43 protein-coding genes and 4 tRNA genes (1 of these 47 running past the window's edge) are annotated in these 57,671 nt (G+C 44.4%); 30 read left to right on the top strand and 17 right to left on the bottom strand.

Annotated features, from left to right (window positions below; translation table 11 throughout):
* On the top strand, positions 1–930 hold the end of the coding sequence (locus BMY80_RS03295) for a DEAD/DEAH box helicase (RefSeq protein WP_051621706.1). 1,065 nt of this gene lie to the left of the window's left edge; the window shows 930 of its 1,995 coding nt (coding positions 1,066–1,995); the start codon falls outside the window, past its left edge; the stop codon is at positions 928–930.
* 134 nt (positions 931–1,064) lie between these two features.
* Here the strand turns inward: BMY80_RS03295 and BMY80_RS03290 are convergent, their stop codons facing one another.
* The 5 genes from BMY80_RS03290 to dacB all read right to left on the bottom strand — a co-directional run bounded on the left by BMY80_RS03290 (position 1,065) and on the right by dacB (position 6,950).
* Complete coding sequence (locus BMY80_RS03290) at positions 1,065–2,378, bottom strand: RsmB/NOP family class I SAM-dependent RNA methyltransferase (protein ID WP_093140889.1); 1,314 nt, start codon at positions 2,376–2,378, stop codon at positions 1,065–1,067.
* A gap of 121 nt (positions 2,379–2,499) precedes the next feature.
* Positions 2,500–2,994: a DUF4357 domain-containing protein gene (locus BMY80_RS03285; RefSeq protein WP_093140887.1), complete on the bottom strand. Its 495-nt coding sequence runs from the start codon at positions 2,992–2,994 to the stop codon at positions 2,500–2,502.
* Positions 2,995–3,266: 272 nt separating this feature from the next.
* Positions 3,267–3,887: a 5'-deoxynucleotidase gene (gene yfbR, locus BMY80_RS03280; protein ID WP_093140886.1), complete on the bottom strand. Its 621-nt coding sequence runs from the start codon at positions 3,885–3,887 to the stop codon at positions 3,267–3,269.
* 127 nt (positions 3,888–4,014) lie between these two features.
* Positions 4,015–5,229 (bottom strand): pyridoxal phosphate-dependent aminotransferase, encoded by a 1,215-nt coding sequence (locus BMY80_RS03275; protein ID WP_093140883.1) that lies wholly within the window; start codon positions 5,227–5,229, stop codon positions 4,015–4,017.
* A 230-nt stretch (positions 5,230–5,459) separates the two neighbouring features.
* Positions 5,460–6,950, bottom strand: a complete 1,491-nt coding sequence (dacB, locus tag BMY80_RS03270; RefSeq protein WP_093140881.1) for a D-alanyl-D-alanine carboxypeptidase/D-alanyl-D-alanine endopeptidase — start codon at positions 6,948–6,950, stop codon at positions 5,460–5,462.
* Positions 6,951–7,557: 607 nt separating this feature from the next.
* Here dacB and fabV point away from each other — a divergent pair.
* The gene (gene fabV, locus BMY80_RS03265; RefSeq protein ID WP_031578344.1) at positions 7,558–8,754 is read left to right on the top strand and encodes an enoyl-ACP reductase FabV; all 1,197 of its coding nucleotides are present in this window, start codon (positions 7,558–7,560) and stop codon (positions 8,752–8,754) included.
* A 158-nt stretch (positions 8,755–8,912) separates the two neighbouring features.
* Here fabV and folD read toward each other — a convergent pair whose 3' ends face one another.
* Positions 8,913–9,770, bottom strand: a complete 858-nt coding sequence (folD, locus tag BMY80_RS03260) for a bifunctional methylenetetrahydrofolate dehydrogenase/methenyltetrahydrofolate cyclohydrolase FolD (RefSeq protein ID WP_031578343.1) — start codon at positions 9,768–9,770, stop codon at positions 8,913–8,915.
* Positions 9,771–10,003: 233 nt separating this feature from the next.
* On the opposite strand from folD, the gene BMY80_RS03255 reads away from it, so the two are divergent.
* A complete protein-coding gene (locus tag BMY80_RS03255) occupies positions 10,004–10,615 on the top strand; it encodes a hypothetical protein (protein ID WP_143066443.1) in 612 nt (203 codons plus the stop codon).
* On the opposite strand, the gene BMY80_RS03250 is transcribed toward BMY80_RS03255, so the two are convergent.
* Genes BMY80_RS03250 through BMY80_RS03240 form a run of 3 tightly spaced genes read right to left on the bottom strand, consistent with a single transcriptional unit; the run spans position 10,592 to position 13,958 of the window.
* Positions 10,592–11,437 carry a sulfite exporter TauE/SafE family protein gene (locus BMY80_RS03250; RefSeq protein ID WP_031578341.1) on the bottom strand — a complete coding sequence of 282 codons (846 nt, stop codon included), beginning with the start codon at positions 11,435–11,437 and terminating at the stop codon, positions 10,592–10,594. The genes BMY80_RS03255 and BMY80_RS03250 overlap by 24 nt on opposite strands.
* Positions 11,438–11,496: 59 nt before the next feature.
* Positions 11,497–12,543, bottom strand: coding sequence for a WYL domain-containing protein (locus tag BMY80_RS03245; protein ID WP_093140876.1), 1,047 nt, complete (start codon positions 12,541–12,543; stop codon positions 11,497–11,499).
* Positions 12,544–12,563: 20 nt separating this feature from the next.
* The gene (locus tag BMY80_RS03240; RefSeq protein ID WP_093140873.1) at positions 12,564–13,958 is read right to left on the bottom strand and encodes a WYL domain-containing protein; all 1,395 of its coding nucleotides are present in this window, start codon (positions 13,956–13,958) and stop codon (positions 12,564–12,566) included.
* A 408-nt stretch (positions 13,959–14,366) separates the two neighbouring features.
* Here BMY80_RS03240 and BMY80_RS03235 point away from each other — a divergent pair.
* From BMY80_RS03235 to BMY80_RS03210, 6 genes are all read left to right on the top strand, one after another.
* Positions 14,367–14,443, top strand: a tRNA-Pro gene (locus BMY80_RS03235).
* Positions 14,444–14,459: 16 nt separating this feature from the next.
* A tRNA-Arg gene (locus BMY80_RS03230) sits at positions 14,460–14,536 on the top strand.
* 20 nt (positions 14,537–14,556) lie between these two features.
* Positions 14,557–14,632, top strand: a tRNA-His gene (locus BMY80_RS03225).
* Between the two features lie 6 nt (positions 14,633–14,638).
* Positions 14,639–14,722 (top strand) — tRNA-Leu (locus tag BMY80_RS03220).
* 366 nt (positions 14,723–15,088) lie between these two features.
* Positions 15,089–15,871, top strand: a complete 783-nt coding sequence (locus tag BMY80_RS03215) for a threonine/serine exporter family protein (protein ID WP_093140870.1) — start codon at positions 15,089–15,091, stop codon at positions 15,869–15,871.
* Between the two features lie 54 nt (positions 15,872–15,925).
* The gene (locus BMY80_RS03210) at positions 15,926–16,417 is read left to right on the top strand and encodes a threonine/serine exporter family protein (RefSeq protein ID WP_093140866.1); all 492 of its coding nucleotides are present in this window, start codon (positions 15,926–15,928) and stop codon (positions 16,415–16,417) included.
* A gap of 52 nt (positions 16,418–16,469) precedes the next feature.
* Here the strand turns inward: BMY80_RS03210 and BMY80_RS03205 are convergent, their stop codons facing one another.
* From BMY80_RS03205 to BMY80_RS03195, 3 genes are all read right to left on the bottom strand, one after another.
* A complete protein-coding gene (locus BMY80_RS03205) occupies positions 16,470–18,989 on the bottom strand; it encodes a hypothetical protein (protein WP_093140864.1) in 2,520 nt (839 codons plus the stop codon).
* A 20-nt stretch (positions 18,990–19,009) separates the two neighbouring features.
* The gene (queF, locus tag BMY80_RS03200; RefSeq protein ID WP_093140861.1) at positions 19,010–19,849 is read right to left on the bottom strand and encodes an NADPH-dependent 7-cyano-7-deazaguanine reductase QueF; all 840 of its coding nucleotides are present in this window, start codon (positions 19,847–19,849) and stop codon (positions 19,010–19,012) included.
* Positions 19,850–19,921: 72 nt separating this feature from the next.
* Positions 19,922–20,653, bottom strand: coding sequence for a 16S rRNA (uracil(1498)-N(3))-methyltransferase (locus BMY80_RS03195; RefSeq protein WP_093140857.1), 732 nt, complete (start codon positions 20,651–20,653; stop codon positions 19,922–19,924).
* A gap of 244 nt (positions 20,654–20,897) precedes the next feature.
* Between BMY80_RS03195 and BMY80_RS03190 the strand changes: the two genes are divergently transcribed.
* Together BMY80_RS03190 and BMY80_RS03185 are read left to right on the top strand one after the other, a co-directional pair.
* On the top strand, positions 20,898–21,734 hold the full coding sequence (locus tag BMY80_RS03190) for a DUF5718 family protein (RefSeq protein WP_093140854.1): 837 nt from the start codon (positions 20,898–20,900) through the stop codon (positions 21,732–21,734).
* Between the two features lie 367 nt (positions 21,735–22,101).
* Positions 22,102–23,049: a phosphoribosylaminoimidazolesuccinocarboxamide synthase gene (locus BMY80_RS03185; RefSeq protein WP_093140852.1), complete on the top strand. Its 948-nt coding sequence runs from the start codon at positions 22,102–22,104 to the stop codon at positions 23,047–23,049.
* A gap of 253 nt (positions 23,050–23,302) precedes the next feature.
* Here the strand turns inward: BMY80_RS03185 and metK are convergent, their stop codons facing one another.
* A complete protein-coding gene (gene metK / locus BMY80_RS03180; protein WP_031578331.1) occupies positions 23,303–24,451 on the bottom strand; it encodes a methionine adenosyltransferase in 1,149 nt (382 codons plus the stop codon).
* Positions 24,452–25,157: 706 nt separating this feature from the next.
* Between metK and BMY80_RS03175 the strand changes: the two genes are divergently transcribed.
* The 6 genes from BMY80_RS03175 (at position 25,158) to fbaA (ending at position 35,195) form a co-directional block, all read left to right on the top strand.
* Positions 25,158–27,458, top strand: a complete 2,301-nt coding sequence (locus BMY80_RS03175) for an EAL domain-containing protein (protein ID WP_093140849.1) — start codon at positions 25,158–25,160, stop codon at positions 27,456–27,458.
* Complete coding sequence (locus tag BMY80_RS03170; RefSeq protein ID WP_093140846.1) at positions 27,442–28,614, top strand: type 1 periplasmic-binding domain-containing protein; 1,173 nt, start codon at positions 27,442–27,444, stop codon at positions 28,612–28,614. The genes BMY80_RS03175 and BMY80_RS03170 overlap by 17 nt, the downstream gene beginning before the upstream one ends.
* A complete protein-coding gene (locus BMY80_RS03165) occupies positions 28,611–29,933 on the top strand; it encodes a hypothetical protein (RefSeq protein ID WP_093140844.1) in 1,323 nt (440 codons plus the stop codon). Before BMY80_RS03170 ends, BMY80_RS03165 begins: the two co-directional genes overlap by 4 nt.
* Positions 29,934–30,288: 355 nt before the next feature.
* Positions 30,289–32,283, top strand: coding sequence for a transketolase (tkt, locus tag BMY80_RS03160; RefSeq protein ID WP_198020389.1), 1,995 nt, complete (start codon positions 30,289–30,291; stop codon positions 32,281–32,283).
* Positions 32,284–32,854: 571 nt separating this feature from the next.
* Entirely contained in the window at positions 32,855–34,027 is a 1,173-nt protein-coding gene (locus tag BMY80_RS03155) for a phosphoglycerate kinase (protein WP_031578326.1), read from the top strand.
* 85 nt (positions 34,028–34,112) lie between these two features.
* A complete protein-coding gene (fbaA, locus tag BMY80_RS03150) occupies positions 34,113–35,195 on the top strand; it encodes a class II fructose-bisphosphate aldolase (RefSeq protein ID WP_031578325.1) in 1,083 nt (360 codons plus the stop codon).
* A gap of 100 nt (positions 35,196–35,295) precedes the next feature.
* On the opposite strand, the gene BMY80_RS03145 is transcribed toward fbaA, so the two are convergent.
* The 3 genes from BMY80_RS03145 to gltA form a co-directional block, all read right to left on the bottom strand.
* Positions 35,296–35,877 carry a DNA-binding protein gene (locus BMY80_RS03145; protein ID WP_093140841.1) on the bottom strand — a complete coding sequence of 194 codons (582 nt, stop codon included), beginning with the start codon at positions 35,875–35,877 and terminating at the stop codon, positions 35,296–35,298.
* Positions 35,855–36,475 carry a DNA-binding protein gene (locus tag BMY80_RS03140; protein WP_093140838.1) on the bottom strand — a complete coding sequence of 207 codons (621 nt, stop codon included), beginning with the start codon at positions 36,473–36,475 and terminating at the stop codon, positions 35,855–35,857. The genes BMY80_RS03145 and BMY80_RS03140 overlap by 23 nt, the downstream gene beginning before the upstream one ends.
* A gap of 174 nt (positions 36,476–36,649) precedes the next feature.
* Positions 36,650–37,972 (bottom strand): citrate synthase, encoded by a 1,323-nt coding sequence (gltA, locus tag BMY80_RS03135; protein WP_093140836.1) that lies wholly within the window; start codon positions 37,970–37,972, stop codon positions 36,650–36,652.
* 699 nt (positions 37,973–38,671) lie between these two features.
* On the opposite strand from gltA, the gene sucC reads away from it, so the two are divergent.
* From sucC to BMY80_RS03105, 5 genes are all read left to right on the top strand, one after another.
* Complete coding sequence (gene sucC, locus BMY80_RS03125; protein WP_031578321.1) at positions 38,672–39,832, top strand: ADP-forming succinate--CoA ligase subunit beta; 1,161 nt, start codon at positions 38,672–38,674, stop codon at positions 39,830–39,832.
* A 9-nt stretch (positions 39,833–39,841) separates the two neighbouring features.
* Positions 39,842–40,717 carry a succinate--CoA ligase subunit alpha gene (gene sucD, locus BMY80_RS03120; RefSeq protein WP_093140830.1) on the top strand — a complete coding sequence of 292 codons (876 nt, stop codon included), beginning with the start codon at positions 39,842–39,844 and terminating at the stop codon, positions 40,715–40,717.
* A 346-nt stretch (positions 40,718–41,063) separates the two neighbouring features.
* A complete protein-coding gene (locus tag BMY80_RS03115; RefSeq protein ID WP_093140828.1) occupies positions 41,064–42,302 on the top strand; it encodes a lipoprotein-releasing ABC transporter permease subunit in 1,239 nt (412 codons plus the stop codon).
* 10 nt (positions 42,303–42,312) lie between these two features.
* Positions 42,313–43,011 (top strand): ABC transporter ATP-binding protein, encoded by a 699-nt coding sequence (locus BMY80_RS03110; RefSeq protein WP_031578318.1) that lies wholly within the window; start codon positions 42,313–42,315, stop codon positions 43,009–43,011.
* Between the two features lie 3 nt (positions 43,012–43,014).
* The gene (locus tag BMY80_RS03105) at positions 43,015–44,289 is read left to right on the top strand and encodes an FtsX-like permease family protein (protein ID WP_093140825.1); all 1,275 of its coding nucleotides are present in this window, start codon (positions 43,015–43,017) and stop codon (positions 44,287–44,289) included.
* 171 nt (positions 44,290–44,460) lie between these two features.
* On the opposite strand, the gene BMY80_RS03100 is transcribed toward BMY80_RS03105, so the two are convergent.
* Positions 44,461–45,678 carry an acetate kinase gene (locus BMY80_RS03100; protein ID WP_093140823.1) on the bottom strand — a complete coding sequence of 406 codons (1,218 nt, stop codon included), beginning with the start codon at positions 45,676–45,678 and terminating at the stop codon, positions 44,461–44,463.
* Between the two features lie 581 nt (positions 45,679–46,259).
* Between BMY80_RS03100 and BMY80_RS03095 the strand changes: the two genes are divergently transcribed.
* The 8 genes from BMY80_RS03095 to BMY80_RS03060 form a co-directional block, all read left to right on the top strand.
* Positions 46,260–49,274, top strand: coding sequence for an EAL domain-containing protein (locus BMY80_RS03095; RefSeq protein WP_093140820.1), 3,015 nt, complete (start codon positions 46,260–46,262; stop codon positions 49,272–49,274).
* A gap of 367 nt (positions 49,275–49,641) precedes the next feature.
* Positions 49,642–50,628: a phenylalanine--tRNA ligase subunit alpha gene (gene pheS, locus BMY80_RS03090; RefSeq protein ID WP_031578314.1), complete on the top strand. Its 987-nt coding sequence runs from the start codon at positions 49,642–49,644 to the stop codon at positions 50,626–50,628.
* 11 nt (positions 50,629–50,639) lie between these two features.
* Positions 50,640–53,027: a phenylalanine--tRNA ligase subunit beta gene (gene pheT / locus BMY80_RS03085; protein ID WP_093140817.1), complete on the top strand. Its 2,388-nt coding sequence runs from the start codon at positions 50,640–50,642 to the stop codon at positions 53,025–53,027.
* A gap of 99 nt (positions 53,028–53,126) precedes the next feature.
* Positions 53,127–53,564: a DUF5710 domain-containing protein gene (locus BMY80_RS03080; RefSeq protein WP_093140815.1), complete on the top strand. Its 438-nt coding sequence runs from the start codon at positions 53,127–53,129 to the stop codon at positions 53,562–53,564.
* A gap of 200 nt (positions 53,565–53,764) precedes the next feature.
* Positions 53,765–54,589, top strand: a complete 825-nt coding sequence (ttcA, locus tag BMY80_RS03075) for a tRNA 2-thiocytidine(32) synthetase TtcA (RefSeq protein WP_093140812.1) — start codon at positions 53,765–53,767, stop codon at positions 54,587–54,589.
* 362 nt (positions 54,590–54,951) lie between these two features.
* On the top strand, positions 54,952–56,874 hold the full coding sequence (locus tag BMY80_RS12040) for a methyl-accepting chemotaxis protein (protein ID WP_177178482.1): 1,923 nt from the start codon (positions 54,952–54,954) through the stop codon (positions 56,872–56,874).
* A gap of 110 nt (positions 56,875–56,984) precedes the next feature.
* Positions 56,985–57,293: a hypothetical protein gene (locus BMY80_RS03065; protein ID WP_245730028.1), complete on the top strand. Its 309-nt coding sequence runs from the start codon at positions 56,985–56,987 to the stop codon at positions 57,291–57,293.
* A 160-nt stretch (positions 57,294–57,453) separates the two neighbouring features.
* A partial coding sequence (locus BMY80_RS03060; protein WP_177178481.1) for a transposase occupies positions 57,454–57,671 on the top strand: 218 nt, incomplete at its 3' end.

Here is a 57,671-nt window from a genome sequence, read left to right as displayed (position 1 = left end):
TATGATCCTGAATCATACGTGCATCGTATCGGCAGAACAGGTCGTGCAGGCAGAACTGGTGATGCCATTCTGTTCGTGTCTCCTAAGGAAAGAAGAATGCTTCGTCTTATCGAGCATACAACCAAGCAGCCGATTGAACCGATGACCATTCCTACCACTCAGGATATCAACAGACACCGCGTAATGGCCTTCAAGAACAGAATGCTTAAGAGCCTGGAAGCTGACGATCTTGAGCCGTATCAGCAGTTAATCAATGAAGTTCTGGTGGATGACGCCATAGATCCTATCGATTTGTGTGCGGCGCTTGCCAAACTGGTTCAGGGCAACGAACCTCTGTTCCTTGAAGAAAAGCCTGAACCTAAGCAGAAGATGCTGGATGACGACAGGTCATTCAGAAAGGAATCTCCGAGAGAACGTTTTGTAAGAAACAACAGTGTTGATTTCGATTATGAAACAGGGGCTGAAAGAGCGGAACATACCGGCGAGCCAAGACCTAAGAAGCGTCCGTCAGCCATTCCTCAGCCTCTGAAGGACTTCCCGGACATCAAGATGGTTCGTTACCGCGTGGCCGTAGGCTACCGTGACGGTGTAAAGGCCGGTCAGATCGTGGGTGCCATTGCCAACGAAGGTGAAATTGACAGCCAGTATATCGGCTGCATTGATATCTTCGATACCTTTGCTACAGTCGATTTACCTGAAGGCATGCCGAAGGAAACAATGGAAATCCTTAAGAAGAGCCGTGTCTGCGGTCGTGCACTGGAAATCAGACACTATTACAGTGATGATGAGAACAGCAATGATCGCCGCAAGGACAGAGCAAGAGCCGCCGACCACAATCGCGCTAAGAAGATTGTTGACAAGAAGCCTGCCAAAAAGTCAGCAGCAAAACCTTCCAAGAAGGGGGTAAGAGCTGCTCCATTCAAGTTCTAATCAAGGACAGTACCTGAAATCTTGAGATGATTTCAGGTCTGTTTTCTGAAAAATCAAAGCCTGTTTCCGTATCCGGAAACAGGCTTTTTGCTGTGAACATCCTTCACGAATCAGTACGTGCGGAGAAGTAACGATTATTCATCAGATGTTTCTGCGGTATTTTCCTCTGCAGGTGCTTCTGCTGCAGACTGAGATTCGTTTTCGGCATCACTGTCGCGGGCTGCCGCTTCCTCTTCCGTCAGTCTTCTCATTCTGGCCATGAAGAAACCGTCACCGCCTTCTGAAGGATATACGGTTTTCTGATCTTCAAGAACGAATTCAGTATGGTTTTTAAGGAAGGTCTCAATCTGGTTCTGATTTTCCATAGGCAGAATACTGCAGGTGGAGTAAACCAGAATTCCGCCTGGCCTGGTCATCTGTGAATATCTGTCGATGATGTCTGCCTGAATGGCGGTCAGTTCCCTGATGTCGTTGCTGTTGTCACTCCATTTGGTGTCGAAGTTTCTCTTGAGAACACCGGTGCCTGAACACGGTACGTCGAGCAGAACGCGATCAGCCTGAGCCTTAAGTTTCTTGATTACCTTCGGAGAATCAATGTGTCTGGTTTCAATATTGAATGCTCCTGCTCTTTTGGCTCTTTCACGGAGAGCCTGAAGCTTCCAGTCCTTGTCATCCATGGCAATGATTACGCCTTTACCCTTCATGAGGGCGGCCAGATGAAGAGTCTTGCCTCCTGCTCCCGCACAGGCGTCAATTACCCTCAAGCCGGGTTTTACCTGCAGGAACGGAGAGATTTCCTGTGAACCAGCATCCTGCTGTTCAAAGAAACCGTCCTTGAACATCTGGGTTTTGAAAAGATCGGTGTTGCTGGTTATTCTGAGGGCATCTTCACTGTTTTCACAGACTTCATATTTGATTCTGGCAGCACTCAGCATCTGACAGAGCTGTTCCTTGGTTACCTTCAGAGTGTTGACTCTGATGTAGCGGTCAGGTTTTCTGCTGAGAGCAATCTTTTCTTTTTCCCATCTGTCGCCGAGTTCCTTTTTACCCAGGAGATCCAGCCATTCAGGACATCCGTATTTCAGGTTAGGAATCTCTTTTGCCTGCTCCTTTCTGATCTTTGCCTGTTTTTCACTGAAATCATCACAGTCTGACAATCCCTTAGGCACAGGCCACTTGTTTTCGACATGAAGTGCACAGATTAATTTATTGATATGTCTTCTGCCGTCTTTAGGCTTGTTGTAACCTGCAATGAAAGAATAGTAGTTCAGTCTTTTGATGAGGTCGTTAACCAGATCAATGATGAGAGACTGTTCCTGAGGTTCCAGCTTGATTTTCCTGAAATGATTTGCGTAGACACGGTCTAAAGGAACGTCCTTGTTAAAATTCTCAAAAAGAATTGAGTTTATCAATCTGATTTTGAAAGACGATAAAGAATATGATGCCATTTGTATTTTTTCTCTCTTTTCACAAAAATGTCATGTGAACAATAAATCTGAATTTACGGCAGGTTCGTTAAGTTTTATTCAAACCTAACTGGCTGCGAATCGATGTCACGGAACGGATGTCTTAAAACTGTTCTTCCTTTCCGTGAGGACCGTATCCTGAATCTTTCAGGGAGTAGCCGTCCTTGGTGGTCCATACATCCAGTCCGCTTCTGTTGTTGCCGGCAACCAGAGAGGCCGCAAAGCTGGGACTGGTGGTCATGTAGCTTTCATTAAGTATGTAGCAGTTGAGTTTGCTGTCATAGGACATGGTGCCGTTTTCGATAAGCACGTTTCTGATGTCCACAACCTGCTGACGTAAGGAATTTGCACATTTTGGTGAAATCATTGAACCTTTATTGAGCATGAAGCTTGGAGTGGAGCGTTTGCCGACTGGAAAACCGGACGCGTTAACTCCCTTGACGGAAAAGTAGTAAGTCTCCTTTTCGTCTAGCTCAAAGCTGGATTTCAGTATGGTCTGCAGATTCAGAATCTCCTGATAAGCATCCATGGGAATAACCGCATGGGTCTTTCTGCCGTTACTGTCTACGATAAACGATACCTTGTCATCTCTGCTCATGATTTCATTCCTAATTTTTTATAATTTTCTCATTTTTAAGCGTAATAAGCTATTTAAAATTTAAAAAATATCGGGGGAGCCGGAAATGAAGCCAAAGATGTATGCAGAGGATTATGGGAAACTGGAAACCGAGAAAATGTTCTTTGATAAAAAAAGTGGATGCAAAAAATTACATCCACAAAAAAGATAACAAAACCAAAAACGTTATTAAACGTGTTCATTTAAATATCAAGCATAATTTATACCAGATGGACAGATCTTCGTAAAAACTCTTAATTGCCGTTAAATCCGTTGTCACGGTCAATGCCGGTAAGTTCGTCCAGTGAACAGATGCAGCTGGAGATAAAAGTATCCACAACCATTTTTACGGCAGGATTCTGGCTGCATATTTCGGTTACCCTGGCATGCATGGTCTGTCTGACATGGGCGAATTCATTATTGTTGAAGCGCTGTTCTTCCAGGGTTTTAACGTAAGCTGCAATAACATCCGCATATTTTACGATTCTACGGTATTCCTCGTCGGTTTCGTTCTGAATAATCAGCGGGGCGTATATTCTGCGGAGTTTTTCCGGCAGGGTGTTCACGCATTCGGTTTCGGCAATATGCTCAAGAATCTTGAACTGTCTGGTGAATTCAGGAGTCTGGTATTTGGTTTTTGAATTCAGATCCTGCAGTTTGGTTTCCGATATTTCATGAAACAGAGCCAGTGTTGATGCCTTGTCCGCATTGAGATTCGTTCCGAAATATTCGTTTGATACGGAACAGATAAGATGCGCAATTACCGCCACCATGTGACTGTGTTCTGAAATGTTTTCCTCTCTGAAGCTGTGCATCAGTGACCATCTCTTAATAAGAGGCATACGTGTAATCCACGCCAGGAATGTGCTTTTCATAGAAGCTCCCTTAAAATCAATTATCCTGATCATTATATTTTGTTTTCGGGGATAATTTTGCTGCCGATGTATAAAAAAGCCCCGAATCATATGATTCAGGGCTTATCAGGTATTTATAAATACATGTTTACTGTCTGTAGGTCTTCAGGAATCTCTGGAGTCTGGTGCATGCATCCTGAATCACTTCTTCCTGAGGCAGGAAGGTGATGCGGAAATGATCCGGAGCCGGCCAGTTGAATCCGGTACCCTGAACGATGAGCATCTTTTCCTGCTTAAGCAGATCAAGAACCATCTTCTGGTCATCCTTGATCTTGTGAACCTTAGGATCGATACGAGGGAACATGTACAGGGCTCCCTTAGGTTTCACGCAGCTTACTCCAGGGATGGAGTTGATTAATTCGTAGGCCAGATCTCTCTGACGGCGTAATCTTCCGCCCGGAATGATGAGTTCATTGATACTCTGATATCCTCCGAGCGCCGTCTGAATGGCAAACTGCATCGGTACGTTGGCACACAGTCTCATGGAGGCGAGAATGTTGAGCCCCTGAATGTAGTCCTTGGCGTACTGCTTAGGACCGCTGATGATCATCCATCCCTGTCTGAATCCGCATGCGCGGTATGCTTTTGACAGACCGTTGAAGGTAAGCACGAGCACGTCGTCACAGAGGGTGCAGATACTGTGGTGGGCGATATCATCGTAAAGAATCTTGTCATAGATTTCGTCAGCGAAAATAATCAGATTATTCTGGCGGGCGATTTCGATGAGAGCCAGCAGCAGATCGGTTGAATAAACCGCGCCGGTAGGATTGTTAGGGTTGATGAGAACAATACCTCTGGTTCTCGGGGTGATCTTCTTCTTGATGTCCTCAAGATCCGGATACCAGTCTGACTGTTCGTCGCAGATGTAGTGAACGGCACGTCCGCCGCTTAAGTTGATGGCGGCAGTCCATAAAGGATAGTCCGGAGCAGGAACCAGAACCTCGTCTCCGTTGTTCAGCAGTGCCTGCATTGACTGAACGATAAGTTCTGAAGCACCGTTGCCGATAAAGATATCATCAAGCTCAATCTGACGAAGTCCTTTCTGCTGATAATGCTGGGCGATGGCCTTGCGCGCCGAAAAAATACCTTTGGAATCGCAATACCCCTGACCGGCATTGATGTTGAGAACCACGTCCTTAACAATTTCTTCAGGAGTTTCAAAACCGAAAGTGGCGAGATTGCCGATATTCAGCTTAAGAATTCTCTGGCCCTCGTCTTCCATTCTTCGTGCTTCGATATGAACCTTGCCTCTGATGTCGTAGCAAACGTTATCAAGCTTATGTGACTTATCTATGATATTCATGTTTTATCTTTATTTATCTTGTATTCGTAAAACCAACATTTCCGGGGAGCACCTCACTTTTATTCACAGAGGAGATCCGTACGGAACATGTTTCGATAACCCTATTTAAGAGTACGGTCGTGTTTCTTAAAATAAAAGGTAGTAAGGTTCATTATATTACAAAAAGGCACAAAGATGGGTAATTTTATCTTTGTGCCTTTTTCATGCTGATGGTACGAAGATTCGGTATTTTACGGATTAAGGAACTTGCGTTCGTTGTAAATCGCTTCGAGAATCATTCTTTCATGCGGATAATGAGGTTTGCTGATACGTTTGGCATGTATCATCTGTCTGGTTTTCTCATCATATGAAAGGTTGTTCATAAAGTACACGAATGGTACTGTTCTTCCCTTGTTGTCCTTCAGAAATCCTGCAAGGTTTGATACTCCGTCAATAGTTCCGGTTTTGGCGGTAACGTTCTTGAGAAGCGGTGCTTTCATAAGACTTCCGCGGCCGCCGAGGGTTCCGGATACACCTGCTACAGGAAGAAGTTCTATCATGTGAATTTCATCATTGTGCAGCTTGATGAATTCAAGAACGTTCAGCATCTGTCTCGGAGTTATCAGATTGTGCGGAGAAAGACCTGAGCCGTCAATTACCGTGGCGTTGCCAAGGTAGATGTCATGCTTTTTCAGAATATTTCTGATGGCGATTGAAGACATGTAGTAGTTGGCAGGTCTGTTGTAATAAACGGTGCCGATGGTTTTGGCAACACTGTCGGCAATTATGTTAACGCTCTTCAGCAGACAGCGCTTGAGCATTACATGCATAGGCTGAGAGAGGTATGAGGCATACTGAATCTGTACACCCTTGGTCTTGCGGGTGAGTTTTACGCCGCCGCTGACCGTAATGCCGAGATCTCTGATGAGGCCGGAAACGATCTTCTGCCCCCATTCGTTAGGATCCTGAATGGCAACGGAGATTCCGAGAGGTTCCTTTTTCTGTACCGGGATACATCCTGAAAGTCTGTATACGTTGTGTGAATCTCTCTGCATGTCAAGAGAACATCCGCCGTAGAATTCGCTGGCGGTAACAACTTCCAGCTCCGTGGTGTCCACCGTAATTGGAGTGTTGGCAGGAACAACGGCTGTTACAGGACCTCCGATGGTTTTTGCGTGCAGCTGAATTGACGTGCAGTTTCCGTCAATGATGATTGATGCCGGAGGAGCGGTAAAACATTTGCTGAGGTCGTCCCAGGACCATCCTTCAGCATAGTCATGACCGGCAAAGTAGCCGTAGTTGAGATAGAGCGTGCCGTTAATCTTTCTTACACCTGCTTTTCTGAGAGTGTCCAGAAGATTTTTGATATCGGTTCTTTTAAGCTGAGGGTCTCCGCGGAATTCAAGTTCTATGTCACCGTTGAGAACTCCGTTATTCACAAACAGACTTCCGTTTGAGGAAATTGCGTTGTTGTTAACAAGCAGTCTGGTTTTTATCTGATAGTTCGGTCCGAGGTAAAGAAGCGCGGCGAGAGCGGTGATAACCTTCTGGGTTGAAGCAGGTCTGTAATAGTCATCCATGTTCTGACCGTATACTGAGGCCAGATCATCATAACTGTATGCCACGCCGTTGGCGGCGCCTGACGGCATTTTGCTGTTGATTTCACTCAGTTCATCAGCTGAAGCTGCTGAAAACAGCATGGTTGCACACAGGCTGAGAGCGATATTTTTTAAGTTAAGCATTTCCGGTAATGATAATAAGTCTGTATTTTACACATGTGTGCAAGGCTTTATTCCAAAGCGCTGTGCACAGGTTATAAAACTGTTAAAAATTCGGGAGTGATTGTATCACACATGACCGGTAATAATAAGATGTATGATTTATATTAATTATCATTTTTTATCATTGTTAATAATTCAGGAGTTCATATTCAAACATGTGGATATGTCACCTCAGTACGGATATTGCGGATACACGCAGACTGACCGAGTGTGGATATTTTTATAATTAACATGAGAGAGATCTAGCAATCGGGAACGGTTTTATTGTTTTTAGAGCTCATTATCTTTATAATTTTCATCATTGCCTGTCGGTCTGACATTTTTATGTTTACGCTCTGACGGCTTTTGTTTTTATAAAATATCTCCAGGCTCAAAACCCGATGGCTTTAGCCGAAGGGATGAAAGCTATGATAGGGTAGGACATATCCGAATTTACGCTTGTGGAGTCCGTGTAAGACTGAAGCCATGCGGCAGATCGGTGGACGTGGAAGCAAGAATCCAATCAAGCTTTGGCTTGTGGGTGTGTCAATAAAACAAGATTTTTTATTAGATTTAGAGAGAAAAAGTAATGATTATCACTCCAAAAGTTCGCGGTTTTATCTGTACCTCTACCCATCCAACCGGATGTGAGGAAAACGTTAAGAATCAGATAGCATACGTAGAAAGCAAGGGCCCGATTGCCAACGGTCCTAAAAAGGTTCTCGTTATTGGTTCTTCAACCGGATACGGTCTTGCCTCAAGAATCAGTGCTGCTTTTGGTTCAGGTGCGGCAACCATCGGTGTTTTCTTTGAAAAGCCTGGTACTGAAAAGAAGCCCGGAACTGCAGGCTGGTACAATGCTGCGGCATTTGACAAGTTTGCCAAGGCCAAGGGACTTTATTCAAAGAACATCAACGGTGATGCATTCTCAGACGAATGCAGAGCAAAGGTTATCGAGCTGATCAAGCAGGACCTCGGTCAGATTGACATGGTTGTATATTCACTGGCTTCTCCAGTAAGAAAGATTCCTTCAACAGGTGAACTCGTACGTTCATCCCTCAAGCCAATCGGTGAAGTTTACAGAACCACTGCCGTTGATACCAACAAGGATGAAATCATTCAGGCTGAAATCGAACCTGCAAATGAAGAAGAAATTGCCAACACAGTTAAGGTTATGGGCGGTCAGGACTGGGAACTCTGGATTAATGCACTGCTTGATGCCGGCGTACTTGCTGACGGTTTCAAGACCGTAGCCTACAGCTACATCGGTACTGATCTTACCTGGCCTATTTACTGGAACGGTACTCTCGGTAAGGCAAAGGAAGACCTTGATCGTGCGGCTGCAGCCATCAACACCAAGCTTGGCAGTGTTTCAGGCAAGGCGAATGTTGCAGTACTCAAGTCTGTTATCACTCAGGCTTCATCAGCAATCCCTGTAATGCCTCTCTACATTTCAATGTGTTTCAAGGTTATGAAGGATCAGGGCGTTCACGAAGAAGTTATTGATCATATCTTCAGAATGTTCAATACCGAACTTAACCAGCCTGCATACCACAACCTTGATGACAAGTCCCGTATCAGAATGGACTCATGGGAACTTGATGACAAGGTTCAGAACGCTTGTCGTGACATGTGGCCTAAGATTACCACTGAAAACCTTAAGGCTCTTACTGATTACGAATGCTACAAGGCTGACTTCCTGAAGCTCTTCGGTTTCGGTGTAGCCAACGTGGATTACAGTGCTGATGTTAATCCTGTAGTTGATTTTGATGTGATTACCCTCTAAGACGTAATCGTCACTGATATTATGAGAAAGCAGCCGGTGGCTGCTTTTTTATTGCCCGGCAGGTACCAGAAAACAATAAAAAAAGGTATAAACGGTAATTCCGTCTATACCTTTGCATGGTGTTACGGGACGCCTGCTGTCCGGCTGTCTCCGGATTATTAGTCGTTATGATACAGTCTGTATGCTTCCAGAGTGTTTTCCATCAGTGAAGCGATGGTCATAGGACCTACACCGCCGGGAACAGGAGTGATGTATGAAGCTCTTTCCTTTGCAAGATCAAACTGAACGTCACCGCAGATCTTCCCGTCAGGTAAACGGTTGATGCCTACGTCAATAACAACAGCGCCAGGCTTGATCCAGTCTCCAGGAATGAAGTTAGGCTTGCCTACGGCAACAACAAGAACGTCAGCCTGTTCAACAAAAGATCTCAGATCCTTGGTGAATTTGTGAGTGGTAATGGTGGTGCAGCCTGCGAGCAGGAATTCAAGAGTCATAGGACGGCCCACGATATTGGATGCGCCGACAACAACGGCGTTTTTACCGAGAAGGTCGATACCGGTGCTGTTGATCAGGGTAATGACTCCCTTCGGAGTACAAGGGCGTAATACAGGAATTCTCTGAGCCAGACGACCTACGTTATACGGATTGAATCCGTCAACGTCCTTGTCAGGCTTGATTCTTTCGATAACCTTAGTTGAATCAATGTGCTTAGGTAATGGAAGCTGAACCAGAATTCCGTCAACGGTATCATCTGCATTAAGCTTGTCAACAAGAGCCAAAAGTTCTTCTTCCGTGGTATCTGCAGGTAAATCGTGTGCACTTGACACAAATCCGATTTCTTCACATGACTTTCTCTTGCCCTTTACATAAATCTGAGAAGCAGGATCTTCACCAACCAGAATAACGGCCAGGCCGGGACGACGCTTGCCTTTGGCAACCAGTTGATCTACATCTGCTTTGAGTTTTGCTCTGATGGAAGCTGCAATAGCCTTACCGTCAATAATATTAGCGGACATTGAATACCCCTTATGTGTACAATAATCTTTGCGTATTATAATACATGTATCTGATATTTGTTATTTTATTTGTTTTTTTAGAACTGTTGGAAGAGTGTTTGAATAAATTTTTTATTGAGGTTGTTCAAAAATTTTAATTTATTTGTTAGGTCTATGTTAAAATATACAGTATCTGCTTTGCGGATATTCCGTCAGTTCTCCACGTAACCTGTTGATATTTTTACTGCTTCCGTATGTTTGACTATAGGGTATTTTTCTGTTCACTGATGACTTTCTCCGTCATGACCTGCACGGCAGGATGTGACCGCGGGGACAGTGTTGTCTGCGAAAGCTCAAAAATACAGGAAAGTCTCAAGAGTGATTTCAGTTACGAATTACAGCATTACAATGAACTGCCTCAGGTTATTTTCAAGAATTTTTCCCTAAAGAACAGAATGAATTCACTGGTGTGGTGCAGCTGTCAGAGTGAACTCTCCGGCAACGGCCGTGATGTAGTCAGGTCACTAATTACCAAATTCGGTGAAAAAAACTGGCGTCAGAGCAGAAAGCTGTTTAAAAACTCTGACTACAGCAAGTGGAGCAACCGCAAGATATCCAAATACAAATCCCAGCTGGCCCTGTATCTTCTGGACAAGTATCAGGACAGCTTCAGGGATAAGTCATACATTATGAAGATAGACGTCAATTACAATATTGATATCACCGGAAATGTCATAAGAAATGTGGATTATCAAGAAGATATCAACGTCAGATTTCTTTCTCTGGTGGCAGTCGATATACCTCTTGATAATGTCAGGGATCAGTTTATTCTAACTAAAATCTTAAATTCCCAATCCGTTAAGTAACATCTTTATTCCCGTAAAAATCAGTAATGCCGCATACAGCAGTTTCAGGGAAGACTGGGACATTCTTTTATTGATTGCCACACCTACAGGAGCCATGAGCATGGAGAACGGAAGTACCACAAGTACCGCCAGAAATGCGATATGACCCAGGGTAAGGGCAGGGCTGTTGGCGATTTCAACCGGATAGATAATTTCTCTTACAAGAATGAACAGTGCTCCGGGAATGCAGATTACGGTTCCTATTGCCGCTGCAGTACCTATAGCCTTAACCGTGTCGTACTTAAACAGGGAAAGTGTCGGTACGGTAAGAGTTCCGCCGCCGATGCCGAGCATGGATGACAGACAGGCAATCGCTGTAGGCATGCAGTACTGAAGAGGAGGCTTTGGCAGATTTTCAAATCTTGGAGGCAGTTTAGACAGAATAATCATGTTCACTGCGGCAAAGAGCAGAATACATCCAAAGAGAGTTGACAGCCATAAACCACCGTACAGTCTGGCAAAAACGGTTCCCAGCAGAACTCCGACAATCATGAAAGGAAGCCATCTGATAAAAAGCTGTTTATCAATGTTGTTTCTTCTGAGGTGTGATAAACATGAGGACAGTGAAGTAGGGATCATGGTGAAAAGGGAAGTGGTTGTTGCCGTGATAATGGCATCACCGGGATCCATATTGAAGAAATAGATGAAACTGTAGTGATAAACAGGTACAAAGATAATACCGCCACCTATACCGAGCAGGCCTGCAAGTGTTCCTGCGAAAGTTCCGGAAACACAGAAAATCAGAAAAATCTGAAGCAGTTGATATGGTTCTATAGATGACATGCTGACTCCTTATTTTATATTGTACGCATATTGTTTAATATGACCTGTATTCACCGACATCACTGCTGATCCTGTTCGAGAAGCCGTTTCTGTTTAAGAAGTTTTTCACGGATTTTTTCAATAACCGGGTCAGGACTGAGAACCTGAACGGTGATGCCGAATCTCAGAATGTTGATAATGACGTTGGACAAATCATTTTCCGGGATCGTCATTGTAACTGTACATGAGTCATCTGTCACCTTTTTAAGATCTTTTGAGTAGTAGGCAAACATCAGCATGAAGCGTTCAAGAGTGTTTTTGGCGTATGATATTTTTATTGTTATGTCTATGGTTTTCTCCGGAACAACGCAATGTTCAATAATTTCCCGCTTTTTCTCCATGGAGATTATTTTCCCTGACTTTTTAACATGGATTATGTTTCGAAGATTAAAAGTCATAATCATGTTGTCTTTATTCTGTTCGGTATTTTCAGAAGATTGTTCATCAGGGAAAGGTAGACATATGAGACGGAATCTGTTGAACTGAAAATCGTATTCCATATGCAGTGGCAGATAGAGTCCCGTAATCAGCGAGTCAGAGTTGTTCGTGCGGTAATTAATTTCCAGTATGCCTCGATTGTTCAGGGCACTGTATATTGTCTGAAAGTTTTCAATATATTCCGGGGAGCTGAAACTGTCAGGCTGCTTTTCTCTGTCCTGAATTTCCATGGCGGCTGAATCGTACAGTTCGGGAATGTCTTTTAACAGTTCACTTATGTGATCAATTTTCTCCTGACTGAGAAAAAGTCTGGCTTTGGGATCATTTATCACCAGCTTCAGCCATTTTAATTCCAGATAGGTAAGAGGCGTGGTTTTGGTTGTTATTTTCGGAGTGTCGGCTTTTAAGGAATTTAATTCAGATTTTTTACAGTCCCTGATGAATTTTTCCACATTGTTTTCTCTGGCATAGTGATGCGGAAATGTTGTTTTGATGATTTTTTGCGGATCAAAGGAGCCGAGCTCGTTTATGCTTGTGGAACTTATGATTTTCAGCATGGCGAACATATCGTAGCTGTACAGCGGTGACAGAATATTTTCAATTTCGTTTATATCGAATTTTTTGGTCATGTTATCAGTCTCCTGACATTTTATTTAACGTTATACATTTCCATCATCTGTTTCAGGTCGGAGCTGAACTGTTCTCCCAGCTGTTTTCCAGTGGTGCTGATATTTACAATGCGGCCGATAAATGTTTTCAGCCAGCTCTGCATTTCATTTTCGTCGGAAATTTCTGAACTGTATGCATAAATATGACGCTCAGGGTCTTCACATATGATTTTACTGTTATGGTTTGCCTGTCTTTCAAGTCTGTTAAGGACATACTTTTCTTCAGGCGGAATCTGAAATTTTATTTTTACCATATCAGGATTTTCACTGATCCTTGAAGAGTTGATGTTCAGTCTGTTCAGTTTTTCGGTGAGTACGTTGAATTCATCGGCAGAGACAGGCTCTCCAGGATCCACGCTGGTAATGTTGTCCAGTCTTACTGATATGAAATTATCATCTTCAGCGCCGTGTGCAAGCAGGTATTCACGACATACCAGCTGGCGGTAAAGAATCTTCAATGGAACGCAGGTCACTCTGATTTTGTTTTTTCTGGAATTTCCCGTGTATTCTTCCTTGAAGTAGCTTATTTTTACACTTCTTTTCATGGAAATGTAATAGAGCAGGTTGTATTTTATTTCCTGATTGATGGTCGGGAACGGATTGTAGAATTTATAGATGAAATTATCCCTTGTAAACTGTCCTTCGTAAAAGATATTCAGAATGTTGCTGATGTAAAAACCCGGAAGCCCGACAGGAGAATAGATTGTAAAAAAATTTATGAAATCAATAATATTCTGATTCATGTTTCCGAATACGGAATCAATGGTGTATGAGTCTGAGATCGAGTACTTGCGTTTTTCGTATTTAAGAATTCCGTTTCTATGCAGTAATTTGGCTCTGTCGCCGTATTTTTTGTAATGATCCTGTTTGTCATCGCCTTCACTGTCGTAGAACAGGAAATTGCACTTGTCTGACATCTGTCTTACGGTAAAGGTCGTTTCGTACAGTGAAGAGAGAAGAAACTTCATCAGAAACAGATTCTGATCATTCAGACAGCAGTATATCTTGAAAAAAGTCATATAGTTATGACACGGTGTATGACCATATGAACTGCAGCAGGAATTGCCGTGATAGACGGGGTGACCGTTCTCATCTCTGACCTTGGTTTTTATTTCATATCCAAGGTTAAGAAGGTTTTCCACAAGTGCGACAAACCTTCTGGACAGAGTTACTCCCTGTTTTTTATTAGCGGTATTGTTATTCTTTTCAGCTGCGGTAACGGATATTCGTTCGGCTATTTTGTGTTTTGACTCGTTCGGAAAAATGAATATGCTTCTGAGAGTCTCCCTCATTTTGAGCAACTGATTAGGTCTCAGAATATATGTCATGTACTGAGTGTTGTGGTTATCTGAATTATTGTTTTTTTTGCTGCGCATAGAATTCACCGGTGAATAACGTCAGGCATATGAGTACGGAACTGTTTTAAGTTATTAGTTCATATCTGTTCGTCAGAACAAAAAATTCCCATTACGGACATGCGTGTGTCCGCTTACCTTGATTTGACTGAATATAATAACAGTTTTTATACATAAACAGTGATACATTGATTAAATATATTGTTTTTGACGTTTTTTTTTACTGATTTGACAGTTGCGGACCGGCTGAAACGGCCCGTGAAGAAGATTATCAGAAGTTGACTTTATGTTTCTGTCTTAAATTTGTTCAAATTCAGTAAAAATGACTAAAACTCAATCAATAAAACATAAAAATTAAATTTTTACAAAAAAATGATTGACGAAACAGGGTTTGTACTCTATCATGCACACCTGTTAGCAAAATGGCATCGGCGATTAGCGCAGCCCGGTAGCGCATCTGGTTTGGGACCAGAGGGTCGCAGGTTCGAACCCTGCATCGCCGACCATCTTCGAAAAGGGTATGCGCCCTTAGCTCAGTTGGATAGAGCAACGGCCTTCTAAGCCGTGGGTCGAAGGTTCGACTCCTTCAGGGCGCGCCATTTGCTGATACATCTCTATGGTGGCTGTAGCTCAGTTGGTAGAGTCCCGGATTGTGATTCCGGTTGTCGTGGGTTCGAACCCCATCAGCCACCCCATGAGACGCGGGAATGGCGAAATTGGTAGACGCACCAGATTTAGGTTCTGGCGCCTTGTGTGTGAGAGTTCGAGTCTCTCTTCCCGCACCATCGGGAGTGAGAATCAAAATATCTTCAGATATATCTTATATAAATCCTTAATCAATCAGTATGGCTCCGGACAGCCATAATTGTTTTCTGTTCCATCAGATCTTCTGCGTATTCACATACTGTTTAAAGAATTCTTAATTCAAATTAATCAAAAATTCCGTATATGACTGTCATGTTTTGATGAAAGTGCACGTATATCCATGTTTTCAGCAGACGGAGGAAAAGGCAAATACTGCGGTTCGCCTGTTTTTACGTAAACAGTGATGTTTATGATAGAATGATAGAACCCTGCCGGTTTTGACTTTGTGCAGTCAATATCTGCTGTCCGATACCGGTGAAAAGTTTTATGAGTAGCATGGAAATGGTATGAAAAATAGCGATTTTGCGGAGCTTATTGTCTCTCTGGCAAGGCGGATGTACATGTGCGGTTCAGAAACCCGTCTGATAATTCAGACTACCGAAAGAGTTGCCAGCGCCTACGGCTGTCAGGCTACAGTCATAGTCAGTCCCGGATCCGTCGGTGTCAAGCTTGTATTTCCCGTATCCGATGAACGTGAGTATCGGGAGGAGTATACCACCTTCGGCCGTATCGACAGGGTAGGTATCAACATGCATAACCTGGTGTTTTATACCCGTCTCTGTCAGGATGCGGAAAAAGGTCTTATAACTGCTGATGAGCTTATGGAAAAGCTGGAACACATTCCTCAGTTTTCGTACAACCGTCTGTTTATGGTTGCTGCAGTGGGGATTGCCACCGCCGCCTTTTCCGTAATAAACGGAGGGGATATGGATGCAAGCATGACAGCACTTGTAGCCGGTACCATAACCATGGCATGTAAGCTCTTGATGCAGAAATTTCACCTGTTCGACATGTTTATTTTTACGACATGCGGTTTCATCAGTACCATTATTTCCTTCTGGGTCGGTACTGGAATTTTTCATTTAAGTGAATACAATCTGGCTGTTGCCATGGTGGTAAGTCTGCTTCTTCTGGTTCCCGGATTCCCTTTCATAACGGGAATTCTGGATCTGTTCAAGGGATACACATCCGTGGGAGCCACAAGACTTATAAATTCCATTATGCTGGTGGCATCCGTATGTCTTGGTATCATGACGGCTTTTTCCATTCTGCCGATAGATAAATGGTAGGTAAGACCGGGCAGGAAGAGACTGCCTGTCATCACCGTTTTTCGGTGATAAATTATGAAAACAAAGAGAAGATTTATTATGAGTCTTGAGTTATATCTGCTTGATTTCTGTTTCAGTGCCGTACCGGCCGCAGTTTTTGCCATGCTGTTCAATACACCTTTGAAATATGTACCGTATGCGGCTCTCGGAGGTGCTGTGGCCCATATCACCAGAACAGTGTGTATTAATAACGTGGGATTCGGAATTGTGGCATCTTCATTCATAGCCAGTATAACCATAAGCCTGATGTTTATTTTCCTGTCTCCGAGACTGAGAGTGCCTCGCCTGGTGTTTACTGTTGCCAGTATTGTGCCTATAATTCCGGGAAAATTTGCCTATCTTACACTTCTGTCAATTATTCAGATGCGAAACGCTGAAGAAACAAAGGCCGGACTTATTGAATCATTTTTTGAGAACGGCATAATAACTTCAACGGTGCTGCTTGCCATAGGCATGGGGATAGCCATGCCAGCGCTGCTTTTTTACCGCAATCGTCCGGTGGTGTAAAACAGAGATGTTCTAAACACACATCAGAAAATGATTGCTCCGCTCCTGCTGATTAAAGCATGGTGTCTTCCTGAATCTGCTGCCAGTCTATCTGACTTTCTTCAGGCAGGGAGATTGTCTTTATGCTTCCTTTCTTGATGCAGTTGATTGCTCTCGCATAGGTGTCTCCGTCCTGAATACTGCTCTTGTCAAGTCTGTTCGCATTGAGTCTTACAAAGGAAGACTGCTGGTTATGATCAGCTATGGATCTTGCTCCGGCAAGAGCCAGTGATAGCAGTTCGAAAATTCTTGTGGATTCCAGCGAATAAGGAGCACTGTTGATGAACGGGTAGCTGATGATGCCTGCATTGACCACGGGATCAATGTGCAGTTCCTTAAGTACCTGTTCTATTTTATTTATGATGGTGTTACTCATTGTAAATGCATCCATGTCGGCATTCGGTTTGGTTACAATAACGTAACGGGCGTCGCTGATTACATAGATGTCGGAAGCAATGTGCAGAAGGTTCTGCAGCTTGTCAATAAATGCGTTTCTCTGATTCTGGGCCTGTTTGTAACCTCTCTTTATTGACAGATCGGTAAATCCGGGTATGAATATCTGGTAGATATCCTTGTTATTGATGAGATCGATGTTTTTGGTGCCCATGTCATTATCAGACTGATGGTAATTCATGCTCTGTCTGATAATAAAGTTCATGAAGTCATTGTAGTTTTTGATGTCACTGCTCAATGACTGCGGATAATCGTCTTCTATTCTGTCAATTTCACGTTCAAATTCCTTTGATTTGTTGTAATAACGCAAAAATGCCAGGACAACTATCAGGAACAGAATGGTGGAGCCTGAAAGCATGACGATCATCATTCTGATCGGCACGCTTACAATATTATTGTTATGCGGCAGATAGTTCTGATAGAACGTAGGAGGCGGCAGATTGTGAGACTGGTTGTCTGGAAGTCTGGTGTACAGATTCTTACCGTACCCGTACGCGGCTTCCACGTTTTTATAGGCTTCGGCATAATTTCCCTGAGTGGCTTCAATGGCTGCATTGGTGTGGTAGTAGAGAGGCTTGTACTGATCCGGGAGCTTGTCAAGGTAACCGCCAATGGTTTTCATCAGCTGGGCTGCATTACTGGTCTGATTGGTGCCGTTGAGGGCTATGGCCAGATCGATGAGTCTCAGAAGGGAAATTGTTTTTTCACTGTCAAAGGAATAATTGTGGTTATCCGTGTCCAGATAGAACAGGGCGCGTTCGTATTCGTGAACCTCAATGTAAAGATGAGAAAGAATTCCTTTAAATCGTTCTTCATCTGCCTTATCCATGGTGGTGTAATTTATCAGATGATCTGCCTTCTTCAGAAGGGTAACGGCATCATTTGAATGACCTGTTTTTATTTTAAGGTCACTCAGCTGCAGCAGATTATCGATATAATTCATCTGTTCTTCAGGAATATGCTCAATAACGGATACGTATCTGCTCAAATGTTCTTCGGCATATTCAAAGTCTTTGTTTTCCATCGCCAGCATGCTGAGCTGCTTGGCAAGAATGGCATTGGTGTACGTGTACTGCGTTTTGCCGCTGTAGTTTTTTTCTACCAGATTCAGCAGGTAATATGCGATATTCTGGTGGTTAAGCCCGTAATACAGATTGAATCCCTGTATCCAGAAGGCGTTTTTTACGCTTTCCGGGTAACTGTTGAAAGCCTGATCATTTATGTTGTTTTCGAAAAATGATACTGCCTTGAGATTGTTGCTTTCAGAAAGTTTGTAAAGTTCTATAAGCTGTATGTACGGTTTGATCTTCTGATAATTTTCACGGTTCAGTTCCGAAGGGTTCTGAATAAAATTAACGTCAGAAGGTTTTATTGTCTTGTTCTGCAGGGCTGTTCTGATTTTATTGTATTTGTATATGGCTGATGTCAGGGTGTTTTTTCTGTATGAATAGTGATTTCTGAACTCTTCGTTCCTGGCTACGCCCGCTTTGATTTTGCAGGACATCAGGGCATTGAAAATACGTTCTTTTTCTGCATTTCTGGCAACGAACAGGTAATCGGATCTTGCCTGTTCCTTTTCTGATTCCATATCGTCAAGAATCACCTGTCTTATGACATTGGTATCCATATTCTCTGTCTGAGAGAGGGCACTCGGTTTCGGGCCGGTTTCAGCAGTGTGTGCGGAATGAGTGTTATCAGATTCAGGTTGCGGAACATGTGCGGCTGCGTCGGTCTGAGATTCTTTCTCGGCTGCTGCCGGCTGTTCCTCTTCGGTTTTCAAAGACTCTTCTTCCTGATTTTCTGACGGCGTAACACTGTCATCAGAGTTCTGAGATTCGGAATTCTCAGCATTTTCTTCTGAAACAGCCTGTTCTGACGGTCTGAATGACTTGTCGGCAGTGCTTCCGGAAGTGACGTCAGTACGGATTTTTCCATCGATGTAGGTGTTTATCAGCTCAACGCATTTATAAGGGTTTCTGTCCTGATAGCTGTATGCTACCTCCACCTGGGAAGGAAGAGCCGGTTCTTCAGTCACATCGATTGATGGAAGAATTATGGGTATCAATAACATGTCTAACATAACTAAAACCCTGCTGGTTGTTACTGGCGAATCAGACGCAGTGAGCTGTGCGGAAGATTAACGGTTGCCCTGACCGGATTTATGTCGATTCCTCCGCGTCTGGTGTAAAAAGCCCTTACCTCAAGATAGGACACTTCACATCTGTTGGCTATGTCGGTAAAAATTCTTTCCACGCAGTGTTCATGGAACTCGTTGTGGGTACGCATAGATATAATATACTGCAACAGTCCTTCGTGGTTTATCTTTTTTCCCGTATATTTGATGTATATCGTACCCCAGTCAGGCTGTCCGGTGATAAGGCAGTTTGATTTCAGAAGATCTGATTTCAGGGCTTCTGTAATGATTTCCCCGTCACTGCTCTGACTTATGAAATCCGGATGAATGGTGTATTCGGAAACGGTAATGTCAAGTTCGTCAAGACTTTCGGCATCAGGCTTCCCGATGGCAAAAGACTGGGGAACGTCGGAAGGTCGGTACATCTCAACGCGGATTTCCGTTCCGAGAACCCTGCTTAAATCATTTTCCACGGTGCTTCTGACTGCTTCAAGACTGAGAAAGCGGGTCATGTTGAAACTGTTGAAATACAGCTTCAGTGACTTTGATTCGACAATGCATTCGGAATCGGCCGGAACGTAGATGATTCCCACAGCCACCTCCGGTCTGCCTCTGAAATTCAGATATGAAATTTCGTAGTGATGCCATACGTCATAACCGAAGAATGGAGTACGTATGTCCAGAGTGTCACGATTCAGAGATCTCGGAACTGTCTGAAGGAGCCCGGCATTGTAATGAGTTTCGTATGCCGTTTTTTTGCCAAGTACAAGATTTTTTGAAATCTGGGAAATATCTTCTGAAATCATTGCTTCTTCCTGTTTTTAACGTCTGACACTCCGGCGTCAGGTGTTTCTTGTGGTTATCCTTGTGTTTTTGTCTCAGATGTCTCCGAAGCAGGACTGTATTATGCTTATGGCCACCAGAGCCGCTGTTTCGGTTCTGAGAATTCTCGGTCCTGCCAGAACGTCACGGTATCCAGATTTAATGCTGAGCTCAACCTCTTCATCAGTAAAACCGCCTTCTGGCCCGACGAGAAGACGGTAGCTTCCGGCCTGAGGAAGATCTTTGAATCTGGTGTCGGCATAAGGGTTCATGGTTACCCTGAGTTCGTCATCTGCGGTGTTTTCCTGCAGAAACTCCTCGAGAGACATCAGCGGTCTTACTTCTGGAATTACCGCACGGCCGCACTGTTCACAGGCACTGATGACGATTTTCTGCAGTGTTTCCTGTTTTTTCTGACTGCGTTCGTCATTCAGCTTTACGCCGCAGCGTTCGGATACCAGAGGTGTTATCACGTTGACTCCGAGCTCCACCGACTTCTGTACGGTGAAATCCATTTTGTCTCCGCGGCTAAGTACCTGGCCGAGATGGATTCTGATAGGGGATTCGTTATCCTTTTTCTGAATTCCCGTTACCCTGATGTCTGCTGATTTTTTCTGAATGGATGTGATAACGGCCTGATAATCGTTTCCGTCACCGTTGAATACGGTCAGTGGATCGTTGATTTCCATGCGCAGTACCTTAATGGCATGGTTGAATGCATCACTGCCCAAAGTCACTTGGGAATTAAGCTGCAGCGGCTGATTGTCGTATACTCTCACGGTTCTCATAAAATGTCGTGTCCGTATTTTTACCCAGTATTCTCATAGAATAAAAAAATTCACTGCGGTAGCAGTCAATTTTTGATATTATCATGCAATAGTTTTACAGACTAATTGTACATTATTGGCTGTGTTTTTGTGCAAGTAATTTGAGCATGAAGACCTTTTTGAACGATATTTTGAACCTGCAGGAGACATCCTGCTCCGGACGGTTCTGTTCCCGGACAGGTGACGGCGGTTATTGGAGTAAAAAATGAATTTAGAGAAAGTTATCGGTCTTGGCGTAGCCGGCAATTTTACCGGTCATCTTGAACAGGCCGGAGAGGCATCGGATTTCAGAAATGTGGCCGTAAAGGACGTGAAGGCTCCGAAGGCTATTTTCCCGTTCTATCTGCCTGCATGTGCCGAAAGCAGACTGGATACCTTTTTACATACCTATCCTATATCCTCAGACAGAGTGGATATTTCCGGAACCATTGCGGAAAATCATCAGATTGAACCTGAAGTTGGTATTCTTTGTGATATTGAATATGAAGGAGACCAGGTTAAATCTCTCAGGCCGGTAGCCTTCGGGGCTTACAATGACTGCTCAATCAGACGTCCCGGTGCCAGGAAGATCAGTGAAAAGAAAAACTGGGGCGCTGCCAGCAAGGGCTTCAGTTCAAATGTGATTGCTCTTGACAGCTTTACTGCCGACGGCGTTATTTCCTCATACCGGATTGCCTGCTTCCTCAAGCGTGACGGGGTGGTTAACGTATACGGTGTAAACAGCGCTGCCAGAGACTACAGCTACATGTATGACACTCTCCTCAACTGGATTGTGGACAAGATGAACAACCAGAAGGATGAAGGTCCGGCTGAAAACATTCATGAATACCTTCTTGACTGCGGCAAGCCTCAGCAGGCTCTGATAAGCATCGGTGCAACCCGTTACACAGAATACGGTGAAACTCATTTCCTCAAGCCGGGTGATACCAGCTATGTGGTTGTTTATCATGAAAGCTATTCTGAAGCTGAAATACTCAAGATGGTCGAAACCGACAGCTTTGCCGAGGAAAACATCAGCGTTCTTGCGCAGAAGGCTGTTTAAAAAGCATATTCATGCCTGGTCCGAAGTCCGTATCAGGCCTTCGGACAGCAGTGACATTCGTGAAGCCGCCGTTTTTATACGGTGGCTTTTTGTTAAGTCTGATGTCTATATTTGAACTTGATATGCAAATTGAAAAAGAATAAACTATCACCTATTAATATAGGGATGTGACGGGTACCCGTCATAGGTCAGAGGAATACCGTCCCGGATGACTGTTCGGTCAGAAGTCCGGATGGCCCGGTTTTTCCGGAAAAGCCTATGAAGAATACTCAGACAGTATTACCGTATGGTCTCTTTTTTATCTGGTGTCGTTATCATCTAGTTGAGATAAGACTCCGTGTTTTGATTGAATAGGTAGTTATAAATTATGGCTTCAGCATTAACTAATACCGAATTTGTTTTTCCTTCACAGAAGAGTGTTTATCACGGCAAGGTTCGTGATGTTTATAATATCAACGATGAAAAGTTGGTAATGGTTGCTACAGACAGAATTTCCGCTTTCGACGTTATTCTCCCTGAAGGAATTCCATTCAAGGGGCAGGTTCTGAATCAGATTGCCGCCAAGTTCCTTGACGCAACCGCTGATATCTGTCCTAACTGGAAACTGGCAACTCCGGATCCAATGGTAACTGTTGGTGTTATGTGTAAGGGTTTCCCTATTGAAATGATTGTTCGCGGTTACCTCTGCGGCAGTTCATGGAGAGCATACAAGAGCGGTGTTCGTGAAATCTGCGGTGTTAAGCTTCCTGAAGGCATGAGAGAAAACCAGAAGTTCCCAGAACCAATCATCACTCCAACCACCAAGGCTGAATTAGGTCTTCACGATGAAGACATTTCCAAGGAAGAAATTCTTGCCAAGGGTCTTGCAACTCTTGAAGAATATGCTGTTCTTGAAAAGTATGCTCTTGCTCTCTTCAAGCGCGGTACTGAAATTGCTGAAAAGAGAGGTCTTATCCTCGTTGATACCAAGTACGAATTCGGTACCTACAACGGTGAAATCTATCTGATGGACGAAATCCATACTCCTGATTCAAGCCGCTACTTCTACAAGGACGGTTATGAAGAAAGATTTGCCAAGGGTGAACCTCAGAAGCAGCTTTCAAAGGAATTCGTACGTGAATGGTTAATGAGCAACGGCTTCCAGGGTAAGGAAGGTCAGAAGGTTCCTGAAATGACTCCGGAAATCGTAAATTCAATTTCTGAACGTTATCTTGAACTTTACGAAAACATTATCGGTGAAAAGCTTGAAAAGTCATCTGACAGTGACCTGCTTGCCAGAATCGAAAACAACGTAAACGCTTACCTTAAGAAGTAAGTTTCAGTAACGACGTATTAAGAAAAAGTGTCCGGACGTATAGTATGTGCGGACACTTTTTTTGTTTCTTACGGAAGACGTAATCAGCGGTGCTGTATTCATGACTGACATGGAATCACGCTGTTTCAGGAAAATTGATCAGCAGATCGGAAAGTCTGAGGAAGATGGTCTCTGCGAGTGAATTTATTTTCGGAACCCATAATGAAAACATGGGGCGGTTACCCGCCCCATGTTAATTTCAGGTATTTAAGATTTACTTAGCCAGATGTCTGAGTACTTCAGCCTTGTCGATCTGTTCCCAAGGGAATTCTTCACGACCGAAGTGACCGTAACTTGCGGTTGGAAGATAGATAGGTCTCTTGAGATTGAGCATTTCAATCAGACCGTAAGGTCTCAGGTCAAAAGTCTTTCTGATGATATCCACAAGCTTGGCTTCGGAAATGATACCGGTACCGAAGGTGTTTACTGAGAGTGATACTGGTTCGGCAACACCGATTGCGTATGAAACCTGAATTTCACACTTCTTGGCAAGACCTGCCGCTACCACGTTCTTGGCAACGTATCTTGCCGCATAGGCGGCACTTCTGTCCACCTTTGACGGATCCTTGCCTGAGAATGCGCCACCGCCGTGTCTGGCGTAGCCGCCGTAGGTGTCAACAATGATCTTTCTGCCGGTCAGACCGCAGTCGCCCATAGGACCGCCGATTACGAAACGACCGGTAGGATTGATGAAGTATTTGGTGTTGGCGGTAAGCCACTTTTCAGGGATTACCTTGTTAATGATTTCTTCACGGACACCTTCATGAATTTCCTTGTTGGTAACTGTTTCGTCATGCTGTGTTGAAATAACGATGGTGTCGATACCTTCGATTGAACCGTCGTCATTGTAGACGAAGGTTACCTGGCTCTTTGCATCAGGACGGAGCCACTTGAGAGTGCCGTTCTTACGTACTTCAGCCTGTCTCTTCATCAGACGGTGCGCATAGGTAATAGGAGCCGGCATGAACACGTCGGTTTCATCACAGGCAAAACCAAACATCAGCCCCTGGTCACCGGCACCCTGATCCTTTGGATTTTCACGTGAAACACCCTGATTGATGTCTGGAGACTGTTTGCCGATGGCATTCAGCACGGCGCAGGAGTTGGCATCAAATCCCATATCTGAATGGTTATAGCCGATGTCGCATACAACCTTTCTTACAAGAGCCTCAATGTCTACCCAGGCGGTAGTTGAGATTTCGCCGCCTACGAGAACCATACCGGTCTTAATAAAGGTTTCACATGCTACGTGAGCAAATTTGTCTTGTTTGAGAATTTCATCCAGTACCGCATCAGAAATCTGATCGGCAATTTTATCAGGATGTCCTTCAGATACTGATTCTGAAGTAAATAAATATGACATGATGGGTCCTTATTACTTATTTAAAGTTTATGCAAAGTGCGTTGTTGTTTTCTGTCTTTACGATACGGCATTCCGTTTTATGAAACTTCATTTTTCTGAATTTCCCAGCGGGAAAGTCTGGAAGCAGTCCTGACGGTCTGCCTAAAAAAAGATGAAGACATGTAAAGGCTTATTGCATTTCTTTCTTTGTTTAGTTGAAGATAAAAATTTTTTAATTATTCGGAAGATGTCTGTTCGGGTAAAAACCGGAACTGTTCTTCCTCTTGTGACGCCGGAGGAGCGCAGTCCTCTGACGTTCGCTCATTGTAACATAAAAATTATTTTTTCCAATATGAGAAAAATAGTCGTTTATCGGTGACGAAATAGTCTGTATTCGTATGAATTTTTCAATTATTTTGAATAAATGTATCTTAAATCAGATTATTTATTAAAAATATAATGTATTCTAGGCGTGAGGATGTTGTAAATAACGCGTTTTCCGTAACGGGATCTGGTATCCGGATTGACGTGCCAGAAGACAGCCGTGAAATACTGATGTTTTTTTCATGGTGTTCATGATAATTCAGGGCAGACGGTTTTCTGTGCGGCGACGGCATTGACGGAAAGCAGGTACAGGTGACATGTACAAATACATACGGGAATTTGATGCACGGATTGGAGATTCCTGTTAATACTATTATAAAGAACAAAGAAAAAAAGATTTTAAATGCTCGGAAGGTTCGCTGAATTAAAAAACTACAGACAGTCACTGTTTATAATCGTGGTGCTGGTGTTCACCATGATTTCGGTTTCTTTTGTCTATAAATACAAGATTGAAGAAATCATGGTCAGCGCGCTCAAACAGCAGATAGTGCTGAAGTCAAAGGGCGAACTTGAAGCCGTCAATCACAATTTCAACCGTATTATAAGCGTTCTCAATCTTGCCTCTCTGAGTATTTCAAAAAGCATATCCAAAGGTGACTACATAGGTTCCGCCAGAACAGCGGAAACAATCAACGACATCACCAGAGTATCAGGATTCCTCGACATAGGTATTACCGATCTTCAGGGTGAAGTTCTGTACGGTTTCAAACTTGATGATCAGGATATTGCCAAATTAAAGAAGATTTATGTGGGAAAGACCGTGGTAACTGTTACCGTGTCCAAGTACGGCGGCAATTACGACGTTCTGATTGCCGTTCCCGTGTACGTGAATCAGAGTTATGTCCGCTATGCTCTGTACATAAAGGCCACTGGTGACGAGCTGATAAGATACTTCAACAAGTATACCCTGTACAACGACGGGGTTAATTCCTCCCTGAGCTTCCTCCTGTACAACATGTACGACGTCGTGCATATCAACGAAAAGACTCAGAACCGCCTGCTTCCGAAATACACTGTAAGGGAACTGCTGGACAGCGCCAGGGAAAAAAACAACATCAGTATCCGTCAGAAGCAGATTCAGAATCAGGTAATAGACAATCTGTACGTATTTCAGGGGAACGGTCTGCCGGCTCACTACATGTCCATTATCAAGCTTCCTTATGACGGATGGAGTTTCGTATACATGATTCCGGCGTCGGAGCTGGATGACAAGATAAGAGCCATTATGACCATGTTCGGCTTCCTGATTATAGGTACCATGGTCATTCTTACAATCCTCCTTGTTTATTACGAATATACGGTGGAAAGCAACAGAAAGAAAGTATACAACCTGGCTTATTTTGATGAATTCACCGGCCTTCCAAACAGAGTAAATCTCAGAGCCAACTACGAAGAAGTCTACGAATCAACCTATCAGAACAAAATAGAAGAATATTATCTGGCTACGGTTATCATCAGTAATTTCCACATCCTACATAATCTTTACGGTACAGAAATAACCAATCGTTTCGAGCAGAAGCTGGCTTCATGCATGAAGCACATGGAAAACTCCTCATTCACTCCTTATAAGGGTAACAACAGCTATTACGCCATTATCAGAGCGGAAAGCAAATCAGAAGTTGAGATAATTCTGAGAAAACTGTTCGCAAGCGCCCAGTCCATTGATGGTATCGAGTACCGTTCACTGTTCAAGGCCGGTGTCTGCAGCTTTACGGCTTCATCAATGCCGTCAAACATAGACGACATCATGGACAAGTGCAGCATAGCCCTGTATGACCATGAGGATGAGAATGTTTCCCGGAATTCGATAGTCTTCTTCGTACCTGAAATGCAGGAGGAGATTATCCGTCAGAACAATCTGGAGAAGGAGCTTATTCCCGCCATCTATAACGGTGAATTTCTGGTGTACCTGCAGCCTAAGTATGATCTTAATACCAACAGACTGTCAGGTGCCGAAGCGCTGATCAGGTGGAACTACAAGCTGCAGCGTCTGCTGCCTCCGGGACAGTTTATACCGGTTTTTGAAAAGAACGGTTCAATTGCCAACATAGATAATTTTATTTTCGTGTCCATCCTTGATCTGCTGAAGAAATGGAAGGATTTAGGGTACAGACTGGTGCCTATATCCGTTAATTTCTCTCAGGTTCAGTTCCGTAACCCTAATCTGTTAAGGGATCTTAAGGAGCGTATCAGGGGATACGAGGACATCATCCGATACATAGACATTGAAATCACTGAATCATCAACCATTGACAGTCAGGACACGGTTCTGGAAATTCTGAATGAGCTGAAGAAGATTGGTTTCAAGCTTTCCATGGATGATTTCGGAACCGGATATTCATGTCTGTCAAACATTTCTCTTTATCCGTTTGATACCATCAAGCTTGATAAGTCATTTGTGGACAAGATAGATGTGAACAACCGCAATTCACCTGACGTAATGCTGGTGAGTGATGTTATTCAGATAACCAAGCATTTCGGTATCCACAGTCTGGTGGAGGGCGTCGAAAACATTGATCAGAGAAATATTCTCAGGGATCTGGGATGTGAATACTGTCAGGGATATTATTATTCAGCACCGCTGCCGCTGGCTGAATTTGAAAGAATCTTAGGTGAGGATAAAATTTTTGAAGACTGGAGATAATGAAGGATATAAAAATGTTCTTCTGCTGTGGACCGTCGTAGCCTGTGTGGTGGTAGCTCTTCTTACGGGGCTGTCCATCTATTTCTATGACGTTTCTCCGAAAAATGTCGAAATTACTGACAGCCTGATTCCGAGAAAGGAATATCAGGCCATTTATCTTCTGCCTAAGGAAAAGCATGCTGACGACAAATACCGTCTTAATGATTTTCTCGAGGTAACCTCCCGTCTGGGAATAAAGGCATATGCCGTTGATGAGATTTCCAATAACGAGGAATGCATGGATCTTATCAGGGAATACATATCACGGGATGTGTCCATTATCGTTTCGCCGTCTCCGGCTCTCAATGAATGCATCAATACGGCCGTGAAAAAGTATGACAATACCAAGAATGTGTATTTTGTCAGTGCGTATGACAGAAATCTTGAAAAGAGCGACAAGCTGATTACCTTCAAGGTTCATCAGTATCAGGTGTACTATCTGAGCGGCATCATTGCAGCTACCGTAAATACCGAAACCTCTGAAAACTTCTTCGTGGTTTCCGAACTGAACGAGGATGCGTACCGCAACATAAACGCCTTTACTCTTGGAGTAAGAAAATACAAGAAGAACGGTATCGTGAAGGTGATAGTTCTCAAGAGCAAGAATGAAAACATTCAGTACAGCCAGCTGATTGAGGCTCAGAAGAGAAATCCGGATGCCCGCATAATGACTGCGGACTACACCGACATCACCGTGGACGATTTCTGCGAGCAGAAGATGTATTACTGCATCAGATATGACAAGGATTTTGCCAACAAGTACTTTTTAAGTAACATCGCCAGCGTTCAGGTTGACTATCGAGGTTTCTTCAGCCGCGTACTTTCTAGAACAGTTACCAATTCCTTTGAATCCGGTAATTATCTGCTGGACGTAAGCACCGGTACTGTAAGGATAACCAATTTTAACGAAGGGATTATTCCTCCTAATACCATGCAGCTCTTGGATCTGGCTCTGTACAGATTCATGATTGCCAATAACGATAATATCTTCTCCGGTCCGCTGTATGACAATGAACATCGTCTGCGTCTGGATAAGGGTAATTCGCTGCAGGATGAACCTAACGATATTTTTTCAATGGACTGGTTTGTTGAAGGGGCGGTATTGGAACATCTATGAGAAGCAAGAATCAAGATATAGCAGGCTTAATTTTATTTATTTTTCTGTTTCTGGTCATCGTATCAGTGGTTGTGCTTTTCTCAGTAAACAATTTCAGTTTCGGCTCCAGTTCAGCCATTCTGCAGAGGAATGTTCTTGAGGGAGCCAGCAAGGTCAAGAAGCTGTATTACATCGAATCAAACAATCTTGAACCGAAGTCAATCGAGTACATCAATCTTCACGGCTTCATTTCCACCCTCAAAAGATATCCGCAGATGGAAATAAACGTGATTGAAGGTGTCGGCAGTGACTACCGCCGTCTTGAGGAAATCGTGAACAATGCCTACGCCGAAGGCGCCAGATACGTATTCCTCAGCGGTTTTGAAATGAATAATGCTCTGGGAAATATCTTCAGACGTTTCAGCGACGTCAAATTTTTCGTAAGCTGCATAGAGGTTTCGGACAGCAACGTTGTTTCTTATACGGATAAGACTTATGTGTCCAAGTACATGGCAGGCTTCATTTCCGGAATATTTCTGGGCAAGAACAAGAATTCCGAAGAGGAACTGCGTTACATGATGTACGACAGCAAGGGAAGCGGACACGATATTTCAAAGGATTTTCAGCAGGGCAATATCGGGTATATCGCCAACAGCTGCAGTACCTACGAGAAACGCAACATCAATGCCTTTGCACTTGGCCTTGAACACGCCTTCGCCGAGAAGAAGCTGTATGTGCTCTGGCTTAATCAGGATAATACCGAAGAACAGAATTTCAGTGACATAACCAGATTCCTCAAAAAGTACAACATCAAGGTTCTTGACGGTACGAACTCTCCGTGCAAGTGGTGCAGATATGCCGTTGACAATAATCTTTATTACTTTGATCTCATGGTTAAGGGGGCTGAAAACAAGAACGGAACCATTCTCGGTAAATACTTCTATGACCCTTCCATTATTTTCAGTACTCTGGTGGAGAGTATAGCCGCTGACAGCAGGGGAAATTCCAATAACTATTTCTTCGGTTATTCCGACAACGTTATCGGATTTGACTATACAAAGAGTCTCGCCAGGGAGCTCAGTGAATATGACAGTTCACTCTATGCCCTTATAAGCAAGAAGGTCTCAGATTTATCAAGCGGCCGTGAATATGTGTTCAAGGGGAAAATATACAACAACAAGGGGCTGCTGATGCTTCCGGAGGGGTTTGTTTTTACTGACGAGGAACTTCTTCATGAAATGAACTGGCTGAATGAAAACGTCGTGGAAACAAACACCTGTCTTTCTCCACGTCTCAACAAGCATTTCGTAATAAGATCAATCATGTTCAACAATCCTTAAGCCTGCGGGTTTAAGAATGTGCGGACGGAGCGGTGGCGTTCTGTCCGCTTTTGTTTTAAGTGTCTGCGCGGTAAATTTTAAGACTGTCAGAAATGCTGTTCAGCCGTCATATGGATGTATTTCACAAATACAGTATTTTTTATACATGAAACCGGCAGGAAATTTGAGTTATTCATCCACTGTGGCAATATTGAATTGATTTAAGACTGTCATAATGGCATAATGCATGAAAAATTATTACCTGCTGTAAATTTGGTAATTTTCTAATTCTGCTTGCCTGATTATTGGTGTATGGCGTTAAACAGTCACCAGTTTTTAGAGGTAAACTTTTTCAGATCGAAAGATGGAGTATGAGATGTTGTCCAACAAAACATTGGCAAATGCTATAAGAGCCTTAAGTATGGATGCTATCCAGAAGGCCAACTCAGGTCATCCAGGTGCACCTATGGGTATGGCTGATATTGCGGAAGTATTATGGCGTCATTTTTTAAATCACAATCCTGCTGATCCTAAGTGGGTTAACCGTGATCGTTTCGTATTGTCAAACGGCCATGGCTCAATGCTTCTTTATTCTCTGCTTCACTTAACCGGATACAATCTTTCAATTGAAGACCTGAAGAATTTCAGACAGTTACATTCAAAGACTCCAGGTCATCCTGAGTACGGCTACGCCGAAGGTGTTGAAACCACCACCGGTCCTTTAGGTCAGGGTATCACCAATGCAGTTGGTATGGCTCTTGCCGAAAAGGTGCTTGCAGCTCAGTTCAATCGCGACGGTCTGAATATTGTTGACCATTACACCTATGTATTCATGGGCGACGGCTGTCTGATGGAAGGTGTTTCTCACGAAGCATGTTCACTGGCAGGTACCTTAAAGCTCGGCAAGCTTATCGCTTTCTGGGATGACAACGGCATTTCCATCGACGGTAACACTTCAGGCTGGTTCGCAGAAGATACCGCTGCCCGTTTCGCAGCATACGGCTGGCACGTTCAGAAGGTTGACGGCCATGACAGCGCAGCCATCGAAGCAGCCGTAAAGGAAGCTCAGAAGGTTACCGACAAGCCAAGTATCATCTGCTGCAAGACCGTAATCGGCTGCGGTTCTCCTAACAAGCAGGGTACCGAAAAGTGTCACGGTTCACCTCTCGGTGATGCTGAAATCGCTCTTGCCAAGGAAAACCTCGGCTGGAAGTACGGTCCTTTCGAAGTTCCTGCTGAAGTATACGAAGCCTGGGACGCAAAGAAAGCCGGTGCTGAAAAGGAAAACGCATGGAATGAACTTTTTGCCAAGTATCAGGCCAAGTACCCAGAACTTGCCGCTGAATTCATCCGTCGCATGAATCACGAACTTCCTGCAGACTGGACTGAAAAGTCAGAAGCCTATATCCGTGAATTACAGGCAAATCCTGCCAAGATCGCAAGCCGCAAGGCCAGTCAGAACGCACTTGATGCCTACAGCGACGTACTGCCTGAATTCTTAGGCGGTTCAGCTGACCTTGCACCAAGCAATCTGACCTTCAACCGTAATTCAAAGTCTGTTACCGCTGATGATGCGTCAGGTAACTACATTCACTACGGTGTACGTGAATTCGGTATGAGCGCCATCATGAACGGTGTATACCTCCACGGCGGTTTCAAGCCTTACGGTGCAACCTTCCTGATGTTCATGGAATATGCAAAGAATGCGGTAAGAATGAGTTCTCTCATGAAGTTACCTGTAATCTACGTATTCACTCACGACTCCATCGGTCTCGGTGAAGACGGTCCTACCCATCAGCCTGTAGAACAGATTTCAACTCTGAGAATAAGCCTGAATCTGAACACCTGGAGACCATGTGACCAGGTTGAATCAGCAGTTGCATGGCAGCAGGCCATTGAATCAAAGCAGACTCCAAGTGCTCTTATTTTCTCACGTCAGGGTCTCGCTCAGATGGACAGAACTCCGGAACAGCTTGCAAATGTCAAGAAGGGCGGTTATGTTCTCAAGTCAGGCAGCGAAAATCCTGATTTAATCATCATCGCAACCGGTTCCGAAGTAGAACTCGCCATGAAGACTGCAGAAGCTCTTGAAGCTGAAGGCAAGAAGATTCGCGTGGTATCAATGCCATGTACCGAAGTGTTTGATAAGCAGAGTCCTGAATACAAGGAATCTGTTCTGCCTTCATCAGTTACCGCACGTATGGCTATCGAAGCCGGTATCAGTGATTTCTGGTACAAGTACGTAGGTCTCAACGGAGTAATTCTCGGTATGGATACCTTCGGTGAATCAGCTCCTGCAGATCAGCTGTTCAAGCTCTTCGGCTTTACCGTTGAAAATGCCGTAAGCAAGGCTAAGACCATTCTGAAGTAATTCGGTACGGGTCTCTGAATTACGATAATTCAGATTTTTTATGACAGAACCGTCGTCGGTGTATTCCGGCGGCGGTTCATGTTTTAGGATATGGAAAAGCAGAAGACCGGAGACTGTTGCCGTAAAGGTTGAACATATAAGCAAATCTGCTTGAAAATAGATTGATAAATTTTAAGATATGTATTACTATTTTGATTGTTTTTTAGACTGTTGTACTGCATGATGAATGGCGGTTAATTAAAAAATACGGCCGGGCAAACCAAAAAACGGTGAAGATGAGTCCTATAGAAATTTTTTAAAAGACAGTTTTCATAAAAAGTAGTACAATTAGCACGTATTTACAAAGTACTGATGTTAATGTGTCTCAAACTCCGGCACTTCTTCAGTGAAATGGCGTAAATTATGATTTTGAACGGTTTGAGAAAAGCTGTTTCCCGGTGATGTGAACCGGAACCGTTTCAAATATGGGGTTGTGACCGTATTATGTACGGCACCTGAATTGTTGACCGGTGATTAAAAGTCATCGGTAGTTTTTTTGTTATTTTTGTCTTAATAAAATGAGGACTTTGATATGTCAGTTATCAAGATGACAGATTTAGACTTAGCCGGTAAGAGAGTATTAATCCGTGCCGACCTTAATGTACCTGTAAAAGATGGTAAGGTTGCTTCTGACAAGCGTATTACCGCTACCATGCCAACCATTAAGTACGCTCTTGAACACGGTGCAAAGGTTATGGTTACCTCTCACCTCGGTAGACCAACTGAAGGTGAATACGATGAAGCATTCTCTTTAAAGCCTGTAGTTGATTACTTAAAGGATCACATGGATTGTCCGGTACGTCTCGTTAAGGATTATCTTGATACTCCTGTTGACGTAAAGGAAGGCGAACTGGTTGTTTTAGAAAACTGCCGTTTCAACAAGGGTGAAAAGAAGAACGATGAAGCTCTTGCCAAGAAGTACGCTGCTCTCTGCGACGTATTCGTAATGGATGCTTTCGGTACTGCTCACCGTGCTCAGGGTACCACTTACGGTGCTGCTCAGTTTGCTCCTATCGCATGTGCAGGTCCTCTCCTTGCTGCAGAACTTGATGCTTTAGGCAAGGCAATGGACAACCCAGCAAGACCAATGGTTGCTATCGTTGGCGGTTCTAAGGTTTCAACCAAGCTCGAAGTTTTATACTCTTTAGCTAAGATTGCTGACCAGATCATCGTTGGCGGTGGTATCGCTAACACCTTCATCGCTGCTGAAGGCAAGAACGTAGGCGGTTCTTTATATGAACCAGATCTCGTTGATACCGCTAAGGATATCGCAAGCAAGACCACTATTCCTGAAGTTATCGACGTTGTAACCGGTAAGGAATTCAGCGAAACCGCAGCTGCTGAAATCAAGGACGTTGCTGACGTTACTGCTGACGACAAGATTTTCGACTTCGGTCCTAAGAGCACCGCTAAGATTGTTGAAATCATCAAGAATGCCAAGACCATCCTCTGGAACGGCCCGGTTGGCGTATTCGAATTCGACAACTTCGCTAAGGGTACTGAAGAAATGGCTAAGGCTATTGCTGAAAGCGATGCATTCTCAATCGCTGGCGGTGGTGATACCATCAACGCTATCCAGAAGTTCGGTGTAACTGACAAGATCTCTTACATCTCTACCGGTGGTGGTGCATTCCTTGAATTCGTTGAAGGCAAGAAGCTTCCAGCTGTAGAAATCCTTGAAAAGCGTGCTGCTGAAAAGGCTTAATTTTTAAAAATGAACGGGAGGAATAAACATCCTCCCGCTTCTGCTTTATTTTATAAATCAATATATATATTGGGAAATTATCTAAATGACTAAGATTTTAGACGTTGTAAAGCCAGGCGTTATCGCTGGTAAAGATTTAAACAAGGTTTTTGCAGTTGCTAGAGAAAACGGCTTTGCAATTCCAGCTGTTAACTGTGTAGGTACTGATTCTATCAACGCTGTTATCGAAGCTGCTCGCGTAGCTCAGGCTCCAGTAATTGTTCAGATCTCTAACGGCGGTGCTCAGTTCATCGCTGGTAAGGGTTTAAAGCTTGAAGGTCAGAAGGCTCAGGTTTTAGGTTCTATCTCTGCTGCTTTACACGCTCGTAACGTTGCTGAAGCTTACGGTGTTCCTGTAATTATGCACACCGACCACTGCGCTAAGAAGCTCCTCCCATGGATCGACGGTCTTCTCGACGCTGGTGAAAAGTACTACGCTGAACACGGCGTACCTTTATTCTCTTCTCACATGATCGACCTTTCAGAAGAATCTTTAAAGGACAACATCGACCTCTGCTGCAAGTACTTAGAACGTATGGCTAAGATTGACATGACCCTTGAATTAGAATTAGGCTGCACCGGCGGTGAAGAAGACGGTGTTGATAATTCTGGTAAGGATGAATCAGCTCTCTACACTCAGCCAGAAGACGTTTACTACGCTTACGAACGTTTAAGCAAGATCAGCCCTAACTTCACTATCGCTGCTTCTTTCGGTAACGTACACGGTGTTTACCAGGCTGGTAACGTTAAGCTCAAGCCAACCATCCTCCGTGATTCACAGGCTTATGTAGCTAAGAAGTTAGGTCTTGCTGAAGGTGCTAAGCCATTAAGCTTCGTATTCCACGGCGGTTCAGGTTCTGCTGCTCAGGATATCCGTGATGCAGTTAGCTACGGTGTAGTTAAGATGAACATCGATACCGATACTCAGTGGGCTACCTGGAGTGGTGTATTAAACTACTACAAGGATAAGGAAGCTTACTTACAGGGTCAGTTAGGCAACCCAGAAGGTGAACACGCTCCTAACAAGAAGTACTACGATCCACGCGTATGGTTACGTAAGGGTCAGGAAGGTATGATCGCTCGTTTACAGGAAGCTTTCGAAGAATTAGGTTCTAAGAACTCTCTCTAATTCTCTGGTATCTTCTAGATAAATAAATGAGGCCCCGGATAAAACCGGGGCCTCATTGTTTATGCGTCGATTCTGCGGTAGAAACGTGTCTGAGCGCGTCTTACAGATTTCTGCTCAGGAGAATAGCCCTGAGAATTCTGTCCGCATCATCTCGATAATATTCCGGTTTATCGTTGTGAAGAATGCCGAGTTTAGGTCTGGTTCTTAAAATCAGCTCTCTGAGGATTATCAGCAGGTCTTCCGGGATTTCAGGGGAAGCTCCCTGAAAGAACCTGTTGTTGATGAATTTAAGTATGGCCTGGTATTCGTTTAACGGGGCGGTCACTTCGGTTTCCATACGGTTTATTTCATCGTTAAGTTTCAGGTTTTCCCTGCGAAGTCTGGTTAATGTTTTTTGGGCGTCGGAAATAAGTGATTCCACCCCCGGACTTCCGGTGGGAAGTTCTCCGGTTTCCGGATCCTGTGAAACGAGGCTGTTATGCTCCGTGCCGGTTTCTTCGGTCTCATTCAGACTGAATTTATCAGAAGCGTCCAGATAGCCTTTCTGTCTTAATATTTTCTGAATGGTGCCATATGAACCGCGTCCGAGTATTTTTCTCATGTTTATGGTTGAGATCTTCTGATTTGTTGCCTGAAGATTCTTGATGGCCAGATCTATTTCAGTAGTTGTAAACCCCGTCATTTCGGCTCCTGTTCAGTAAATCCTTGAGCATTTTCTCAATGTTGGTGAGACTCTGGTAGTCTCCGTTGAGATGCAGTTCATGTACGTTGTTTTTCAGTGTCTGAAGGTTCTTTATAAAGTCTTCTATGAGCATCCGTTCCATGTTTTCTACAGTGGTTCTGGCAAAATCTCCGTGCTGTTTGAGGAATTTCCATTTGATTTCATCTTCAGGTAGAAAACGGATGATTTCACTGTCCGGTGACAGATGTTTTACCAGTATGGTTTTAACCAGATTAAGCAGTACTATGTTTTCGATGACAGATGTGTCTCTGAGCTGATGCAGTCTGGTTTTAAGAGACTCATTGTGACACTGTTCCTTGATAATGGTTTTCTGAAGATGCCGGAGTACCTCAAGTCTTTCCCCGTCGGCCGAACTGTCTGAGTTCCGGCTTATTCTGGTTTTGACTGTTTTTATACCGTTACGGTCAAGTATTTCCATAATGGTGGAATAGGAGCCGTGCCCCAGTACGGCCCTGATTTTATTGATGCTTACCTTTTCACCTTTAGACAGAAGGTCTCTGGCTATACGTAAAACTTCGGCTTCTGTTACAGGAATCATGAGTTCGGTGCCTAATCTGTTTATTTCCGGATAATGCTGACAGTATATAGAATATTCAGATAAGTGTCTCAGTCTGATATCTCAAATTGATTCAGGCCGGAGCCTTATTCAAAAAAACAGGGTGCGATACCTGCGTAACGCACCCTGTTCAGTCAAAGGTATGAAGTCTGTATCTTAGAACTTCTTAGGACATGCTTCACGTTCATTTATAGGGCGAACGTCTCTGGTTGGACTGCCGATGTAGATCTGACGAGGTCTGCCGATACGTGAATCAGCTTCTTCGTTCATTTCAATCCAGTGGGTGATCCAGCCGATGGTTCTTGCCAGAGCAAAGATTACGGTAAACATGTTGGTTGGAATACCGATTGCATTAAGGATGATACCTGAGTAGAAGTCTACGTTAGGGTAGAGCTTGCGTTCAATGAAGTATTCATCACTGCGTGCGATTCTTTCGAGTTCTACGGCTACGTCGAGAATCGGATGATCCTTGATGTTGAGTTCCTTGAGAACTTCATGGCAGGTGTCACGCATTACGGTGGCTCTCGGATCGTAGTTCTTGTAAACACGGTGACCGAAGCCCATGAGTCTGAACGGATCCTTCTTATCCTTTGCCTTGGCAATGAATTCAGGAATACGATCAACTGTGCCGATACGTTCAAGCATTCTTAAGCATGCTTCGTTTGCACCGCCGTGTGCCGGACCCCAGAGTGAAGCGATACCGGCGGCGATACACGCATATGGATTTGCACCTGATGAACCAGCAAGACGAACTGATGAGGTTGAAGCGTTCTGTTCGTGGTCTGCATGTAAAATGAAGATACGATCGAGGGCTTTTTCAATTACAGGGTTAACCACGTACTCTTCACATGGAGTTGCGAACATCATGTGGAGGAAGTTTCCTGCATAGCTTAAGTCGTTCTTTGGAGACATGAACGGCTGGCCGATGGAATACTTGTAGGCCATGGCTGCCAGGGTAGGCATCTTGGCGATAAGTCTTAATGCGGTAAGTTCTCTGTGTTCAGGATCGTAAATGTCCAGATTGTCGTGGTAGAACGCAGAAAGCGCACCGGCAATACCGCACATGATGGCCATTGGGTGTGAATCACGACGGAAGGCCTTGAACAGGGAATTAATCTGTTCGTGAACCATGGTGTGGTAGGTTACACGCTTTTTGAAGTTGGCATACTGTTCAGCATTCGGTAAATCACCGTTGAGCAGAAGGTAGCATACCTGCAGGTAGTCAGTCTGTGTCGCAAGCTGAGCAATAGGGTATCCGCGATGAAGTAAAACACCTTTTTCACCATCGATAAAGGTGATTTTTGATTTACATGAGGCTGTAGAAACAAAGCCTGGGTCATAAGTAAAGTAACCATGAGAACCCAGCGCTCTCACATCAATTACTTCCGGACCTTCTGTTCCCTTCAGAATGGGAAGTTCAATCGGATCCAAACCCGGAATATTGAGAATAGCAACTTTCTGATTAGTCACTTCGGACATATTATACTCCTTCATAAATCTTTTCGTGGCGGACAGTTATTAATATTATGTATATAGCCATTCGTCAAAAAACTGTTACTATTATAACCATAATGAAAGCATTTGACATAATTTAAAACGTTCAAAAACAAAAATATTTAAATGATAACGCTGTCATTTTGTATTTTGCCGTTTTTTGCGTCCGGAACAGCCGTTCTCAAATTGTCGGTTCAGTAACCGGCGTCATCAGTTGAATCATTAATTTATTATTGATCTTTGACTTTAAATTTGTGATGTGTATAGCTATAATTGACGCTAGTTTGATACATCGTTCATTAATCCGTTTTAGTTTCCGTGATTATGCGGAAATTCCGTGATTAGACCGGTGTTGATTCTGCAATATCTTGGTGTTGATACCTAAACCTAAGAAGAGTAGGACGCGAGCGGTCCGAACTTATACGCCTGCGGACACCGTGCAGGCACCCGACTGTGCAATGTCACATCCCGTGCCGCGGTGGTTGAGTCAGGAAGTTCCGGCTCTGAACAGCCGGAACAGTTCAGAGATAACAAAATCATTTCCGTATCCAGACGACAGGGCGGAGTATCCGCCCATGACATCTTTTTTATGAAAAAGTCATTGGCGGTATATATCTTGCCGAAAGCGGTCGTTAAGAACCGGACGGGAATGAAGGGCATTTTTATATACAGGTTGTGTACAAAATGAATTTACATGAATATCAGGCCAAAGACCTTTTAAGAAAATACGGCTTACCTGTTCCTGCAAATACGGTATGCAGTACTTCTTCTGAAGTAGAAAAGGCTTTTGAAGAATTTAACGGCAGTCCGGTTGTGGTCAAGTGTCAGGCTTACACCGGCGGAAGAGGTAAGGTTGGCGGGGTTAAGGTTTGCAGAACAGCTGCCGAAGCCCGTGAATTTGCAGACAGATGGCTCGGACAGCGCATTGTTACTGTTCAGACCGGTGAACGCGGTCAGCCTGTATCCCGAATGCTTGTTGAAGCATGTTCAGATATCAGCAGGGAGCTTTATCTCGGTGCGACAATCGACAGATCAAAGGCCCGTGTGGTGTTCATGGCCTCAACCGAAGGCGGTATGGAAATAGAAAAGGTAGCCGCCGAAACTCCGGAGAAGATTTTCAAGGTGGTTATTGATCCGATAAGCGGTGCTCAGCCGTTCCAGGGCAGAGAACTTGCTTTCAGGCTGGGTCTTTCCGGTGACGCGTTCAAGCAGTTTGTAGCCATGTTTTTAGGCATGAGCAGAATGTTCCATGAACAGGATCTGTCACTTCTTGAAATCAATCCTCTGGTGGTAACTGGTGACAATCAGCTTTTATGTCTGGACGCAAAAATCAATATTGATTCCAACGCACTCTTCCGTCACAAGGATCTGGCGGCAATGGATGACCCTTCACAGCAGGATCCTCGTGAAGCCAGAGCTCAGTCCGTAAATCTTAATTACGTGGCTCTGGATGGCAACATCGGATGTATGGTTAACGGCGCCGGTCTTGCCATGGGTACCATGGATATCATCAAGACCTACGGCGGCAATCCGGCCAACTTCCTTGATGTCGGCGGTACCGCAACCAAGGAAAGAGTTGTTGAAGCTTTCAAGATTATTCTGTCCGACAAGAACGTTAAATGCATTCTGGTAAACATCTTTGGCGGTATCGTACGCTGTGACCTGATTGCCGAAGGCATTGTCGGTGCGGTTGAAGAGGTTGGTGTTAACGTACCTGTAGTCGTAAGACTTGAAGGAAATCAGGCACCTGCCGGACTGGCAAAACTTGATGCCAGCGGTCTTAACATTATTTCTGCAAATTCTCTAAGAGAAGCTGCTGAACTTGCGGTAAAGAGCGCACGTTAGGAGAAGGGAATGGCAATTTTATTAAACAGTGAAACCAAAGCCATCTGTCAGGGCTTTACAGGTTCTCAGGGGACATCACATTCTGAGCAGTGTCTCGCATACGGTACCAAGCTTGTAGGCGGTACCACTCCGGGCAAGGGCGGTCAGATTCATCTTGGTCTGCCTGTGTTCAATACCGTTAAGGAAGCTGTGGCCGCCACCGGCGCCACCGCCACAATGATTTATGTTCCTGCTCCTTTCTGCAAGGATGCGGTTTTTGAAGCAATTGATGCCGGCATCAAGCTGATTGTATGCATCACCGAAGGGATTCCTACCCTGGACATGCTTCAGATAAAGAGACGTCTCGAAGGTACAGACATCACCATGATTGGTCCTAACTGTCCCGGTATTGTTACCAGCGGTGAAGCCAAGCTCGGAATCATGCCGGCATCAATTCACATGAAGGGCAAGGTAGGCATCGTGTCACGCAGCGGTACACTGACCTATGAGGCCATCAAGCAGACAACGGATGCAGGCTTCGGCCAGACCTCCTGTGTGGGTATAGGAGGCGATCCTATTCCGGGATCAAACTTTATCGATATCCTCAAGCTTTTTGAAAAGGATGAGGCTACCGAGGCCATCGTGATGATCGGCGAAATCGGCGGAACAGCCGAAGAGGAAGCGGCTCAGTATATAAAAGAGCACGTAACCAAGCCGGTTGTTGCCTACATAGCCGGTGCAACAGCTCCTAAAGGAAAGAGAATGGGACATGCCGGTGCCATTATTGCATGCGGAAAGGGAACAGCGGAAGAGAAATTCCGCGCCCTGGAAAATGCCGGAGTTAAAATCGTCAGATCTCTTGCCGACATAGCCGACGGATTAAGAGAAGTAACTGGCTGGAAGTAAATTCCGAATCCGTCCGGAAAATTCAAGTCAAATAACAGTGAAAAATCCCGAAGCACAGATGTGCAAGGGATTTTGTGTTTTGAGAGGTTCAGGTTTACGGGACGGAGGTTTTATTTCAAAACACACCGAAAATCGCATTCTGACTCACACTGTTTAGGATATAATTACAGACTGTCGCAGTATCCCTTCATCAGAGATGAAAACGCCGCGGCAGCCGTTTAAAACCCGCAGTGACCTGTTTACGGCGACTGTCATGCCGTGACGGATTCCGTAAGCGGACGGATATTCTGACGTCTCCTGATGTGAGTGGTTCAATAATTGAATTTTAACTGAGTGATATATCATCATGTCTGTGTTGAAACTGTTTAGACCTTTAAGTCTTTCAATCGGCCTGCGCTATGCCTTTGCCTCGTCAAATCATCGCTTCGCCACGTTCATAGCTCTGCTTTCCATGATTGGTATCATGCTGGGTGTGGCCGCTCTTATAGTGGTGGTTTCCGTAATGAACGGTCTCGAGGGAGAATTAAAGGATCGTCTGCTGTCATCAATTCCTCATGCAGTGATTACCACGGACAGGGACATGATTGCGCAGGATTATGATTTAAGCAGAATCAGGGATATTAAAGGTGTTGTGGCCGTGGCTCCCCAGATAACCGATGACGTGATGATTCAGGGCAGAAACGGTATATACGGGGTTTCACTGTTCGGTATTGATCCTGCGGATTATCCTGATTTTGATCTTGTAAGAGCCTCAACCGGAACAAAATCCTTTAAGAGTCTGGTACCGAGAAGTTTTGAAATCATCGTAGGCTGGGATGTTCTGGACAGGCTTAAAAACAACGTTGACGATGAACTCCGCATTATTTCGGCGTCTTACGTCAAGTACACTCCTTTCGGCAGAGTGCCGTCTCAGAGACTTTTTACGGTTAACGGCGCATATTCAGTCGGCGGCATGAGTTCAGGCATGATTCTCGGAAACATTGAGGACGTGCGCAGACTTACCCATATGCAGCAGGGAACGGTATCTGGTTTCAGAGTATGGCTTGACGATCCCTTCGAGGTGGGCAGCTTCATTGAGGAAGTCGGCAGAATTGATCCGAAACTTACGGTGAAGGACTGGCGCGTGGAACTCGGAGAGTTTTTCCAGAGCGTGGCCATGGAAAGAATAATGATGGGGCTGATGCTTGCCCTGATTATCATGGTGGCTATTTTCAACATGCTGTCTTCACTTGCCATGGTGGTCAGCAGCAAGGTGCCTGAGATTGCGGTAATGAGAACCATGGGCATGAGTCAGTCCGCCATCATGAAGGTGTTTATCGTTGAAGGCGCCATCAGCGGAATTATCGGTTCAGTCATGGGACTGATTCTCGGTCTGATATGCGTAGCCTATCTTGACAGTATTCTGAACGTGCTGGGAATCAATCTTTACATAGCCGCAGGCGGCGTAGGCATTCCGGTACAGGTAAAAGGTCTGCAGGTGCTGATGGTTCTGCTTGTGACCATTGCCCTGAGTTTTGCCATAACAATATATCCTTCAGTCAGAGCTGCCAGACAGTCTCCGGTTGAATCACTTCGTTATGAATAAGGTGAGTAACATGAGTGTTGATAATGAACGTAGAATATTATTGAAGGCTGAGGGAATCAGCAAGGATTATGTTGAAAGCAGCGTGGTTACTCATGTGCTTAAGGGAGTGGATCTGGATATTTATACCGATGAGATGGTGGCCGTAATCGGATCTTCAGGTTCCGGCAAGAGTACTCTTCTGCATATTCTGGGAACTCTTGACAAGCCGACCAGAGGCAACGTGTATTTTAATGGAGAGAATCTGTTCAAAATGAGCGGCAGAGCCCGTGATTATTTCAGAAATCATCATCTCGGCTTCGTGTATCAGTTCCACCATCTGCTCAGTGACTTCACCTCATATGAGAATGTGGCTTTCCCTCTGATGATTTCAGGGGAATACACCAAGGCTCAGATTGATGAAAGGGTGAAATATCTTCTGGATCGCGTAGGGCTGGGGCACCGAATGAATCACCGTTCATCAGAGCTCTCAGGCGGTGAACGTCAGAGAGTGGCGATTGCCAGAGCCATAGCCAACAAGCCTATGCTTATTCTTGCTGATGAACCTACGGGGAATCTCGACTTCAGGAGTGCCGGCGAAGTTTTTGATCTTCTTACTGAACTCAGGGCGGAAAACCACTGTTCAATGCTGGTGGTTACTCATGATCGCGAACTTGCAAAGAGATTTGAGCGTACCTGTGAAATGTCAGACGGACTGATTAAGGTGAAATAAGATATGTTTTTACCATTAAAAGTCGGTTTACAGTTTTCCCGCAGTAAGAAAAAAACCATCATGTCGGGTTTTATTTCTATTGCATCCATTATCGGTATTACCATCGGGGTGGCTTCACTGATTATAGGTCTGTCCGCCATGAACGGCTTTGAAAAGGAAGTTGCCCACAGGGTTCTGGGGGTGATGCCTTCTGTGGAAGTCCGTTCGCTGAGCGGATATTTCGACAATACCGCAGACGTGGTGCATAAGATTGAAGGACAGGATCGGATTCTTGCCGCAACTCCCGGAATGGTGGTTAACGCCATGATTAACCATGATAACAAGTACCGTTCCTCACGGATTACCGCCATAGAATCTTCAGATTACAAAAACATCATAAATATTGATGAATTCATGGTGGATAAGAACATTACCCTGCGTTCCCTGAAGCCTGACGGCAGCGAGTTCGATTCTCCGAAGATAATACTTGGTTTTGATCTTGCCAGAAAGCTGAACGTGTCCGCAGGTGATTCAGTTGAAGTGCTCATCACCAAAAACAACAGCAACGGAACACTCAGTGCTCCGGTGGGGGTTAACTGCAGAGTTGCCGGAATATTCAGAATAGGCGGTCAGCTTGACAGTGTAATCGCCTATGTTGATTTGAGTACAATCCGTAATCTGCTGGGAATGAGGGAAGATCAGACCGGCAGCATATTTCTCAAGACTCCGGATTTCTTCCATTCTCTGAGTGATGCAAGAAATGCCGTTACCCCGCTGGTGAATTCCATTCCTACACCCATGGGACTTCACAGCTGGATGGATCAGGCGGCTCCGCTTTACAGGGACATTCAGATGATACGTACCGTGATGTGCATGGCTCTGTTTCTGGTGGTTGTCGTATCCTGTTTCAATATCGTATCCAGTCTTGTCATGTCCGTTAATGAAAAGAGAAGTGAAGTGGCCATACTTCTTTCCATGGGGTATTCCCGGGTACAGGTCATGCTGACCTTTATGGTTCAGGGACTGTTCAGCGGAATTTACGGAACCATATTCGGTGTGCTGCTCGGACTTCTTGTTGCCCACAATCTGACGGAGGTTATCGCCTTCATTGAGAATATTATGGGAATCAGAATCCTGAAGGCGGAAACGTACTTTATGGATTACGTGCCGTCATCAGTAAATTACATTGAGGTACTGCTGACCGCGTTGTCATGTGTGCTGATAGCTCTAGTTTCAGCCGTGCTTCCGGGAATCAAGGCGGCCTATATAAATCCTGCCGCTGAACTGTCAGGAAAATAATTTTCTAGGTCATTATGGACCTCATGAGTCACATCATGAGGTCTTTTTTTTTGAGCGGAAGGATATGCGGCGGTACCGTTCGTTGAGACCGTGGAAAATCAATAAGACAATAAAAAAGGTTAACCGGAAAATCCGGTTAACCTTCAGGTATTTAAGGCCTGGATGCCTGAATTACTTTACAAACTTGAAAGCGCTGCGGGCAATAACCAGTTCTTCGTTGGTTGGAACAACAACGATCTTAACCTTTGAATCAGCAGAGTGGATTGGACCGCTACCGCCAAGGTATGCGCGAGCCTTGCTGTTTGCTTCAAGATCAAGCTTGGCACCGAATACTTCAGGTAAAAGTTCAACAACACGCTTTCTCATGAGGTATGAGTTTTCGCCGATGCCGCCGGTGAACACGATGGCGTCAACATGTCCTAAAGGAACATAGTATGAAGCGATGTACTTGGCTAAGCGGTAGCAGAACATTTCAAAAGCGAGAGTGCACTTTTCGTCACCCTTTTCATAACCTTCGGTGATGCCTCTCCAGTCTGAAGTGGTGGTTGAAAGAGCCATTAAACCTGACTTCTTGTTGAAGATTTCACGAACTTCTTCAACCTTGTAACCCAATACGTCACACATGAAGAAAACAACTGAAGCGTCGATGGAACCGCAGCGGGTACCCATAACCAGACCGTCAAGCGGAGTAAGACCAATTGAGGTATCAACGCACTTGCCGTTCTTAACTGCGGAAACGGAAGCACCGTTGCCCAGGTGACAGGTGATTACGTTGAAGTTTTCAGGATCTGCGTTCAGCTGCTTTGCAACTTCAGCTGCAACGTAGCCGTGAGAGGTACCGTGAGCACCGTAACGTCTGATACCGTTCTTGGTGTAGAGTTCTTCAGGAATTGCGTATCTGTATGCTACAGGAGGCATTGTCTGATGGAAGGCGGTATCGAATACAGTCACGTGTGGAACGTTTGCGAAAGCCTTTCTTGCTGCTCTGATACCAATCAGGTGAGCCGGGTTGTGTAAAGGTGCGAACGGAATGCACTTTTCAATACCTGCTTCAACTTCATCGGTAACCAGAGTAGGTTCGGTGTAGAGTTCACCGCCCTGCACGATACGATGACCAACGGCACAGAGAGATTCAAGGAGATCCGGACGGGTAGCTAAAATATTGCTGTTGAGGAAGCTGATGGCGATATCGTGGTCAGCCTTGTTGCCTAAATCCTGGCTCTGCTTTTCCTGACCTTCGAATCTCCATTCGATTCTTGCTTCTGGTAAATTTAAGTATTCGGCAATACCGTTTAAGTATACGTGACCGTCGTTAGGGTTGATAATGGCAAACTTTACTGATGAGCTGCCACAGTTGATAACCAGTACGGTCTTTTCAACATTTGACATAAAAAAATCCTTAATAAACAAAAATAACCTCAAGTCACTTATGGTGAGAGGCTTATCCGGAATCTGGTTGATTTTGATTAAAACGACCATTTGGAGTGTCTTGTCGGACCTTCCAAAACTGGATGCAATTTTAACACAGGAATGAGAAATTTTCTAAACATAAAATTTTTCTCAAGGGTGAGTGCGTTCAGCACAGCCGGGAAAAAGGTATTTTTATGAGATCTTTATAATCAGATCCGGCTGTCGGTGGCATAATATGAACAGCGGTAAACTTAATTTTTAAAGTGGCAGAAAAAATTTTCATGTGTTCAGAGATTAAAAAAAACATATTTTTTAAAAAAATGTTAAAAATAAAGATACATTTTTGCAATAATGTTGCCAAACATAACATATATAAAGAACATTAAGTAGTAAAATGTTGTTTTAAAAGAAAAGTTATAAATATGGTGTTGCTGATTTGTTACACAAATAATCTTTAAAAATATAAATATATTTGCTAAAATGTGATCTTATTCATATATTCGTATTTATCTCTTTGATGCTTTAACTCAGGTGACAACTTATTCTTTAATGGAGTTTTAATGCGTAGGTTCTGGTCTTTTTTTATTTCCTTTTCTGTTGTGCTGGGGATATTTCTGTCCATTGCTGCCGCAGATAACTGGAATGAAGAAAACACTTTGTCCGAACAGCGTTCCGTGTACGTAATCAGGGACAGTAATGTCAATGTGCGTCTAAACTCCTATGTTGAATATATGGAAGGTCAGGAAAATGTTGAATGGCCGTGGGATCTTCCGGAGGATGAATGGCGTGACAGCGATGATATTCTTTCAAGCTGCTCGGTTCTTCCAGACGTGGGGGACAAAACCTACTGGTACCACGTGACCATTGTCAACAGATCCGCAGATGAAAGAAATCTTGTCCTGTCGGTAAACAATATTTTCGTAAAATACCTGAGTGTATACGTTGTCGGTCCCAACGGGGCTCTTTCAAGAGTGTGGCATACGGGCCTCAAATCAGGAGCCAGAAAGGTATTTCCTTCAGCAGGTTACTCATTCCCTATAAATTTTCTTGATTACAAGGACGGCAGAACGGAGCTGTACATCAGGGCAAAGTCTGATCAGGACTATCGTCTTGACATGAGACTTCAGGATTTAAGAAGCTTCTCTCATCATGATGCCGAAGAAAAGATTGTAAATGCGATTATCACCGGCTTCATGCTTCTGGTCAGTGTATTCTCTTTCATTATGTTCATCCTGCTTAAGGAAAAGAGATATCTGGCATACGATCTTTTTGCAGTGGGCATTATGTCCAATCTGCTGATTACCGGCAGCTATTCATCATTGTTCCTGTCTTTCCTTAACCATGTGGATGTCGCCAGCCTTTATCAGTGCCTCTGCTTCATTACCCTGTGGGGCATACAGCTCATAAGTCTTGAATATTTAAGCAACGCCAAGTGGGTGATTCTCAAATATGTCAGCAGAATCTTCAGTCTGTTCCTGATTATCAGTTCCGTTCTGGTGTGGTTTGTTCCCGGATATTTCTCCGCCATTCTGTTCTTCTTTGGAACAGCGGTGATGTTTGTCCTTACTCTTGTGTGGTTTTTATACGCCGTCATCAGAAGAAATTCAGCTCATCTCATATATTCCCTGGCTCAGCTCGCCTTCCTTTTCGGCTGTATTTTCCCGTATCTCTGCACCTACGGCATGCTCGGATGGTCAAAGTATGCGGTATACGACTTCTTCCTGATTTCCGTATCCGCGGCCATCATGATCAGCGTGTCACTGATTTACCGCTTCTATAAGGAAAAGAACTATAACCGCAATGTGACTCAGAAGGCCAAAATGAGCCGCAGACAGTTTGTGAACTTCTTCAGTCTTACCAATGAAGGCATGTTCAAGGCTGACGTTGACGGTAAGATTCTGAATATCAATCCGGCACTGTGCCGTATTCTCGGGTACAGAAACGTTAACGAGATAAGCGCCTGCGGTAAAACCAACATCAAGCATCTGTGCGCCGATGAGGATAGTCAGAAGACATACGGCAGCAGTGTCGCCATTCTCATGCAGAAGTATGATGAAGCCAAGAGCGAGCACGGTGACAGCTATGCCGCGCTTCTTGACGGCAGTGTTGACAACATCAAGCTTAAGTTCTTCTCTTCAGACGGCAATGTTATTTTCGTGAGCATGTCCATCCGTCTTTCCGAAGAAAACAGCAGTGCATTCTGCATTATCGGTGACGTTAAGGATATTTCCGGTGACGAAAGTCTGAAGCAGCAGATCCGTTACATGGAATATCACGATCAGAACACCGGAGCATATAACAGAAAGTACATGATGCATCTGCTTCAGAGCATTTTCAGCGGTGATGATGAAAGATCCGTGAGTGTGGCCGAGAGAACACAGGACGGCGATGCCGCTGCTGATCAGGGCGGTAAGGATTACCTGTGCTTTATTCACGTGAATAACCTTAAGTACATCAGAGATACCGTCGGTCACGAGCATGCCGACAGAATGCTCAGACAGATTTCCGAATATCTTCAGAAGCATCTGCCTGAAAACAGCAGTCTTATCTGTCTGAACAATGATGAATTCGCCGTGGTGATGCGCAGTGTGTATATTGTGCTCAATACCGTCAAGTCATGGATAAAGGATATCGCTGACATGCGTTATCAGTCCGACGGCTTTATTTACAATGTGACTACCGACTGCGGTATTGTTGACATGTCAATTGTGGATAATGACGTTTCAGTACTGCTTTCCTATGCCGACATTGCCTGCAGAAACGCCCGTATCCAGGGATGCAATCAGTGCTTCCTTCTCTGTGAAAAATCAGATCGAATTCTCATGTCACGCAGAAGCGTGGATATGTCGACATCCATCTGGCAGGCCATTGAAAACAATGGTGTAGTGGCCGTAAGAAAGCCTCTTCTCAACTGCGGAACGGCAGATTCCGGTGCCAAGTGGTGTGAATATCTGGTGAAGGTCAAGAACTCAAAGGGACAGTTTATTGATGTTTCGGAATTCAGGGAACTTACCTCGGATTTCAATCTGATGCCGTATCTTGATGCATGGCTTATCGACAATCTGACCCGCATGAAGCAGAACGGCGGCATGTTTGCCGATGTGAACAGAATTCTTGTATGCATCCACAGTGAAACCTTGTGCGACAACTACCGTGTGGATGCCATCTACAAGGCGGTTTCAGGATGTCCTGAACTGTGTTCAAAGCTGTATTTCCAGTTTGATACCGAAAAGCTGGACAACAGACTTCAGCAGCTTGAACGCTTTATCAACAGATTCAGTGATACCGGCGTGGGCTTTGCCCTCAAGGATTTCGTGGGTAACAGAATTTCCATCGAGGTTCTGGAAAAATTCCCGATACAGTGTGTTCAGTTCGATGAGTTCTATACCAGAAATCTCAGCAGAAATTCATCAGCATGGCAGGTTGCCAAGTCTGCTGTGGAAATGATGAAGAAGCTCGGCAAGCAGTCAATTGCCGTGGCCGTAAACAATGAAGCTCAGTTCTCGGTCGTAAAAGATCTGGGATTTGATTTCTGTCAGGGGGAATACACCGGAAAAATAATTAAAAAGAAGTAACTTAAATGTTTTAGGACCATATCCTTAAGTCATTTTATTTATATCTTTTAGAAAGTTGGTCTGATAGGGTATAATATCGCAGTTTTTTTATTTTCTGTGATGTTATACCTGTTTTTTTTGGCAGACGTTACAGACAGGCGTAAACTGCGTTTTTCCTGTTTCATCGGAAAAATACCGGAACTCCGGAGCAGTACCGGTCACGGTTTCAGGCAGAACGGCGCCACGGATTTGTATGGCATGCGGTTGAAGTGCGTTTCCATCCGATACGTCAGGATTATACCTGTGCGGAAACGGGCGGACTGAGACGGCATGCCGAATAATTTTTTAGTTAAAACCACATATGCCGTAAACGTGTAGTGAGGATCGTATGGATAATTTAGAAGAGCTGGTACAGAAGGCTCTGCAAGAGATAAATGCAGTAAGTGATGAAGCAAGTCTTGATGCTGTACGTGTGCAGTATCTCGGCAAGAAGGGCTGTTTCACTGATTTAATGAAGGGCTTGAGCGCACTGTCTCCGGAAGAAAGACCGAAGAGAGGTGCTGAAGTCAACGTTGCCAAGACCAAGGTAATGGAAGCTCTCAACGCCAAGCGTGATGCCATGGCCGCAGAAGCTCTGAGCAAGCGTCTTGCTTCCGAAAGTGTTGATATTACCCTTTCCGGAAGAACCGTAGAAGCAGGTACCCTGCATCCTGTAACCAGAACCATTAAGCGTATCGAAGAAATCTTCAAGGGCCTCGGCTTTAACGTTGAAGCAGGTCCTGAAATCGAAGACTGCTTCCATAACTTTGATGCTCTGTGCATTGAACCGGATCATCCGGCACGTTCCGAACACGACACCTTCTATTTCAACAGCAATCTGCTTCTGAGAACTCAGACTTCAGGCGTACAGATTCGTGTTATGGAAAAGAAGAAGCCGCCTCTTCGCATCATCGTACCGGGCCGTGTATACCGTCCTGACTACGATATGACCCACACTCCTATGTTCCATCAGGTTGAAGGTCTTCTCGTTGACGAAAAGAGTTCATTCACTGAACTCAAGGGCATTCTCCACAGCTTCCTGGTTAATTTCTTTGAAGAAGAACTTCAGGTTCGTTTCAGACCTTCATTCTTCCCGTTCACTGAACCTTCAGCAGAAGTTGACGTAATGGGCAAGAACGGCAAGTGGCTTGAAGTACTCGGCTGCGGTATGGTAAATCCTAAGGTTCTTGAAAACGTGGGCATTGATCCGAACAAGTATCACGGCTTCGCTTTCGGTTTAGGCGTTGAACGTCTCACCATGTTGCGTTACGGTGTGAATGACCTTCGTGCATTCTTCGAAAACGATCTTAGATTTTTAAAGCAGTTTGGTAAGTAGGAGCTGAGTAAATGAATTTCAATAAGTTATGGATCGATGAACTTGTTCCTACCGGTCTGTCAGTGGATAAGATTGCTGATACTATCACCATGGCCGGTCTCGAAGTTGATTCAGTTAACCCTGTATGCGGTGAATTCACCAACGTGGTTGTCGGTGAAGTTCTGACCTGTGCCGATCATCCTGATTCAGATCACCTTCACGTAACCACCGTTAACGTAGGTGACGAGGTTCTGGACATTGTGTGCGGTGCTCCAAACTGCCGTGCCGGTTTAAAGGTTGCCTGCGCCAAGGTAGGTGCCGTTCTTCCAGGTAATTTCAAAATCAAGCCTGCAAAGTTAAGAGGAGTGCCTTCAAACGGCATGCTCTGTTCTCTCAAGGAACTTGAACTTTCAGAAGAAAGCAACGGCATCATTGAATTCCCTGCAGACGCTCCTGTCGGAATGGATATCCATGAATACCTCAATCTCAGCGATAATTCAGTTGAAGTTGACCTTACCGCCAACCGTGCTGACTGTCTCAGCATCCGCGGTATTGCCAGAGAACTCGGCGTACTTACTTCAAAGGATGTTAACTATCCTGTAATCAGTGAAGTTCCTGCATCAATCAGTGACACTTTCAGTGTTGATGTTCAGGACAAGGATGCCTGTCCTAGATATCTCTGCCGCGTAATCAGAAACGTTGACATCACCAAGCCTAGTCCTTTATGGATGCAGGAAAAACTCCGTCGCTGCGGTATCCGTTCAATCGACGCCATTGTTGATATCACCAACTACATTCTTCTTGAACTCGGTCAGCCTATGCACGCCTTCGATCTGAACAGGCTTAATGATCAGATTATTGTCCGTCAGGCAGTTGCCGGTGAAAAGCTGGTGCTTTTAAGCGGTGAAGAGGCTGAGCTCAAGGAAGGTACCCTGGTTATAGCCGACAGAAACGGTCCTGTTGCTCTTGCAGGAATTTTCGGCGGCGCCGCTACCGGTGTTACCTCAGAAACCAGAGACGTTCTGCTTGAATCTGCATTCTTTGCTCCTTCAGCAATCAAGAACAGAGCAAGAGAATACGGTCTTGCAACCGATGCCTCACACAGATACGAAAGAGGTGTTGATTACACCATCACCAGAGACGCAATGGAAAGAGCCACTGCCTTCATTCTGGAAATCTGCGGCGGTGAAGCAGGTCCGGTAAACGAAGCAGTAGCTCCTGAAAAGTTCCCTGTACGCAATGACATCAATGTTGCCTTCAGCTACATCAACGACGTTATCGGCATTGAAATCGCCAAGGACACCGTTCTTGACATTTTAACCCGTCTCGGCATGAAGCCTGTTCTGGCTGCAGACGGCACTTCAGTAACCGTAACCAGTCCTTCATGGAGATATGACATTGCCATCCCTGTGGATATCTGTGAAGAAGTTGCCCGTATCTACGGCTATGACAACATTCCTAACCGCGACCCTGTTGCTCCGTTAAGAATGATCAAGCAGTGTGAAGCCGAAGTAACCACCTATGACATCAAGTCCGTACTGGCTGATACCGGATACCATGAAGTTGTAACCTACAGCTTCGTTGATCCTGCCAGCCTCAAGACTCTGAAGCCTGAAACCGAAGCAATCATTCTGCCTTCTCCTATTTCAGCCGACATGTCAGCCATGAGAACCACCATCTGGGCAGGTCTCATCAATACCGTTTTATACAACGTAAACCGTCAGGTTCAGCGTATGAAACTCTTTGAATGCGGTCTGACCTTCATTAAGGATGAAAAGGCTGAAAACGGCATTCTTCAGGAAGATCACATTGCAGGTGCCGTGTACGGTACCATTGCCGATGACAGCTGGAACATCACCAACAGAGAAGTTGATTTCTTTGACGTGAAGGGCGATGTTGAAAGACTGCTTGAAGTTACCGGAAGGGCTGATGAATTCGTATTTGAAAGAGATGACATCACCGCTCTGCACCCTGGTGTAAGCGCTGTTATCAAGCTTAACGGTGAAATCGTCGGTTATGTAGGTCTCATTCATCCTGTAGTACAGAAGAAGCTCGGTCTCAAGCGTCCGGTTTACCTGTTCGATCTGAAACTCAGCGCTCTCAAGACCCGCAGAATTCCTGACTATGCCGAAATCTCCAAGTATCCTTCAATCAAGCGTGACTTTGCAATCGTTGTTGATGCTTCCGTTTCCGCAGACAGCATTATCAGCGTGGTTAAGGAATGCGGTGATCTGGTACGCAGCGTAAACATTTTCGACGTGTTCTCAGGTAACGGTGTTCCTGAAGGAAAGAAGAGTATCGCCTTCAGTGCTATTCTTCAGAGTACTGAAAAGACTCTTGAAGATGCCGATATCAGCAGCTTCTCCGATTCAGTAATCAGAAATCTTGCTGACAAGCTCGGTGCAGTATTAAGAGACTAATCCGGTAATGCGAATCCCGAAGGTGCAGAACCGCCTTCGGGATATTGTCTGTATGGGTATGTTCGGGACAGGCAGGTATCTGTCGTTCTGTGAGGTTTTATGACTGATAACAATGATTTTGATGCTGAAGAACTGTTCAGACACAGTATTGAAAGCATCCCGGTATCTGAAGACGATTATCTGGTTCCTGTTGATGACGGGCATGATTTCTGCTGTGAGGATCTGCCTTTCATTTATTCTCAGGATTCAGGCGTGATTCCTCAGGTTTCTCCTTCCGGCAGAGCCTCCGGGTACGCATATCCTGCCGCAGTCGCACCAGAGGGACGGCAGCAGAACTCAGATTATGCTTCAGGCGGAAGACAGAGAAGCGGTGACAGACAGTCATCAGCAGGAAGTTCTTCAGACGTGACCTACCTTAACGTGCCTTTCAGCGAGAAGGACGAAGCCAAGTCTTTAGGCGCCAGATGGGATAAAAACGTCAAGAAATGGTATGTTCCCGCCGGTGTGGCTCTGGAAGATTTTTCCAGATGGATGTAGTATTTCGGATGTCGCGTCCTGACAGGGGACATCGGATTTACTGAACATGCCGACAGGCAGACGAGAAGGCGGATTCAGAATTCCGCAAGTGATTTTTAACCGCAGCTGTTGATGACATCTGCGGTTTTATATAGGTATGAGGTATCGGTCCAGTGCCATGCCTCCCCTCAATTAAGACAACAATAAAGCAATTAGACAATATGGTTAATGAAACTAAAGAAGAATTGAGTCAGAAGCAGCTTTACAATTTCAACAAGCTGCAGAAGAGACTGAGACATGCGGCCGGAAAGGCCATTGCCGACTTCAACATGATTGAGGACGGCGACAGGGTGATGGTATGCATGTCAGGCGGAAAGGACAGTTATGCGCTGCTGGAGATACTTCAGAGTTTAAAGCGCAGTGCTCCCGTTGATTTCGAGCTGATTCCGGTGCATCTTAACGGCATGTTCCCGAAATATCCCGAAGGGATAGTGGAAAACTATCTTAAGGGAACCGGACTTGAATATCATGTCATAAAGGAAAACATTCACGACATCATTATCGACAAGATTCCTGACGGCAAAAACATCTGTTCCCTCTGTTCCCGACTGAGAAGAGGTATTCTGTACCGTACGGCAAGAGAACTCGGAATCACGAAAATCGCACTCGGCCATCATGCCGATGACATCCTCGCAACATTTTTCCTGAATCTGTTCTATGCCGGAAAGCTCAAGAGCATGCCTCCTAAACTCCTGACTGACGACGGGGACAACATCGTGATAAGACCTCTGGCCTACTGCAGGGAAAAGGATCTAATCAGACTGGCTGAAATCAGAAATTATCCGATTCTGTCAAAAGACATCTGTTCTCTGGGTGAAAACAAGATGCGCAAGGAGATTGAGGAGATGATAAGAAACTGGGACAGACAGTATCACGGCCGAAGTGAAATCATGTTCAAGGCCTTAAAGGATATCTGTTTGAGCCATCTTCTCGATACAACCAAATATGATTTCAATCTGAAGGCTGAACGAAAGTCCGAAGATTAGAAATATTTACGACCTGGATATTCACAGGCAGTCATTACTGTTAATATCCGGCATCAAACTATCAGTAACGGCAGCGGAAATCAGCGTGATTCCGCTGTCGTGCTTTTTTTGAAAATCAGAAACCGAAGTGAAAGCGGTCGTAAATGTCCGGGCTTTCCTTTTGTATCCGTATCATTCCGAATGATCGTAAACATACAAAAAAACGGAATATGATTACATAAATGAGATAGGTTGCAAAATACGGCGGCTGGTATCGTGTTAAAATTCATAAGTATATTATTTCTATTGAATATACACAGTAAATAATATTTTTTTCGAACTGCTGTGTTTTTTGTATGACAAGTCTCCTGTACGGGTGCGCTATGAAATCTTTGAGAGCCAAAATATTTATACTGACCCTGATTCCGCTGATTCTGTTTTTTCTGGCGATGATGATAAACAGCATCATGTTTGATAAAAAACGCACGGTAAGTGATTCCTATCTTTTTTTCAACGCGGTAGCGCACAACTTCAGTAATACTCTTGAAAAATGGCAGAAGGAGAGAGCCGAGATAGCTACCAGTCTGTCCAACATGAATCTGCAGAAGCTTATTGATCGTGAGTTTCTCAAGGTTACCGGAAATGCATTCAAAATGGATGTTTACTATGCCGCTGATGACGGAAAGATTTACGCGAGTGATCAGACAGATGAGGAACATGCCAGAGGTGCATATGATGACGGATATGATGCCAGAAAACACGGCTGGTTCAAACGGGCCACTTCTGAGGTCAGAATGGATGATATGGAGTATGAGGAAACCGTATCCGACTGGGTTGTGTCATGGCTTGTAAGGAAGGAGAACGGGGTACTCGGCGTGGATGTTCACATCCATGACATAGCCGTCGTAAGTGACGATCTGGATCTTCCGAACTCAGCCAGGGTACTTCTGCTCAACAGCGTTAACGACATAGTTATATGGAGTGATGACGACAGTTACCGAGGAAAGAATGTTTCCGAACTTGATCCGGTCTATACTTCTGAGTTCATAAACAACGTCCTGAACGGCAATCGCAGGGAATTCGTGAGCTATAAGGACAAAACAGGGGAAGATAAATGGATTCTGGGAACCATGGTAGGGGATTCGGAATGGAAGGTGTTTATCTGTCTCGATGAGAGAAGTGTTCTCAGCAGTCTCAACAATACCATTTTTATCCAGTACTGTGCCATGATTATTATGTTTATAATCGTGTTCATTTCAGTAAGACTCTACATTACCAGATATATTTCAGTTCCGGTTTCAGACATTACCTCTCTTATCAGCAACATGAACCGCAATCATGATTTTTCCGATCGTATTGAAGAATGCTGTTCAAATGATGAAATAGGTGAAATGTCCCGAAACATGAATGAGTACCTCGAAGAGCAGTGCCGTGTTGTCAGAAAAGTCAGGGCAATGGGTGATTCTCTGCTCAGCAGTATCGATACATGTACCGCTGCCGCCACCAATGTGGAAAATGAACTGATAAAGCAGGAGACAGTTACCGGAAACGTGGCTGAATCAATCAAAAAGATGCATCTTGCCACAGATGAAATCTCCAGAAATTCAGATGACGTGGCCTCAAAGGTTTCATCCATTCATACTCTTTCAAGCAACAGTGTGGATATAGCCAATAAAGCCAAGGAATCGGTAAACGTACTTCGAACCGATATAGAAGCGACTTCCATGGCCATAGAAAATCTTGGAAAACTCACTTCCGGAGTTGCTTCAGTGGTCGGAACCATCAGAGAAATTGCCGAACAGACCAATCTTCTGGCACTAAACGCCGCCATTGAAGCTGCGAGAGCAGGGGAATACGGGCGCGGTTTTGCCGTGGTTGCCGACGAGGTGAGAGCTCTGTCCTCCAGAACACAGGATTCCATTACCGAAATTGAAAACAGCACGAAGGCTTATCAGGAGGGTACCGATAAGGCTATCGGCATGATGAACAGGAGTTCAAAGAGCTGCAGTGTCACCATTGAATGGGTTGAATCCATTGTGGACAAGCTTAATGAAATTGATACCCACATGGCCAACGTGGCAGAGATGACGGTTTCCACAGCCCGTTCAACCACTGTTCAGGAACAGAATTTTGATGTGGTTCATGACAGTATGGACAGAATGCATCAGAGTACTCAGGAAATCTCTGCGGACATGGTTCAGTGTACCAGGGCATATATGGTACTTTCAAAGGCTGTTCATGAGATGAGGGAGGCATTTGACAGATTCAAGATAACTGATGACGTTATCGAGGATTCAGAAGAATAGAATCAAAAGGCCTGTTCTGAAAAACAGGCCTTTTTTAATGGAAATCAGTCCGTATCGCGTTTTACTTCCGGTACTGATGACAGAAACTATCTGATATTTTTGCTGAATCCGTGGATTGTACCACCATTGATGACGACCGCAAGAGATACGATCCGGGGCTTAAGGATTCATCAGACAAGGAACTTACCTTGTATTTCTATGATGACTCTGATCAGGCTGCATTAATTGCGGCTGCCGCCGCACATGAGACCGTGATGATTAAGCATCAGTGGACTAATGGTAAGATTGCGTCTTACTCGCTGAAGCTTCTCGGATATCAGATTGTGTCCGGTACTGCTGACGGTTTTATGCAGCTTAAGATAACCGGTAAGCAGGAAAGTGACGTAACCTGGTCAACAGCAACAACTGTTTCAGGTTGATTGAGTGTGTAAGGGGATGAAAATCCCCTTTTTTATTAGCAAGGAAGGATGGAAATATGTATTTAGAGAAGTTTAAACCGACATTCCGGGGTGTGACATAAAATTCGTGTATTCCTGTTAAGTCTGTTAATATTAAAGACTTAATTGGAGTTATATGAATATGGCAAAAAAAGATATTAAGCGAAATCCAGCTGCTGAAAAAATTGCAGATTTAATTCTCAATAATTATGACGTACAAAATGCTAAGGACGTTAATGAAGCCTTAAAGGACGTCTTTGGACCTATTTTTGAGAAGATGCTTAATGCCGAAATGGATGCACATCTTGGTTATGATAAGAGTTCATCCGAACCAAAAGAAACCGAGAATCGCAGAAACGG

The organism is Ruminobacter amylophilus, from assembly GCF_900115655.1.
Lineage (GTDB): Bacteria > Pseudomonadota > Gammaproteobacteria > Enterobacterales > Succinivibrionaceae > Ruminobacter > Ruminobacter amylophilus.
The sequence above is the reverse complement of the archived record's forward strand: the minus strand, read 5'-3'. Positions and strand labels throughout refer to the sequence as shown.

Bases quoted from the DNA above. Each gene is read 5' to 3' on its own strand.
- BMY80_RS03290 (WP_093140889.1), bottom strand. From the start codon at position 2,378: ATGGCATCATATTCTTTATCGTCTTTCAAAATCAGATTGATAAACTCA.
- BMY80_RS03285 (WP_093140887.1), bottom strand. From the start codon at position 2,994: ATGAGCAGAGATGACAAGGTATCGTTTATCGTAGACAGTAACGGCAGA.
- yfbR (WP_093140886.1), bottom strand. From the start codon at position 3,887: ATGAAAAGCACATTCCTGGCGTGGATTACACGTATGCCTCTTATTAAG.
- BMY80_RS03275 (WP_093140883.1), bottom strand. From the start codon at position 5,229: ATGAATATCATAGATAAGTCACATAAGCTTGATAACGTTTGCTACGAC.
- dacB (WP_093140881.1), bottom strand. From the start codon at position 6,950: ATGCTTAACTTAAAAAATATCGCTCTCAGCCTGTGTGCAACCATGCTG.
- fabV (WP_031578344.1), top strand. From the start codon at position 7,558: ATGATTATCACTCCAAAAGTTCGCGGTTTTATCTGTACCTCTACCCAT.
- folD (WP_031578343.1), bottom strand. From the start codon at position 9,770: ATGTCCGCTAATATTATTGACGGTAAGGCTATTGCAGCTTCCATCAGA.
- BMY80_RS03255 (WP_143066443.1), top strand. From the start codon at position 10,004: ATGTTTGACTATAGGGTATTTTTCTGTTCACTGATGACTTTCTCCGTC.
- BMY80_RS03250 (WP_031578341.1), bottom strand. From the start codon at position 11,437: ATGTCATCTATAGAACCATATCAACTGCTTCAGATTTTTCTGATTTTC.
- BMY80_RS03245 (WP_093140876.1), bottom strand. From the start codon at position 12,543: ATGACCAAAAAATTCGATATAAACGAAATTGAAAATATTCTGTCACCG.
- BMY80_RS03240 (WP_093140873.1), bottom strand. From the start codon at position 13,958: ATGCGCAGCAAAAAAAACAATAATTCAGATAACCACAACACTCAGTAC.
- BMY80_RS03215 (WP_093140870.1), top strand. From the start codon at position 15,089: ATGAAAAATAGCGATTTTGCGGAGCTTATTGTCTCTCTGGCAAGGCGG.
- BMY80_RS03210 (WP_093140866.1), top strand. From the start codon at position 15,926: ATGAAAACAAAGAGAAGATTTATTATGAGTCTTGAGTTATATCTGCTT.
- BMY80_RS03205 (WP_093140864.1), bottom strand. From the start codon at position 18,989: ATGTTAGACATGTTATTGATACCCATAATTCTTCCATCAATCGATGTG.
- queF (WP_093140861.1), bottom strand. From the start codon at position 19,849: ATGATTTCAGAAGATATTTCCCAGATTTCAAAAAATCTTGTACTTGGC.
- BMY80_RS03195 (WP_093140857.1), bottom strand. From the start codon at position 20,653: ATGAGAACCGTGAGAGTATACGACAATCAGCCGCTGCAGCTTAATTCC.
- BMY80_RS03190 (WP_093140854.1), top strand. From the start codon at position 20,898: ATGAATTTAGAGAAAGTTATCGGTCTTGGCGTAGCCGGCAATTTTACC.
- BMY80_RS03185 (WP_093140852.1), top strand. From the start codon at position 22,102: ATGGCTTCAGCATTAACTAATACCGAATTTGTTTTTCCTTCACAGAAG.
- metK (WP_031578331.1), bottom strand. From the start codon at position 24,451: ATGTCATATTTATTTACTTCAGAATCAGTATCTGAAGGACATCCTGAT.
- BMY80_RS03175 (WP_093140849.1), top strand. From the start codon at position 25,158: ATGCTCGGAAGGTTCGCTGAATTAAAAAACTACAGACAGTCACTGTTT.
- BMY80_RS03165 (WP_093140844.1), top strand. From the start codon at position 28,611: ATGAGAAGCAAGAATCAAGATATAGCAGGCTTAATTTTATTTATTTTT.
- tkt (WP_198020389.1), top strand. From the start codon at position 30,289: ATGTTGTCCAACAAAACATTGGCAAATGCTATAAGAGCCTTAAGTATG.
- BMY80_RS03155 (WP_031578326.1), top strand. From the start codon at position 32,855: ATGTCAGTTATCAAGATGACAGATTTAGACTTAGCCGGTAAGAGAGTA.
- fbaA (WP_031578325.1), top strand. From the start codon at position 34,113: ATGACTAAGATTTTAGACGTTGTAAAGCCAGGCGTTATCGCTGGTAAA.
- BMY80_RS03145 (WP_093140841.1), bottom strand. From the start codon at position 35,877: ATGACGGGGTTTACAACTACTGAAATAGATCTGGCCATCAAGAATCTT.
- BMY80_RS03140 (WP_093140838.1), bottom strand. From the start codon at position 36,475: ATGATTCCTGTAACAGAAGCCGAAGTTTTACGTATAGCCAGAGACCTT.
- gltA (WP_093140836.1), bottom strand. From the start codon at position 37,972: ATGTCCGAAGTGACTAATCAGAAAGTTGCTATTCTCAATATTCCGGGT.
- sucC (WP_031578321.1), top strand. From the start codon at position 38,672: ATGAATTTACATGAATATCAGGCCAAAGACCTTTTAAGAAAATACGGC.
- sucD (WP_093140830.1), top strand. From the start codon at position 39,842: ATGGCAATTTTATTAAACAGTGAAACCAAAGCCATCTGTCAGGGCTTT.
- BMY80_RS03115 (WP_093140828.1), top strand. From the start codon at position 41,064: ATGTCTGTGTTGAAACTGTTTAGACCTTTAAGTCTTTCAATCGGCCTG.
- BMY80_RS03110 (WP_031578318.1), top strand. From the start codon at position 42,313: ATGAGTGTTGATAATGAACGTAGAATATTATTGAAGGCTGAGGGAATC.
- BMY80_RS03105 (WP_093140825.1), top strand. From the start codon at position 43,015: ATGTTTTTACCATTAAAAGTCGGTTTACAGTTTTCCCGCAGTAAGAAA.
- BMY80_RS03100 (WP_093140823.1), bottom strand. From the start codon at position 45,678: ATGTCAAATGTTGAAAAGACCGTACTGGTTATCAACTGTGGCAGCTCA.
- BMY80_RS03095 (WP_093140820.1), top strand. From the start codon at position 46,260: ATGCGTAGGTTCTGGTCTTTTTTTATTTCCTTTTCTGTTGTGCTGGGG.
- pheS (WP_031578314.1), top strand. From the start codon at position 49,642: ATGGATAATTTAGAAGAGCTGGTACAGAAGGCTCTGCAAGAGATAAAT.
- pheT (WP_093140817.1), top strand. From the start codon at position 50,640: ATGAATTTCAATAAGTTATGGATCGATGAACTTGTTCCTACCGGTCTG.
- BMY80_RS03080 (WP_093140815.1), top strand. From the start codon at position 53,127: ATGACTGATAACAATGATTTTGATGCTGAAGAACTGTTCAGACACAGT.
- ttcA (WP_093140812.1), top strand. From the start codon at position 53,765: ATGGTTAATGAAACTAAAGAAGAATTGAGTCAGAAGCAGCTTTACAAT.
- BMY80_RS12040 (WP_177178482.1), top strand. From the start codon at position 54,952: ATGAAATCTTTGAGAGCCAAAATATTTATACTGACCCTGATTCCGCTG.